Origin of the sequence: Roseibium sp. (assembly GCF_039982295.1) — a bacterium.
Classification (GTDB): Bacteria; Pseudomonadota; Alphaproteobacteria; order Rhizobiales; family Stappiaceae; genus Roseibium.
Genome location: NZ_JBDWYP010000064.1, coordinates 113,614 through 169,802 on the forward strand (window position 1 = coordinate 113,614; position 56,189 = coordinate 169,802).

Here is a 56,189-nt window from a genome sequence, read left to right on the forward strand (position 1 = left end):
CTGGAAGGCCATACGTCCCTGATCCGCATAAGAATTGAACTCCTGGCCGAACCGATAGACCGGCGCCTTCAAACGGGCAGCCTTGCGTTCAATGACGGCCAGCACCTCGTCGTCCTGCGGGGCGACCACTACCGGGCAGCCTGCCTTCAGGATGCCTGCCTTTTCCGCCGCGATTTCGGCCAGCGCCTCTCCCAGGAACTTCTCATGGTCCATGGAGATCGGCGTAATCACCGTTGCAAGCGGCTCATCAATGACGTTGGTTGCATCAAGACGACCCCCCAGACCAACCTCAAGCAACAACACATCGGCCGGATTTTCCGCAAACAAAAGGATCGCGGCAGCGGTCGTGATCTCGAAGAAGGTAATCTCTTCTCCTGCATTGGCTTCTTCGCAGGCGTAAAGCGCCTTGAAAAGCTCGGGATCGGAGACGAATTCACCGTTTGCGCCAAGCCGAATTCGCTCGTTGAAAGCCACAAGATGCGGAGACGTATAAACATGGCAACGCTTGCCATCCGCCTCAAGCATTGCCCGCAGCGTCGCCGTGACAGACCCCTTGCCGTTCGTGCCTGCGACATGGATTGTCGGCGGCAGCCGTTTTTCCGGCGATCCGAGGGCTTCAAGCAAACGATTCATTCGCCCGAGAGAAAGGTCAATCTCTTTCGGGTGCAGAGCCAGAAGGCGATCAAGTATAGCGGTAATTTGATCCAAGACGTCCTCGCCGATCAGGTCCCAGCGGGTCGAAGCCGAGTGTGTCCGGCCTTGGTGTTTCAGGCAAGAGCCTGAGTAGAATGTGCCGGGTAAGCGTCGCTTTTTCGACACTTACCCGGCTGTTTCGCAAAGGTCAGGCTTCGGCACCTTCCGCAACCGGCTTTTCGGTTGGTTCAGATGCGGCCGCTTCCGGGCTCGGCAAGGACGGAACCTCGACTTCACGCTTCATGAGAATACCACAGATGCGCGCGATAGTGTCCTTCAGGTCGTGCCTATTGACGACCATGTCGACCATTCCGTGCTCAAGCAGGTATTCGGCGCTCTGGAAACCTTCCGGCAGCTTTTCCCGGATCGTCTGCTCGATAACACGGCGACCCGCGAAGCCGATTTGCGCGCCCGGCTCAGCGATGTGAACATCACCCAGCATCGCATAGGAAGCCGACACGCCGCCTGTGGTCGGATTGGTCAGAACGACAATATAGGGAAGGCCTGCTTCCCGCAGCATCTGCACGCCAACAGTTGTCCGCGGCATCTGCATCAGCGACAGAATGCCTTCCTGCATCCGCGCACCGCCAGAGGCAGCGAACAGAACAAAGGGTGTGTGCTTTGCCACCGCCGCCTGCATGCCTGCCAGAATGGCCTCACCGGCTGCCATGCCGAGTGAACCACCCATGAAAGCGAAGTCCTGAACAGCTGCGGTCAGATCCGCGCCATTGACCTTGCCCTGCGCCACATGCACGGCATCGCTCTCGCCGGTCTTGGCCCGGTATTCCTTCAGACGATCGACATATTTTTTCGTGTCGCGGAATTTGAGCGGGTCTGCCTGAACGTCAGGTGTTTCAACCACCTCATAGTTGCCAGCGTCGAAAAGCGTCTCAAGACGCTTCTTTGCCGGCATGCGCATGTGGTGACCAGAGGCCGGTACGACCCACAAGTTTGCTTCCAGATCGCGGTGAAACACCATCTCGCCCGTTTCCGGGCACTTGATCCAGAGGTTTTCCGGCACTTCGCGCTTCTTCAGGAGATCGCGGATTTTGGGCCGTACGAGGGAGTTGATCCAGTTCACCGGGCGTGTCCGTTCTTTTAAACAATTGCTCTCAGATCAGGCGCGTGGGCCCAAACTGCGGGAATTCAAACGCTGCGCGCACGGGCGGCGCCGCCAGCAAGCGACGCGACGAGGTCCGTAACCGCAGTAACAGTCTTATCGGTTGCCTTTCCGGCATCATCAAGGCTGTCACGAATAGCATTTACAAGCACCGAACCAACGACCACACCATCAGCGTTTTTGCCGATAGCCTCTGCGTCTTCGGCTGTTTTCACGCCAAAACCGACCGCGACAGGCAGGGAAGTATGACCCTTGATGCGCTGAACCGCGTTTGAAACATTGGTCACGTCAAGCGCGCCTGTTCCAGTAATCCCGGTCACAGACACATAGTAGACAAAGCCGGAGGTGTTGGCGAGCACCGCAGGAAGGCGCTTGTCGTCGGTCGTCGGCGTGGCAAGACGGATGAAGTTCAAACCTGCATCAAGCGCCGGAATACACAATTCATCGTCAGCTTCGGGCGGAATGTCGACGATGATCAACCCGTCAACTCCAGCGTCCTTGGCCTCGACAACGAATTTCTTCGGATCGCGGATATAGATGGGATTGTAGTAGCCCATCAGGATGATCGGCGTATCCGGATCATCTTCACGGAATTCGCGCACCATCTGGAGCGTCTTGTCCATGGTCTGGCCAGCGGCGAGCGCGCGTTGGGTCGCCAGCTGGACTGGAACGCCTTCGGCCATCGGATCGGAAAACGGCATGCCGAGCTCGATGACATCGGCACCTGCGGCCGGCATGGCTTTCAGAACCGCTTTGGATGTTTCAAGATCCGGATCGCCTGCCGTGATGAAGGTCACCAGAGCCGGGCGGTTTTCATCCGCACAGGCCTTGAAGCGGCGATCGATACGCGTTTCCGTCATGCTATTCCTACCCTGCTACGCTCGAAACGCGGGAACCACCAGCATTTCAGTTCCGTTTGGATGTAGTGGGCAGGATTACCTCATGTCAATCCGCATTGGCGATTCGAAGTCGCGAAAAAGTCGGCTTAGCGGGCGTCGTAAACCTTGGCAAAGACCGCCTGGGAAATTTCTTCGCGCTTCAAACCACGAACGGCGAGTTGCTCATCGCTCAGATCAGCGAGTTCGGCGTAAAGCGTTTTCGCCTCAAGAGCCCGGTAAAAGATATCAGAAAAAGTCAAAAAGGAACGCTTGACGGAAGAAGCAGCCGAAAAGACGACATCAAATGGGGAAGCAACGATGGAAAGAGCCATTGGACTACCTTTTTAAGCTTGCGCTGAACCGGCAGGTCTGGACCCTTCTCCAGGGCAGACGCCAGCAAGAATTGCTTAAACAATACGCTTGTTGTTTTGCGATGCAATATCTCATACCGCGCAGCAGCAATGCATTTTTGGAATACCACGGCCGAGCATTGCTGAGAGAAATGGCAAATCAGGTGACGTGCACACTGTGCATATCTGGTAGGCGAGCTAGACCATTGCCAGTGCACTCAGTGCACATTATGTTGGTCACTGTAGCCCATAGCAAACCAACAACAAGGGAGACACCAATGGCTCTTGCCCCCAAACCTGATGGCAATAATGGCCTCTCCACTTTCTGGAACCGGGTCAAATCCTACGTCCCGACCGGGAAGCCGGCTGAAAGCCTCTTTGAACGGGACGTCCCGGTCAGCCAATCGGCCGAGCAAATGGATGCGCGCGATCAACAGGCCTTTCTCATTGCCCGCATCGCTGCAGTGGGAATGGGTGGCCGCTGACGCAAGCACCGCCTGAAAACACAAAAGCCGCCGGCAAATCTGCCGGCGGCTTTGTTTTATCCATATTTTTCTGAGCCTAGAGATCAAAGCCCAGCATTTCACCGACCGCGAAGACATCCTTGTCGCCGCGACCACAGAGGTTCATGACGATGATCTGATCCTTGTCCATGGTGGGCGCCAGCTTGGTGACATGGGCCAGTGCATGAGCCGGTTCGAGAGCAGGAATGATCCCTTCGACCTTGGTCAGAAGCTGGAATGCCTCAAGAGCCTCATCGTCCATCGCCGGAACATAAGAGACGCGGCCGGTGTCCTTGAGCCAGGAGTGCTCAGGGCCAATGCCGGGATAATCGAGGCCTGCCGAGATCGAATGACCTTCGAGGATCTGGCCATCATCGTCCTGAAGCAGGAATGTCCGGTTTCCGTGAAGAACTCCCGGCTTTCCTGCGGTCAGGGAGGCGCAGTGCTCCTCGCCTTCAAGACCGCGACCACCTGCTTCGACACCATAGAGCTTGACGCCTGGATCATCGAGGAACGGATGGAACAGGCCGATTGCATTCGAGCCGCCGCCAACAGCCGCAACCAGGGCGTCGGGCAAACGGCCTTCGGCTGCCATCATCTGCTCGCGTGTTTCCTGACCAATCACAGCCTGAAAGTCACGGACCATTTCCGGATAGGGATGCGGGCCCGCCGCGGTTCCGATCAGGTAATAGGTATCATCAACATTGGTGACCCAATCGCGAAGCGCTTCGTTCATGGCGTCCTTGAGCGTCCCGGCCCCTGCCGTGACCGGGACGATTTCGGCACCTAGAAGCTTCATGCGGAAGACGTTCGGCTTTTGCCGCTCCACATCCGTCGCACCCATATAGACAACGCAAGGCAAACCAAAGCGGGCGCAAACGGTGGCGGTCGCCACCCCATGCTGCCCAGCGCCGGTTTCCGCGATGATCCGCGTCTTGCCCATGCGCTTGGCCAGAAGAATCTGACCGAGGCAGTTGTTGATCTTGTGAGATCCAGTGTGATTCAGCTCGTCACGCTTGAAATAAATCTTCGCGCCGCCGAGGTGCTCCGTCAGCCGTTCGGCAAAATACAGCGGCGATGGCCGTCCCGTATAATGCGTGTTGAGCTCGGTCACTTCCTCGGCAAAAGCCGGGTCGTTCTTCGCAGCGTCATAGGCCTTTTCAAGGTCCAGGATCAGCGGCATCAGGGTTTCGGCGACATAGCGACCACCAAAAATCCCGAAATGGCCGCGCTCGTCCGGTCCGGACCGCATGCTGTTCGCCATCGTGGTCAACGCAAGTTACTCCCCTGCCACGTTTGCGCCTCGGGCGGCTGCCACGAATGCGCGAATAAGTTCTACATCCTTGACGCCTCGCTCCCGCTCCATGCCGGAGGATGCGTCGATCGCCTTCACACCACTTTGGGCAATTGCATCAGCAACGTTTGACGGATCAAGTCCCCCCGAAAGCATGAAGGGCTTGGACAGGTCAAGGTCTTTGAGCAGAGACCAGTCGTAGGAAACGCCGTTGCCGCCCGGTACATCAGACCCTTGAGGCGGTTTGGCGTCAAAAAGGATCATGTCAGCAACGATAGAGTAGAACTGCGCCTGTTCAAGGTCAGCGGCCTCGGATATCGGAACCGCCTTCATGACCTTTTTCTTGTACATGACCTTTGCGGCGGCACAGGATTCCGGCGTTTCGGAGCCGTGAAACTGAAACCAATCGGGCGACACCAACTCGTTGATCCGCGACAGTCCGTCCAGGCTCATGTCGACCGTCAGGGCGACAATCTCTGCCTTGCCACGCGCCATGTCCGCCAACTTGCAGGCCTGCGACAGCGAGACGTGACGCGGGCTCTTGGGAAAGAAGACAAGCCCTATCATGTCAGCGCCAGCATCCAGAGCCGCCTGCATGGTTTCTTCGGTCGATAGACCGCAAACTTTGATGATCAGATTAGTCATGAAGTCTTTCTAGCACCAACGCACGGGGACACATAGGCCCCCGAAACCTCTTTGGTGCCTACCGATTCAGGGCCTTCAGGTCACATTGAACGCAGCAATGGCAGCCATGTTGACGATATCGCTGTCCTTGGCTCCCATCGGCACGATCTGAACCGGTTTGTCTAGACCGACCAGAAGCGGGCCGATGACCGTAGACCCACCAAGTTCCTGCAGCATCTTTGTGGAGATCGAAGCTGAGTGGAATGCTGGCATGACCAGAACATTGGCCGGACCGGTCAGACGGCAGAACGGGTAAGAGGCCATCTTGTCCATGTTCAGGGCAATGTCGGCTGCCATCTCACCATCGTACTCGAAGTCGACCCGGCGGCGGTCGAGTATCTTCACAGCTTCCTGAACCTTCTCCGACCGCTCGCCTTTTGGATGCCCAAACGTGGAATAGGCCAGCATGGCAACCCGCGGCTCGTAGCCAAGCTTGCGCGCGACATGTGCTGCTTCTTCGGCGATATCAGCCAGTTCTTCCGATGTCGGCATGTCGATGACGGCCGTGTCGGCAATCAGGACAGTGCGACCACGGGCAATAGCCAGAGAAACACCAATCACACGGTGACCCGGCTTGGTGTCAATGCAGGAACGGACCGTGTCCAAAGCAACTGAGTAGTTACGTGTCAGGCCTGTCACCATTGCATCTGCATCACCACGCGCGACCATGATCGCACCCCAGTAGTTGCGATCGTTGTTGACCATGCGCTGGCAGTCGCGGAGGAGGTAGCCCTTGCGCTGCAGGCGGCCGAACAGGAACTGAGCATAATCGCTGTTGCGGTTTGAAAGACGTGCATTCTGAATGACGATGCCGGGCCGGTTAATGTCAACGCCTGCGGCAAGGGCAACGGATTTAACCTCGTCCTCGCGGCCGATCAGGATGGCTTGGCCGAGTCCCTGGTTGACGAAGCTGACCGCTGCCCGGATGACCGGCTCCTCCTCGCCCTCGGCGAAGACGACACGCTTTGGCATCTGTCGGACCTTGGAGAAGATCCGCTGCAGTGTTCCAGCGACCGGGTCACGGCGGGCAGAAAGCTGCTGCTTGTAGACTTCCATGTCGACGATCGGGCGGCGGGCGACCCCTGAGTCCATCGCCGCCTGAGCGACAGCCGGCGGGATGGACGAGATCAGACGCGGATCGAAGGGAACGGGAATGATGTATTCCGGTCCGAACTTCGGTCGATTTCCGCGGTAGGCTGCGGCGACCTCATCGGGCACTTCCTCACGGGCAAGCTCCGCCAGTGCGTGGGCACAAGCCACCTTCATTTCATCATTGATGGTCGTCGCCTGCACATCCAGCGCGCCCCGGAAGATGTAAGGAAAGCCAAGAACATTGTTGACCTGGTTCGGATAATCCGACCGGCCCGTTGCCACGATGGCGTCGTCGCGCACTTCCGCTGCCTCTTCCGGTGTGATTTCCGGATCCGGGTTGGCCATGGCGAAAATGATCGGGTTCGGAGCCATTGCGCGCAGCATGTCGTGGGTCAACGCGCCCTTGACCGACACGCCGAGGAAAACATCAGCCCCTTTCAGGGCGTCATAGAGTGAGCGTGCCTCGGACTCGACCGCGTGGGCTGACTTCCACTGGTTCATGCCTTCCGCGCGGCCTTTGTAAATGACGCCTTTCGTGTCGCAGAGGATGACATTCTCGTGGGGCACGCCCATGGCCTTGATCAACTCGATGCAGGCAATGCCGGCTGCGCCCGCGCCATTGCAAACGACCTTTACGGTTTTCATGTCCCGGCCCGTCAGGTGAAGGGCATTGATCATGCCAGCTGCGGCAATGATTGCCGTGCCGTGCTGATCGTCATGAAAAACCGGAATGTCCATCAACTCGCGCAGGCGCTGCTCGATGATGAAACAGTCGGGCGCCTTGATGTCTTCCAGGTTAATGCCGCCAAAGGAGGGCCCGAGGTACCGGACGGAATTGATGAACTCCTCGACCTCTTCCGTGTCGACTTCCAGATCGATGGAGTCCACGTCGGCGAAGCGCTTGAAGAGGACCGCCTTGCCCTCCATGACCGGCTTGGATGCAAGAGCCCCCAGGTTGCCCATGCCCAGGATCGCAGTGCCGTTGGAAATAACGGCGACCAGATTGCCGCGCGTCGTGTAGTCGAAGGCGCGACTGGGATCATCAGCAATAGCGCGAACCGGAACCGCTACGCCGGGCGAATAAGCCAGTGACAAATCCCGCTGGGTCGCCATCGGTTTGGTTGGCGTGACTTCGAGCTTTCCCGGCCTGCCTTCCTGATGGAACTGAAGCGCTTCCTGGTCGGTGAAGCTGACGGACGTTTTGGAGGTCTTGTCGTTGGCGGACATGGTTTCGGCGTTTCCTTTTTCGGCCTTCTTGCGCGGTCGTGGGCAAGACCTTATCCCCTGAAAATTGCCCACTCAAGGCGAGATCGGGCATAGCATTTGTGAAAGCACGAAAAGGGTTTGCTACTTTCGCCTCATGTCAGAAAACCAGTCTCTCAAAGCGCCGCAGGCGGAAGCCCGCGTCACCCCGATGATGGCCCAGTTCATCGAGATCAAGACGGCCAATCCGGACAGCCTCCTGTTCTACCGGATGGGAGATTTCTACGAGCTGTTTTTCGACGATGCCGAAGTTGCTGCCCGGGCGCTGGGCATCACCCTGACGAAGCGCGGCAAGCACCTTGGCGAAGACATTCCCATGTGCGGAGTCCCGGTCCATGCGGCTGATGATTATCTGCAAAAGCTGATTTCACTCGGCCATCGGGTTTCCGTGTGCGAGCAGACTGAAGATCCGGCTGAAGCGAAAAAACGCGGCTCCAAATCGGTGGTGCGCCGGGATGTCGTGCGGCTGGTGACGCCGGGAACGCTGACAGAAGAGCGGCTGCTCGATTCCAGCGCAAACAACTTCCTGTCCGCCATGACGAGGTTGCGCGGCGGGTCGCTCGCAGGCGACAGCGTTTATGGCCTGGCATGGATCGACATGTCGACGGGGTCGTTTCAGGTCGCCGAGACGGACGACCAGCGGCTTGCGGCGGATCTCGCCCAGATTTCCCCGCGTGAGTTGATCCTGCCTGACACTCTCTTGCAGGAGGCTGATCTTCGGCAAACCGCAGAACAGCTGGGCGGTGCCCTGTCGCCCGTGCCGCGTGCCTTCTTCGACAGTTCGACCGCCGCAGATCGCCTGGCTCACTACTTCGGCGTCAAGACGCTCGACGGCTTTGGCACCTTCTCCCGCGCAGAGCTGTCCGCAGCGGCCGGCATTCTTGCCTATATTGAAAAGACCCAACTGGGCGAACGACCGCCACTGGATCCGCCCACGCGCGAGGCCGGCGCCGGGCGCATGCTGATCGATCCGGCGACGCGGGCAAACCTGGAGCTGACCAGAACCCTTGGCGGAGAAAAACAGGGCAGTCTGCTGGCAACCATTGACCGGACGGTCACCGGCGGTGGTTCGCGGCTGCTTGCAAGCCGGCTCGCCGGCCCCCTGATCAATCCGGATGAAATCTCGCGCCGTCACGACGCGGTCGAGTTCTTCCTTGAAAATGAAATGATGCGCGAAGGCCTGCGGCAGACGCTGAAAGGTGCGCCGGACATGGCCCGCGCCCTGTCCCGGATTGCCCTGCAACGTGGCGGCCCACGGGATATTCTTTCTATCGCACAAGGCCTTACCGCCGCCCGAGCGGTTCTGGATCAAACCGGAAGTGTTTCCGCGACCATTCCTGCAGAAGTCGCGGCCGCCCGAGCAAGCCTTGATGCAGCGCCTCACACGCTGGGCGAAGAGCTGGTCACCGCGATCAAGGAAGATCCGCCATTGCTGAAGCGAGATGGCGGGTTTGTTGCCTCCGGCTACAATTCCGATCTCGACGAGCTCAGATCCCTTCGGGATGAATCGCGAAAGGTCATCGCCCGGCTTCAGGCGGACTATTCCGAAGAGCTCGGAATTCGCTCCCTGAAGATCAAGCACAACAACGTTCTTGGCTGGTTCATCGAAGCGCCAACCGCACAGTCGGAAAAGCTGACCTCCGACCCGGCGCGTTTCATCCATCGCCAGTCCATGGCGGGCGCGATGCGGTTCACGACCACGGAACTCGCGGATCTGGAATCCAAGATCGCTAGTGCCGGGGAACGGGCCTTTGCGATCGAGACCGAGATCTTCGAGCGCCTGGCAGGCGAAATCGTCTCGGCCGGCGATGCTATCAAGGCCGCCGCGCAGGGCCTCAGCATTCTGGATGTCTCCGCAGCGCTCGCGAAATTGGCACAGGAAGACAGCTATATCCGGCCCCAGGTCGATGACAGCCGCGCCTTCAACATCATCAGTGGCCGCCACCCGGTGGTGGAACGCGCGCTCAGGACATCCGGCAGTGAGAGCTTTGTTGCAAACGACGCTGATCTTGGGCCCGAGGGAGAAGAACAGACGGGCCGCATCTGGCTGATCACCGGTCCCAACATGGCCGGTAAATCGACCTTCCTGCGCCAGAACGCACTGATTGCCGTTCTTGCGCAAATGGGATCCTTCGTTCCAGCAGCATCAGCCCATATCGGCGTTGTCGACCGGTTGTTCTCACGTGTGGGCGCAGCCGATGATCTCGCACGCGGCCGGTCGACCTTCATGGTCGAAATGGTCGAAACGGCCGCGATCCTCAATCAATCCGGCGACCGCTCACTGGTAATCCTGGATGAAATCGGTCGCGGTACAGCGACCTTTGATGGCCTGTCGATCGCCTGGGCAACGATTGAACACCTGCATGAGATCAACAAGTCGCGGGCGTTGTTCGCAACGCACTACCATGAGCTGACCGCGCTCTCGCAAAAGCTCGACCGGCTGTCCAACGCCACCGTGCAGGTGAAGGAGTGGAAAGGCGAGGTGGTCTTTCTGCACGAAATCGTGCCCGGTGCCGCGGATCGCTCCTATGGCATTCAGGTTGCGAAACTTGCAGGTCTTCCGTCCAGCGTTATCGAACGGTCGAAAGCGGTTCTCAGCCAGCTTGAAGAGCAGGACCGGCGGTCACCGGCAGAATCCCTGATCGACGAATTGCCGCTCTTCGCGGCGCTGGCACCGACGCCCAGCGCCGCTACGGACCCTGGCGAGCCTGATCTTCTTGCTCAAGAACTTGATACAATTGACCCGGACGACATGACACCGCGCGAGGCACTGGAAGCGCTTTACCGGCTCAAGGCGGCGCGCTCCAACCGGGATCAGATCTGATTTGGCTTCATCAAGGCGTGACAGAAATCGCCTAAACGCATAGGCTTCAGACGCTCTTCCTTATCTGCGTTCATTCTCGCGCAGCACCAATCGGATTGAAACATGATTGCCTTGCCTGTCCTGCCCAAGCAGGGCCTCCATATCGTGTTTCTTCTTGTCCTCGGCTCAACCTGCACCGCATCGCTTGTGCCGGCCATGGGCTATTTCATTGTCGAGGGCCTGCAACAGCCGCCTTGGAAAATCGGCCTCTACACTGGCCTGGTGACGCCGCTTACCATGTTGGTGAACCGCCGGTTTGGACGGTTGCTCGACGGGTCCGTGCCGGTTCGAAAGCTGCTTGGCCTGTCCGTCGGTTGCTACGTGCTCTTTGCCGGTCTGCTGGCCAGCGGCCCGCGTTTTGAAGTTCTCGTTTTGGCTGGTGCGCCGATGATGGCGATTGCCAATGGCGCGACAGCGACAACCTTCACCTTCGGTCGGCTATATGCAAACGCCCATGACATCGACGCAGGCCGCTTCAACGCATTGCTGCGTATGGGCGTTTCGCTCGCGTGGATGATCGGGCCGGCGCTGACCTTCGTCCTGATCGCCGAGATCGGTTTTCAAAAAACCTATTTTCTATCGGCCGCCCTTGGCCTTGTCTGGCTGGCAAGCTGGTATTTTCTGGTGCCGGGCGGTTTCACCGCGCCGCCCAAGACCCGCAAGGATGAGCCCGCCAAGCGCATGGATTGGGCGCTTTTGCTGGCAGCTCTCTCCTGCACCATGTTTGCACTGGCCAACGTTCTCTTCACCACCGCGGCCCCGCTCTTCTTCATCAAGGAAGCAGGCCTGCCGGGCTTTACGCCGGGCATGGCGCTTTCGATCAAATGCTTTGTCGAGATCCTGGTGATTTTCGCGGCCGTCCGGCTTGCGGAACGTTTTGGCGCGCGGCAAGTCCTCCTGGTCGCCGCTCTTCTTGGCGTTTTTGCGTTCGGATTAATGGCCCAGGTCACGACAGTGGTGGAGGCAGCTGCCTATGCTGCCCTGGAAGGGCTGTACTACGGCCTCTTTGCCGGCATCGCCATCACCTACGTCCAAAGCTTCATTCCTGAAGAGCCCGGCAAGGCGACCGCAATCTACATGAACAGCCTGTTCCTCGGTGGAATGATCGGCGGCGTATCGATGGGCTTCATCGCCGATGTCTTCAATTTTCAGATGGTCGTCTACGCGGCCGGCGGCGTCGGCGCCCTAGCCTTCGTGGTCCTGATCCTGACAAAAAGGACGGGGCGACGCGTTTCCTGACGACTATCAAGAAAGCCGATGATCGGATTTGATCTGATCAATTTCCGCCTGCATCACCCGGAAGGCGTCAAGCGCAAGACGCTCCTCCTTGCTAAGGTCGCCAAGTTTGGGCTCAAGTTTTTCGATGAGGACATTCAGAGCATCGCCCATGCGGCCGAGCTGACGCCCGTAACTGCCGACTTCCTGAAGGACCTTCTGTTCGATCTCAGGTGCCGGCGACCTGCCGAGATTGATGTTGATCAGCCCGAACTGACTGCCAAAGGCCTTGAACATGTCAAACCAGGGATTGATGGCCTGGGTAACGTCACCAGAAAGAGGAAGTCGGAACTCGGGCATTGCTGGAAGCCTCTTGTTACATCGCGCAGCCTTTGCGGCACGCGGACATGAAAGGTGGCAACAAGTTACAGCAAGCCTGCTCGCTATGCGTGCTCAAATAGAAAGCGCACTACAATGGACCCTCTGTGCGGCTCAGACGCCGCCTGCCTTGGCGGTGGCAAGAGCGTTGGCCATGGCGCCAGCAAAAGTGGTGCGATCTTCAGGGTTCAGGAAATTTCCGATGTCGATGTGTTCGCCTCTTGAACTCAAGGACAACCGCGTGACGCCTTCATCCTCTAGGCGGGTCATCGACATGCGCACCCAAAAGGGATTGAAGCGAAACTCCTGATGACGTTTTCCGGGTCCAACCTTTCGCACGACAATTTCATGCGCCGAGACTGCAACTTCCTCATAGGTCTTGGCCGACGCATAATTCAGTCTGAACGCCAGCCAGATGAGCAAGACATCCAGGCCGAAAAATCCGAAGACCGGCCAAGCACCGATTGCCAGGAAAGCAACTCCGGAGATGAAACTCACTGCACCCACACACAACATGAAAACCATGAAGCCGCGCGGGCTAAATGAGCGATAGGGCGTCAGCACTGCCGAGAAGAATGGTTCTTCTCCGCGGTGAGTATCGTTTTCGGGCTCGGGTTTCGGATTGTCGGCTGTCATGAAGAAAGATTATAGAGTGGACATGGCAGATTCAAAGATCCCAAAGCGTCGCGCCACGTCTTCAACGACTGCGACAAAGAAGAAGACCGCGCCGAGACGGAAAGCACCGTCCGTCGACAATCCGGGCAAGGTCTTGAAACGGTCTCGCTATACCAAGGCTGAGACCTATGCGATCTTTCAACGATTTCATGCGGATAACCCCGAGCCAGAAGGCGAACTGGACTATGTGAACGCCTACACATTGCTTGTGGCCGTGGTTTTGTCTGCGCAGGCAACGGATGTTGGCGTCAACCGCGCAACGAAGCATCTGTTTCAGATTGCCGACACTCCGGAAAAGATGGTCGCTCTTGGCGAGGACAAGGTTCGCGAAGAAATTCGCACGATCGGCCTTTACAAAACCAAGGCGAAGAACGTCATTCTCCTTTCGCAGCAGCTGCTCCGTGATCACGACGGCGAAGTGCCCGATGACCGTGAAGACCTGGAGAAACTGCCTGGCGTTGGACGCAAGACGGCAAATGTGGTGCTCAACATCTTCTTCGGCCAACCGACCATTGCGGTCGACACACATCTGTTCAGGCTCGGCAACCGAATTGGAATTGCCCCGGGAAAGACGCCGCTGGATGTCGAAAAGGCCATGGAGCGGATCATACCACCGGAATTCAGCCTTCACGCGCACCATTGGCTGATCCTTCACGGCCGCTACATCTGCAAGGCGCGCAAGCCGGAATGCAAACGCTGTCTCATCTATGATCTCTGCAAGAGTCCGGAGAAGGAGATGTTTGACGCCATTCCGGAAATCGCGCTGCGCACAGCTGCACTTGTTGCCGCCGGCAAAACCCGTCTGGATGCTGAATGAATGTCCCGGAAGCAACGCAACGCCTGACGTTTCGTGAGGCGAATGAGGCTGACGCCGGGTTCTTTCTGAAGCTGATGAACGAGCCGGGCTATCATCGCTACATCGGTGACAAGCAGATCTCGGACCTTGCGAGAGCTGCTGCTTATATCCGCGAGAAGCTGATACAGAGCTATCGAAGCAATGGTTTCGGGCTCTGGTTGGTGACCAGGATGAGCGATGGCGAGCCGCTCGGCATATGCGGGCTTGTGGAGCGCGAGGGGTTTGATGGTCCGGATCTCGGCTATGCCTTTCTCGCAGAACACGGCGGATCCGGTTTTGCCCGGGAAGCGGCCCATGCAGTGAGCGACCATGCAGAACGCATGCTCGGGTTGGCGCAGCTTATCGCCATCGTCACGCCCGACAACAGCCGATCCATCAAATTGCTGCAAAAACTCGGATTTTCGCGATCCCACGACATGGTGTTTCCGGGAACGGACGAGCTCGTTGATATCTATTGCTGGAAAGCTGCGCTCAATTAGACGTGCGGTGAGCCGGATGCGGCAAGTCCTAGTCTTTCTGACGGACCCGGACGATCACATCGACGCGAACGACTTCCATTCCGTCCGGCGCCTGCGGGATACGGCCGATGCCGACGCCGTCACCTGGAATATCGATAACCTTGTTCTCACCTTCGATGAAAAAGTGATGGTGATCCGAGACATTCGTGTCGAAGTAGGTCTTGTTGCCATCAATCGCGACTTCTCGCAAAAGACCAGCTTCCGTGAACTGATGAAGAGTATTGTAGACCGTAGCCAGTGACACGGGAACATCCGCTTCAACGGCTTCTTCATGCAGCAATTCAGCTGAAATATGCCGGTCGCCCTTGGAATAAAGAATCTCGGCGAGTGAGACGCGCTGCCTCGTTGGGCGCAAACCTGCGCTCCGGAGGATGTCAGTCACTTTGTGTTCGGCATGATGTGTTTGCATCGTGTCGGTCATTCCCAGATCTTGTTTCCGAGGTCTTTTGCCTTTTGCAGCACCCTACCTGAACGTAGTGTGCGCAATGTAAATTGGCAATCAACCGGGATATTCAGCCTATAATTGGCATTTCTTGCCTCATAGATGCAAGTTTTTCCTCAACCTCATTTCGTCTATCGTCGAGCTCATCATTGAGAGAATTGCGGCTGCCGCCCCTTCAAACAGCGTATTTTGGCTTAAAGTTACGAGACGGGTGATCTTTCGGACCGGTTTCCCCTGTGTTAGGAAGGCGCCCTAACAATTCGATCAAAACCACCATCCGGTGAGCCGTTCGAGCGAAACCGGGTGCGAGAGATAACAACGGACCTCGAATGACCGAGCGGCGATCCAGCTACGAATACGAAGACCTTCTTGCTTGCGCACGTGGCGAGCTATTTGGACCCGGCAACGCACAGCTGCCGCTGCCGCCCATGTTGATGTTCGACCGGATCACGGAAATTTCCGAAACCGGCGGTGAATTCGACAAGGGCTTCATTCGCGCGGAATTCGATATCAAACCGGATCTCTGGTTCTTTCCATGCCACTTCCAGGGCAACCCTGTGATGCCGGGCTGCCTGGGCCTCGATGCCATGTGGCAGCTCACCGGCTTTTTCCTTGGCTGGCTCGGCCTTGAAGGAAAAGGAATGGCGCTCTCGACCGGCGAAGTGAAATTCAAAGGCATGGTTACGCCGGAAGTCAAAAAAGTCGAATATGGCATCGACTTCAAGCGGATCATGAAGGGACGTCTTGTTCTGGGTATCGCCGACGGCTGGCTGAAAGCCGACGGACAGCCCATCTACAAGGCAACCGATCTACGCGTCGGTCTTGCCAAGGGCTAAAAACCCTTACGACTTAGCTATCAGTGCGCAATTCGATCCGGCGCCCTTGCGTGTCGGATTGCCTTACGAAAACAAACCCGACCGGACGGCCGTGCACGCTGAACCGGCGGACAAGAAATCTGAATAGGAGACCGCGATGAGGCGGGTGGTTGTCACCGGAATGGGTATTGTGTCGTCGATCGGCAACAACACCCAGGAAGTTCTTGCAAGCCTTCGCGACGGCAAGTCGGGCATCAGTTTTGCACCAGACTACGCAGAACACGGCTTCCGCAGTCAGGTCCAGGGCATGCCGAACATTGACATTCCGTCGCTCGTTGACAAGCGGAACCTCCGCTTCATGGGTGATGGTGCGGCTTACAACTTCATTGCCATGGAACAGGCGATCGCCGACAGCGGTCTTGAAGACACCGACGTCTCGAATGAACGGACGGGTCTGATCATGGGGTCAGGTGGTCCGTCGACGAAGAACCTCTTCCAGGCCCACAAGATCGTCATCGAAAAGGGCGCTCCCAAGCGTATGGGCCCGTTCATGGTGACCCGCGGCATGAGCTCCACCAATTCGGCATGCCTCGCGACCCCATTCAAAATCAAGGGCATCAACTATTCCATCACGTCGGCCTGTTCGACGTCGGCGCACTGCATTGGCGCCGCAACCGAACAGATCCAGTTCGGCAAGCAGGACGTCATGTTCGCCGGTGGTGGCGAGGAACTGGACTGGACATTGTCCTGTCTGTTCGACGCCATGGGCGCGATGTCTTCCAAGTACAACGATACGCCCGAAACGGCCTCCCGCGCCTATGACGCAACCCGCGACGGTTTCGTCATCGCTGGCGGTGGCGGGGTTGTGGTTCTTGAAGAACTGGAACATGCCAAGGCACGCGGCGCGAAAATCTATGCGGAAGTGACCGGCTACGCTGCCAACTCTGACGGCTACGATATGGTTGCGCCATCCGGTGAAGGTGGCGAGCGCTGCATGCGTATTGCAACATCCACCCTCGGCGATCGCAAGGTCGACTACATCAACTCCCACGGCACGTCCACGCCCGTTGGCGACATCGGCGAGATCCAGGCCATCCGCCGCGTTTTCGGCGAAAAACAGCCTCCGGTGTCCTCGACCAAATCACTGACCGGCCATAGCCTGGGCGCGACAGGTGTTCAGGAAGCCATCTACTGCCTGTTGATGCTGGAAAATGACTTCATCACGGCATCAGCAAACATCACCGAACTTGATCCCGAGTTGAAGGAAGGTGAGATCGTCACCAAGCGCGTCGACGATGCTGGTCTTGATACGGTTCTATCCAACAGCTTCGGCTTCGGCGGCACCAATGCGTCGCTCGCCATGTCGCGCTTCCACGGCTGAGGGCTCTAAAAATGTCTGACATCATGAAAGGCAAACGCGGCCTGGTTATGGGTGTGGCCAACGACCACTCCATAGCCTGGGGCATTGCCAAAACACTCGCCGATCACGGAGCCGAACTTGCGTTCACCTATCAGGGTGAGGCCTTTGGCCGCCGCACCAAGCCGCTGGCCGACTCTGTTGGTTCCAACCTGCTTCTGCCGTGCGATGTGGAAGACATCGACAGCGTGGATGCGGTTTTCGCAAAGCTGAAGGAAGAGTGGGGCACCATCGACTTCCTGGTGCATGCCATCGGCTTTTCCGACAAGAGCGAGCTGAAAGGCAAATATGCAGACACCACGCGGGATAATTTCTCCCGGACCATGGTGATCTCCTGCTTCTCCTTCACGGAAATCACCAAGCGCGCTGCCGAGCTGATGCCAAATGGCGGTTCCATCATCACCCTGACTTATGGCGGCTCCACCAAGGTGATGCCGAACTACAATGTCATGGGTGTCGCCAAGGCGGCTCTGGAATCCTCCGTGCGCTACCTGGCAGCCGATTACGGTGGGCAGGATATCCGCGTGAACGCAATCTCTGCGGGTCCGGTTCGCACGTTGGCAGGCTCCGGTGTTTCCGATGCCCGGCTGATGTTCAACTATCAAAAGCGCAACGCGCCACTGCATCGGACGGTTTCGCTTGAGGAAATCGGGGGCACTGGCCTCTACCTCCTGTCTGATCTGTCCGGCGGTGTGACGGGCGAAATTCACTTTGTCGACAGCGGCTACAACATCATGTCGATGCCGCGTCTGGAAGAGCTGAAAGAACAGGAAGCCAAGGCCGACTAGAGTTCGGGCATTCTTGCAAAACAAAAAGGGCGGCCTTGTAGGCCGCCCTTTTTCATTCCAGAGATCATCAGATGACCGATCAGTCGATCAGTTCATCCGGATAAACGCCAAAAAGGCGCGTCTGATCGATCCAGCCGTCATACCCCTCGCCATGAACGCGACACCAGCCACCGGCGCATTCATCAACCGTGGCCAGGACATTCGCCTCAAGCTCGGCCACCATTTGACCATCCGACTTGGAGCGTGCCCTCAGCGGAGTTTGAACCGCATCATCCCAGGGCGTTACGAGAGCAGTCCTGCGGCCTGAAAGCAGGGAATGGAATACCCAACCTTCCTTGCCTTCCCAATCACGTATGCGCCGCCAGTTCTCGAACTCCTGAATGATCTCGACTGGCAGACCGGCCTGAACAAAGGTCCAGGCAACGTCGTGGTCTCTAGACGGGCCAATGCGAACATTGACGCGATCCGACTTCAGACTGACGAAACGGGGAACCGGCAATCCGCTGGCGCCCGTTTTGGTTGCCTGGGAAAAAGCCTCGATCGGCGAAAGCGCAAGGACTGCAAACAGAAGTGCGGCGGAAAGGACATCCTTCAACGAGGTCATCAATCGGGCCATATTATTCGCTTGTCCAATTGTTAAGTGTGAGCAACATCATGCAAAACCTGTAGCGAAGTTGGCGTCCGAAAACCAGCGTGCTCCAAAAGGGGCCGTTGGAAAGGAGAGGGCTCCAGCATCCCCTTGTTTCTCACTTGCCATCTCGGTAATGAGAAAGGGTGTGGCGTGCGCGTTCTCCGCAAGGTGCGCTATGGTGGAACCGTTGTGGTTAACGTGACCTCAACGAGACGCAAAGGCAGGGAACATGGCGAAAAAGAAGCCAGTGGTCGTCGTGACCCGGAAACTTCCGGATGTGGTTGAGACGCGCATGCGCGAGCTCTTTGAAACACGCCTCAATGAAAACGATCGACCTTTCAGCCAGGCAGAGCTGGTAGACGCCGTGAAAACGGCTGACGTTCTGGTGCCGACCGTCACCGACCGCATCGATGCGTCGGTCCTGTCCCAAGCAGGCCCCAATCTGAAACTGATCGCGAATTTTGGGAATGGCGTCGACAACATCGACGTTTCAACCGCCAACAACCGGGGAATCAACGTCACCAACACACCTGGCGTTCTGACGGAAGACACCGCAGACATGACCATGGCGCTGATGTTGGCAGTGCCGCGACGTCTTGCCGCCGGTATCAAGGCCCTGGAATCAGGCGAATGGGCCGGCTGGTCGCCAACCTGGATGCTTGGGCACCGGATCTGGGGCAAGCGGCTCGGCATCATCGGCATGGGACGCATCGGACAGGCTGTTGCACGACGCGCCAAGGCCTTCGGCATGTCCATCCACTATCACAACCGGCGGCGCGTCACCCCCGATATGGAGGAAAGTCTTGAGGCAACCTATTGGGAAAGCCTCGACCAGATGCTCGCCCGCATGGACGTTGTCTCAATCCACTGCCCCCATACACCGGGAACATTTCACCTGCTTTCAGCACGGCGCTTGAAGCTGCTGAAGAAGGATGCCTATGTGGTCAATACGGCCCGCGGCGAGGTGATCGATGAAAATGCACTGATCCGGATGCTTGAAGCCGGCGATCTGGCCGGCGCAGGACTCGATGTTTTCGAACATGAGCCAGCGGTCAATCCCAAGCTGGCATCGCTGGAAAACGTCGTGTTGCTGCCTCATATGGGCTCGGCAACCATCGAGGGCAGGATCGAAATGGGTGAAAAGGTCATCATCAACATCAAGACCTTCATGGACGGGCATCGCCCGCCGGATCGCGTCTTGCCGTCGATGCTTTGACTTGATTTGCAGCATGGACCGGTACCGTGAGGCTTCCTGAAACCCTTCGGCATATCTGCGTCTACAAGGGTGGTGCAGAGTGGCTGGATCAACTGCCCGATCTCTTCGATCAGTGCGTTGCAAACTGGAAGCTGAACAAGATTGGGGCGCCTTTCAGGGGCTCCAATGTTTCTCTTGCGGTTCCTGTCGAACAAGATGGCAATGCAGCCGTCCTGAAGATCCAGTTTCCGTCACCTGAATCAGAACATGAAGCAGCGGCCCTGGCGCTCTGGGATGGGGACGGGGCCGTTCGCCTGCTCGCGCATGATCCGGAGCGCTGTGCCCTTTTGCTGGAGCGGTGCGAGCCCGGCGAATATCTTGCCGATACCACGAATGAGGATGCGCTGAAGGTTGTTGCCGATCTGCTGCGACGCTTGTGGAAACCGGCTGCCGCGCCGTTCTCATGTCTTGCCGATGTGGCTGTTCAATGGGCACTGGAGATGCCCGATGGGTGGGAAAAGGCCGAACAACCCTGCGAACGTTATCTAGTGGACGCCGCCATCGACTACCTCAACGAGCTCGGTAAAAGTCAAAAAGAGTCGGTCCTGCTGCACCAGGATCTTCATGGCCACAACATCATATCGGCGGAAAGAGCTGCCTGGCTCGCGATCGATCCGAAGCCATTGGTTGGTGAACGCGCCTTCTCGATCGCACCCGTGGTGAGAAGCTTTGAGTTCGGTCATACGAAAGAGGCAACGCTCTATCGGCTCGACCGGCTTTCAGATGAACTGGGTTTGGATCGTGAACGCGCCCTTGGCTGGACAGTCGCCCAGACTATGGCCTGGAGCTTTGATGGCGGCTATGTTGCGACCCACCATCAAACCGTTCGCTGGCTGCTCGGACGCTCGTCCTGATCAGGGAAGGTATTTTTTCCAGATCGCGCTGTCGCCCATTCCCTCGATAAAGGTCTTGTGGGCGGCATATTCTGGTTCCTGAAGGCGCGAAGCCAAGGCAGCAGGACGCTGGCGGGCATTGAAATTTCCCAAACCATCTTCAATGCTGACGGACTGGGATCCTGACGCTGCGGCCCGGTCGTCTTCCGGCGACAAGATCAGCGCTTGCTGCTTGCCGCCCATGAGCTCGAGATAGACTTCCGCCAGAATTTCCGCATCGAGGAGAGCGCCGTGTTTGACGCGGCGGGAATTGTCGATCCCATACCGATTGCAGAGCGCATCAAGGGAATTGGGTCCGCTTGGATGCCGCCGGCGAGCGATATCAAGCGTATCGATCACCTGATCGTTGGAAATCGTCCGGCGTCCCGCCCGCTCAAGCTCCATGTTGATGAAGCCCATATCGAAGGCTGCATTGTGGATTACGAGCGTTCCATCGCCGACAAAATCGAGAAATTCATCGGCGACATGCGCGAACAGCGGTTTGTCCGACAGGAATTCTTCCGACAGGCCATGAACGTTAAACGCTTCAATCGGCATATCGCGCTGCGGGTTGATGTAGACGTGGTAGTAGTTTCCGGTCGGGATATGATTGAGCAGTTCAACGCCGCCGATTTCGACCAGCCGGTCTCCACCTCTCGGGTTGAGGCCCGTGGTTTCCGTATCGAAGGAAATTTCCCGCATCTTACCGCCTTGCAGATTGTCAATCTGCAATGTGCCGACTGAGCCGATGCTAGCCAAGCGTCTTTGCGGCTTTTCCCCGTATTGCCCATCTTCGAGACTTAGGGCTTGCCCGCCAGAGCTCTGAGAACAGCTTGAACCGAACGTCTGGCAGCATCCATTCCCAGGCCTGTGTCGATCAGGAAGTGGGCTCGTCGCCGTTTTTCGGCATCCGGCATCTGCTTTGCCAGAATGGCCTCAAACCGTTCCACGGCCATGCCAGGCCGCGCCAGAACCCTCTCGCGTTGAATGGATGCATCGGCCGTCACGACCACCGATGCATCGACCCGCCCGTTGCCGCCGGTTTCAAAGAGGAGGGGAATGTCGAGCAAGACGACCCGGCGACCTTCAGAACGCGCCTTCTCGAGAAACCGCTGTTCCTCTTCCCACACCAGTGGATGAATGATTGCTTCGAGACGCTTCATCGCCTCAGGCTTCCCCAGAACCAGCGGAGACAACAGAGACCGATCAACCCTGCCTTCAATAACTGTTCCTGGAAATTCAGCTTCGATCAGGACAGCTGCGTGGCCGGCATAAAGAGCATGAACCGCTGCATCGGCATCGTGGCCCGGAACGCCTGCCTCGGCAAACAACTGCGCCGTGGTCGACTTGCCCATTCCGATGGACCCAGTCAGGCCGATCCTGATCAACCGTCTTTCTCCAGATCCGCAATCATCATTGCCCGCAACTCTTCATCCACCTCCGGGCGCATGCCGAACCAGCGTTCGAAAGCCGGAACTGCCTGATGCAGCAACATGCCGAGACCATCAACAGTCCTGTTTCCACGCGCTTCCGCCTTCTTCAGGAGCTCCGTTTTCATCGGCACGTAGACAATGTCGGTCACCAATGTGGATTTGGGCAGCAGATCCAGATCGATTTCCAGAGGTGCCTTGCCCTTCATGCCCAACGATGTGGTGTTGATGAGAAGATCAGCTTTCCCGATATAGTCCCCAAGTTCATCCCAGGAATGGCCAATCGTTGAGGAACCGAACTTCTTCGCCATTTCCATGGCTTTTTCGGCTGTGCGATTGAAGATATGCACAGTCTCGAACTTTCGAGACAAGAGCGACCAGATCACGGCGCGAGCCGCTCCTCCAGCCCCCAAAACAATCGCTGTCCCGGGGCTGTTGTCCCAGCCCGGTGCGAGGTGATCCAGGTTGCCAAGAAAGCCGATGCCATCGGTGTTGGCACCGCAAAGCTTGCCGCTCTCGTCAATCCAAAGCGTATTCGCGGCTCCCATGGCCTGTGCAGCCGGATCAAGCTCTGCGCAAACCGATGCAGCAAGCTCCTTGTGCGGCACCGTGACATTGCAGCCCACAAGGCCTGAATCCCTGAAATTCCGGTAGAAGTCTTCCGCAGTCTCGGGATCCACGTCACGGCGGCCATATTCGCCTTCAAGGCCGTATTTCTTCAGCCAATATCCGTGAACCATTGGCGAACGAGAGAAGGTTACAGGCCAACCGGTTATGGCAGCTTTTGGTGGTTTACTCATGTATCAAGCACCTTCTGGCGACGGAGTTCTTCAAAGAGCGGCAGGAGCGGCAGTCCCAAAATGGTAAAATAGTCGCCGTCAATTTTTTCAAACAACTGAATGCCAGGCCCTTCCAACTGGTAAGCCCCGACACTCGAGAGAGCCGTTTCGCCAACATCGGCGAGATATTTTCCAATGAATGCCGGTGTCAGCTCGCGCATGGTCAGTCGAGCCGCCGACACATGACGCCAGATCGCCGAACCGTTGCGTGAAAGCACGACAGCGGACAGAAGTTCGTGTGTCTTGCCGGAAAAGCCAAGCAATTGACGCCGCGCGGCTTCCATATCGTCGGGTTTGGTATGGCGCTGACCCTCAAATGCTAGAATCTGATCCGCACCGATCACCAGATCGCCTGATCGACGGCCGCTGACATCATTTGCCTTGGCTTCCGCGAGCACAGTCGCAAGGTCTTCAGGTGGAAACCCGGCCTCGATCAAGGGAGCTTCTACCGCGCGTTCATCGACGTCGGCAGGATCAACCTCGAAATCCAGACCTGCGTTTTTCAAGAGTTCGCCGCGGATCTTGCTGCCGCTTGCCAGAACCAGTGTCATTTGAGTTTTCCCATCATTGGCAAGAACGATCACATCTCCTGATCGTCAATCTGTTTTGTTTTGGCCGCCCGGTACAGCGCCATGATCTCGGCCGCAGTTTCTTCAATCGATCGGCGCGTAACGTCTATGAGAGGCCACTCGTTGTCCGAACACAGACGCCTGGTCAAATTGATTTCCCGCGCAATTTCCTTCCGGTCGACATATGTGTCGTTGTAGTTTTCCGACTGCAATGACAAAACCCGGTTGCGCCGGATCTGCTGAATGCGCTCGGCCGATGCAATTAATCCAACGACCAGTGGCTTCTTCAGTTCCAGAAGCTGCGAAGGCAACGGAATGTCCGGCACCAAAGGCACATTTGCAGCCTTGATGCCGCGGTTGGCCAGATAGATGCAGGTCGGCGTCTTCGAAGTGCGCGAGATCCCGACAAGCACGATATCGGCAGCCTCCAGATCCTCCCAGATCTGACCGTCGTCGTGCATCATGGTGTAGTTGAGCGCGTCGATGCGCTTGAAATACTCCGCATCCAGCTCATGCTGGCCGCCAATTCGGCGGGTTTGCGTCACATTCAAGTAGGATTGGAAGACAGCAAAAACCGGGTCCAGGATATTGACGAAAGGAATGCCGAGCTCACGACAGGTTCGCTCAAGCCTTGCCGATATATCCTTGTCGACCAGTGTGTAGAGAACGATGCCGGGAGCTGCCTGAATCTCGCTGACGACGCGATCCAGTTGTTTTTGAGTTCGGACGAGGGGATAGACGTGCTCAATCTCCCGAACATCTTCATATTGAACGGTCGCAGCACGGGCGACTGTCATCAGGGTTTCACCGGTCGAATCCGATACCAAATGGAGATGAAAGTAGTTTCTGGACTTGTTCACGTAGTCATCCCCACCCATGTTGAATAACCGGGAAAATTGTCTCTCTGTCCGGTTCCGGCCTGAATTTGTGCCCGCTGACTGGTTTTTATTAACAGCACCTGGTTTTCAAATGACTCCCGGCGAAACGGTCTGGTAACCATGTGAATTAACACAGTCGCTGCAAATCATGGACAGGTTTTCCACGTCCGCCCAATTCGTTAATAGAGTGTTAAAATTCTTCTAAGTTACTTAATATAAAAGAAATTCCGAGTTATCGACTCCTGTGGAGGGTAACTTGTCCAGAACGCGCGACGATTTATCCCGCGTCGAATATGACTGTGAATGATTGTGGAAGCCAAATGATCCCGGTAATCCACTCTCAATAATAAAAAACAGATTCAAACATAGAATCTTTAATAGACTGGATTGTGGGAAAGGGGCTCCGCCTTATGAGATCCGAAGATCGTAGCGTGATGCGTGTGTTGGCAGGAGAGAAAATCTGGCCGCCCCCCATCTGGATGATGCGTCAGGCAGGCCGTTACCTTCCCGAATATCGTGAGGTTCGCGCCAAGGCGCCAAACTTCCTCGACTTTTGCTACAATCCGGATCTTGCCACCGAAGTCACTCTTCAACCGATACGTCGGTATGGCTTTGATGCGAGCATCTTGTTCTCGGACATCTTCGTCGTGCCGGATGCCATCGGATATCCGGTCAGGTTTGAAGAAGGACGTGGCCCGGTTCTCGAACCTCTATGCACCGATCTGGTCGATCGTCTGGAACAGGAACGTGCTGAGGATCATCTCAAACCGGTCATAGAGACAGTTTCGCGTCTTCGAGCTAAACTTCCCAAGGAAACGACGCTTCTGGGCTTCTGTGGGGCTCCCTGGACCGTTGCCTGCTATTCTGTCGCCGGACATACAACGCAGGACCAGATCGCAGCGCGTGTTGGGTCATACCGGGATCCTGAACTTCTTGCCCGTTTCATCGATCACCTTGTTACCGCGTCTATCCGTTATCTCGTTCGCCAGCTTGATGCAGGTGCGGATGCGGTTCAGATCTTTGATACCTGGGCGGGTGTTTTGGACGATGCAGGGTTTGAACGTTGGTCCATCCAACCGACCCGCGCGATTGTTCAAGGCGTGAAGGCTCAAAGGCCCGGCGCCAAGATTATCGGCTTCCCGAAATCGTCAGCAGCACGGATGGAAACCTACATTTCCAAAACAGGCGTCGATGCGGTTGGACTTGACTGGACCACACCAGACAGGCTTGCGCTCGAGATCCAGAAGAAGGTTCCGATCCAAGGCAATCTTGATCCCATGCGGCTTGTTGCTGGGGGTGCAGCCCTGGATGAAGGCGTTGATCACATCTTGCAGACATTTGACAAGGGTCCGCTCGTTTTCAACCTAGGTCATGGCGTGACGCCGGATGCCGATCCGGAAAATGTTGCGCGGATGGTCGAACGGGTTAAGCGGGGATAGGTCCGATGGGCGTCTATGAGTGGGTGAAATCCATACATGTGATTTCGATCATCGCCTGGATGGCGGGAATGCTCTACCTGCCACGGCTCTTTGTTTATCACGTTGATGCAGAGGTGGGATCAGACAAGTCGAAAACCTTCAAGGTGATGGAACGGCGCTTGCTGAAAGCCATCATAAATCCGGCCATGATTTCAGCCTGGATCTTTGGTCTATGGGCCGCTTACGAGATTGGCGCGTTCAGCCAGGGTTGGTTTCATGCGAAGCTTACGCTTGTCATCCTGATGTCCGCCGCGCACGGTTACCTCTCGCGATGTGTTAAGCGTTTTGCACGGGACGAGAATAAAAAGTCGGCGAAATTCTATCGGATCCTTAATGAGGTGCCGACGGTTTTGATGATATTCATCGTTATTCTTGTCATTGGAAAGCCGTTCTAATCGCGAATTCTGTTGGATGGCGGATTTATCTGCCATCTACGCCTTTTTATGTACTTGCAGATTTTTTTGAAATCACTTAGTGTCTCGCCAAATTCAAGCCGGCGTTGTGGAGCATAAGCAGCCAACGGTCCCGGCAGCCACGTCTGATCTAGACCCAACTGGCAGTCTCTCAGAATACCTTCCTATCTTCTTTTGAACTATCGTTCCTAGTCCTGGTTCAAGAAGAACAATCAAGGCATTAATCCATCAAAATGACAGAGCCCAACTCGATTCGGGAAATGAAACTCAAAGACCTCAAACAGAAAACGCCAACCGAGCTCCTGCAAGTTGCGGAAGAGCTCGAAGTTGAAAACGCGAGCACCATGCGCAAGCAGGAGCTCATGTTTGCGATCCTGAAAAACCTTGCGGCTCAGGACGTCGAAATTATCGGCGAAGGTGTCGTTGAAGTCCTTCAGGACGGTTTTGGCTTCCTGCGTTCGCCGGATGCAAACTATCTTCCCGGGCCTGATGACATCTATGTCTCTCCCTCCCAGATCCGCAGATTTTCCCTGCGGACTGGCGATACGGTCGAAGGACAGATCCGAAGCCCCAAGGAAGGTGAGCGCTACTTTGCCCTCCTGAAGGTCAACACGATCAACTTTGAAGATCCGGACAAGGCGCGCCACAAGGTTCACTTTGACAACTTGACCCCGCTCTATCCCGATGAAAAGTTCAAGATGGAGATTGAAGATCCAACGAAGAAGGATCTCTCCTCTCGGGTCATCGATCTGGTTGCGCCGCTCGGCAAGGGTCAGCGCGCATTGATCACCGCGCCGCCGCGCACGGGTAAGACCGTCTTCCTTCAGAACATCGCGCAGTCGATCACGACGAATCATCCCGAGTGCTACCTGATCGTTCTTTTGATTGATGAGCGTCCGGAAGAAGTGACGGATATGCAGCGCACGGTGAAAGGCGAGGTTGTTTCCTCGACCTTCGATGAGCCGGCGACGCGGCACGTGCAGGTCGCTGAAATGGTGATCGAAAAAGCCAAGCGTCTGACAGAGCACGGTCGTGACGTCGTCATCCTTCTGGATTCGATCACCCGACTGGGCCGCGCCTACAATACGGTCGTGCCATCTTCGGGCAAGGTTCTGACCGGTGGTGTCGACGCCAACGCCCTGCAGCGTCCCAAGCGTTTCTTCGGTGCAGCCCGTAACATCGAAGAGGGCGGGTCACTGACAATCATCGCGACCGCTCTGATCGATACGGGTAGCCGTATGGATGAAGTTATCTTTGAGGAATTCAAGGGAACGGGTAACTCTGAAATCATCCTCGACCGGAAGATTTCGGACAAGCGGGTTTATCCTTCGATTGATATTCAGCGTTCCGGTACACGTAAGGAAGAACTTCTCGTTCCTGCCGAACGGCTCAAGAAGACGTTTGTTCTCCGCCGGATTCTTAATCCGATGGGAACCGTCGACGCGATTGAATTCCTGCTCGATAAGCTGAAGCAGACCAAATCGAACGATGAGTTCTTCGACAGCATGAACACCTGATCTGAATCGGCTCCGAACCGATTTGATAAAGGCGCGACGATGTGAAAATCGCCGCGCCTTAATTCTTTGTTAAACATGTGTTTCACGTGAATCCACTGACGTTGAGTCAGTTGAATCGGATGCGGGACGAAAAATGCCAAACATGATCATGGAAACGGAGCGACTGATTTTACGCTCTTTCAGGGCAACGGACCGCGATGTCTTTGCGCGTATGAATGCCGACCCCGAAGTCATGCGTTATTTCCCGGCGCCACTGTCTCGTGAGTTGAGCGATGCCCTGGTGGACAAGGCGCTGGCGAAGGAACAGTCCGACGGGTTTTGTTTTGCCCCGATCGAAGAAAAGGCATCGGGAGAATTTCTTGGTTTTGTCGGCTTGTCCCGGCCCTCCTACGTCAAACCGCTACCATTTGATCCCTGCGTCGAGATTGGCTGGCGGCTTGCTCGAAGCGCCTGGGGGAAGGGTTACGCAACAGAGGCAGCAAGAGCCTGGCTTCGATTCGGTTTCGTAACCTTGGATCTCGAGGAAATCGTTTCCTTTACAACAGTCACCAATGCTCCTTCTCGCAAGGTGATGAAGCGCCTTGGGATGACCTATGATCCAGCTGATGACTTCCCACATCCGGCCCTTGAGCAAGGTCACCCCTTCGAGGCTCACGTGCTCTATCGGTTGGACCGGAAGGACTGGATAGCCCAGACTGGTGGTTAGTCGACCTTCTGCAGGACCGATTCAAGATCCCTGCGGCTTTGGATGGGAAACGAGCATGCTCCTTCGCGGCAGAGATAGACGGTCGGCTTGTCATCCAGCGCGTTCTTGTGTTTCGCGGGATGCCCTTCCGGGAAATCGTCGGTTGAGGTGACAAGGATTTGCATCAAGGCAGGATCAACCGCGCGGTTCAGGATCTTGATAAATGGATTCGGATCCGTTCCTTCCGGTGCGACGATCACGGCCAACCGTCCGTTGGTTCGCGTATCAAAAGCGGACAGAAGAGAAGCGGTTGCGAAGATGTTCTTTGGTATCTCTGCCGACAAGGCAACAAGTAGCTTGTCCGCCAGTTCCTTGTATCGCTCCTTGCCAGTCATCAGATAAAGCCTCGAAAAAGCCTCTGCCGCTGTTCCATTGGCGTTGGGCGTGGCTTCATCTGCGACGCTGAACGGGCGGGTGATCAGGCCCGGCGCGTCATCTGCTGTGAGGAAATAGGCACCCTCTTCGCTCTGATAGTGCTGTTCAAGGACGGTTGCCAGGTTCTCGGCATCCGCTATGTAGCGCTCGATCCGGTCTGGATCGGCTTCGGCCAAGGCCAGGGCTGCGACCATCATGCTTGCCTGGTCAGTGGCAAAACCGGGGAAGACCAGCGTTCCATTGCGCCAGGAATGACCGATACGGCCATCACGACTCATCTCGGTCATGACAAAGTCATAAGCTGTGCGCGCAGCCTCCAAATATGATTCACGTGAAACAAAACGGCTCGCACGGGCAAAGCCTGCGATGGCATAGCCATTCCAGTCGGCAAGAACCTTGTCGTCCATGGAAGGGCGTATACGGCCCTCACGGCGCTTCAGAAGTTTCTCCCGCATCTTGGCCAGGCGTGTTTCTTCCTTGGCAGAGAGGCTTGGCGACTTCAGCCGGTTGAGGATCGTGATGCCTTCCCAATTGCCCGAGGGATGGACGTCATAGGCCTTGGCGAAGGTCAGTGCATCTTCTTCCCCGAGTACTTCCGTAATTTCGTCCGAGGACCAGACGTAAAATCTGCCTTCTTCCCCTTCGCTGTCTGCGTCCAGGCTGGAGGCAAATGCTCCACCGGTCAGCTTCATCTCGCTCAACAGCCAATCGGATGTCTCTTCGATTCGGCGTCGAAACAGCTCATCACCGGTTGCCTGATAGGCGTTGACGAGATGCCCAAGATACTGGCCGTTGTCATAGAGCATCTTCTCGAAATGGGGGACAAGCCAAAGGTGGTCGACGGAATAACGTGCGATCCCGCCTCTGAGATGGTCATAGATCCCGCCGTTGCTGATCTGCCTCAGGGTATGAAGGTAGGCGTCCTTGGCGGTGTCGTTGCCACCACGCAGGCCAATGCGCCAAATGAGATCGAGCACGGACGCTTGCGGGAATTTCGGCGCGCCCTTGATCCCACCATGCTCGGTGTCGAACAGGCCGACAAGGCGGTCACCTGCTGCCATCATGAGGCTGCGGTCGATTGGGGCAGTGGGTGTGATCTCTGCCTTGAGGGCTTGCATCAATCCGCTTCGGTTGTTTTCGATTCGCTCCCGATCCGTCTCGAAGGTGTTCGCGACAGCTTCGAGCGTATCAACGAATGAGGGACGGCCCCACTGCGCAGTCTTGGGATAATAGGTTCCGCCCCAGAAGGGTTCGCCCTCTGGCGTCAGGAACATGGTCAAGGGCCAGCCACCCTGTTCACCGAGGGCATGGAGTGCCTTCATGTAGATCTGATCAATATCCGGACGCTCCTCGCGATCGACCTTGATATTGACGAACAGGCGGTTCATTACCTCCGCAGTCGCTGGGTCCTCGAAGCTCTCATGAGCCATGACGTGGCACCAATGACAGGCAGCGTATCCGACTGATAGAAGGATCGGCTTGTTTTGGCTCTTGGCCGTTGCAAGCGCGTCTTCACCCCATTGGTACCAGTGAACCGGGTTGTCCTTATGCTGAAGCAGATATGGACTGGTTGATTGGGCGAGGCGGTTTTCGGTCATGGGGGCTTGCAGTCCTAACGGGATTTTCGGGTCGCTGGATGGCTAAGGTTCAGTAATTCGCCGACAAGTGCAAGCGGGCACAATAGCCGGCTTGAGTGAGTGATGTGAGAGTGATGTCAGATACGATATTTGCGTTATCGAGTGGAGCCTTGCCTGCGGGTGTTGCTGTCATCCGAATGTCTGGTCCGGCAGTCGCGTCGGTCTTGAACCGTCTATGTGGGGTGCTTCCTGAACCGCGCAAGGCTGTCTTGAAGCGCCTGGTCGACCCGGTTTCCGAAGATGTTCTCGATGAGGCGTTGGTTCTTTATTTCAAGGGACCGTCGAGTTTTACCGGTGAGGACGTTGCGGAGCTCCAGTGCCATGGGGGCCGGGCAGTGGTTGCGCGTGTTCTTGAAGTGCTTTCAGGTTTTGAGGGACTACGCCCGGCGGAGGCGGGTGAATTTACCCGGCGCGCTTTTGATCGGGGACGGATGGATCTGACGGAGGTGGAAGGTCTCTCGGACCTGATCGCAGCTGAGACCGAGGCGCAACGCAAACAAGCGTTTCGCCAGATGGGCGGGGTTCTTGGGCAGCTCTATGAAGACTGGCGCAAACGCCTGATCCACATGCGGGCGATGATTGAGGCGGACTTTGATTTTGCCGATGAAGAAGACGTTCCAGGCAGCGTCGCGGATCAGGTTTGGGAGCAGGCCGAGGATCTGATCGGTGAGATCGATCGGCATCTGGAACAGTCGAGGAGCGGTGAGCGGCTGCGGTCAGGCTTGCAAGTCGTTTTGATGGGGGCGCCCAATGCAGGCAAGTCGAGCTTGCTGAATGCCATCGCAGGCCGAGATGTTGCCATTGTGACTGAGGAGGCTGGAACCACGCGCGACGCGATCGAAGTTCATCTGGACCTCGGCGGCTATCCTGTAACGCTGGTCGATACGGCAGGGCTTCGCGATACGGAAGGACGGGTCGAGCAGGAAGGGATCCGCAGGGCACAGGCACGTGGCGAGGCAGCTGATCTCATTCTGTGGGCGATGGAGCCAGGTGGGCTCGCCCCGGACCATGCGATCTCCGGCCTGAGGGAAGACATTCGTCAATCTGTTCCGATCTGGATTGTTCGAACAAAGGTTGATCTTGAGACTCCTCCGGAACGAGACTCCTCCGGAACGACCCTTGAAATCCCTGTATCTTGTGTAAGCAAGAACGGTTTGGAAATGCTCCTTGGTCAGCTTTCCGGTTTCGTTGGTGAAATGATATCGGTTGGTGAAGCACCTTTGGCAACGCGCGCGCGGCACCGTCACTTCCTGCGTGACTGCCGGGCTGCGTTGCATCATGGTTTGACGAGAGACGATCTGCCTGGCGAGCTCAGGGCTGAAGATCTTCGCTCTGCGGCTGATGCCTTAGGTCGGATTACAGGGCGGATCGATGTGGAGGATCTGTTGGACGTTATCTTCCGGGATTTCTGTATCGGGAAGTAAGATCTGTTTCACGTGAATCATTGAGGCGTTTGGCGGATCGGTTCTGATCCGGAACATGTTTCACGTGAATCATGTTCCTGTTTTCTTTTGACCGGAAATCCTAGCCAATTTATAAGGGCGCTAACGGGACTAGGCGGAGATGCTTGCGCTATTAAGCTCAACCTCTGCGGTGCGCACCAGAAGTGCTGACACATCAGATGGTCCCACTTAAACTCGCTTCGGTGATTTGATCCTTTTGTGCGGTGGTCTGCCATCGACAGATGAATGAATATGACCATGACAAAAATGATCTATGATGTGGTGGTGGTTGGTGGCGGCCACGCGGGCTGCGAGGCCGGGGCTGCATCCGCAAGACTTGGCGCGCGAACGGCTCTTGTGACGCATCGTGCTGACACCATCGGAGTGATGTCCTGTAATCCTGCGATAGGAGGGCTCGGCAAGGGTCACCTCGTTCGCGAGATTGATGCGCTCGATGGCCTGATGGGCCGGGTCGCCGACAAGGGTGGTATTCAATTCAGAATGCTCAATCGGCGGAAAGGTCCTGCTGTTCGCGGACCACGTGCGCAGGCCGACCGAAAGCTCTATCGCGAAGCCATGCAAGCGGAGATCGCTGACATCGACAACCTTGATGTCGTAGAGGGTGAAGCCGACCGCCTGACATTTGGCGATGGTAAAATATCGGGGATTGTCCTTGCAGATGGTCGTGAGATTGTCTGTCAATCTGTGGTTCTGACCAGCGGCACTTTCCTGCGCGGGCTTATTCATATCGGCGACAAGAAGATACCAGCCGGACGGCAGGGAGAGGGGCCCGCCATGGGGCTGTCAATCTCTCTTGAGGAAATCGGTTTTGAGCTTGGTCGGCTGAAAACCGGAACGCCAGCACGTCTGGATGGCCGCACAATTGACTGGCAAAAACTCGAAGAGCAGCCTGGCGATGCGGACCCGATCCCGTTTTCGACGCTGACGGAGAAGATCGAGGCGCCGCAGATCCCGTGCCATATCACGCGGACCACGCCTGAGACCCATCAGATTATCCGTGAGAATCTCTCTCGCTCGGCCATGTATTCGGGTGAGATCAAGGGACGGGGCCCGAGATATTGTCCATCGATTGAGGACAAGATTGTGCGTTTTGGAGATCGCGACGGGCACCAGATTTTCCTGGAGCCTGAAGGTCTGGATGATCACACGGTCTATCCGAACGGTATTTCGACCTCTTTGCCGGAAGATGCTCAGCTGGCATTTCTCAAGACCATCCCCGGACTTGAAAATGTCGTGGTGATTCAGCCGGGCTATGCGATTGAATATGATCATGTGGACCCGCGCGAACTCACAACCACGCTTGAGGCGAAGAAGTGCTCCGGACTTTTCCTGGCTGGTCAGATCAACGGGACGACTGGATATGAAGAGGCAGGAGCCCAAGGTCTGGTCGCAGGTCTAAATGCCGCCTTGAAAGCTGCCGGGCGCGATGCATTCGTCGTCGATCGTAGTCAGGGATATATCGGCGTGATGATCGATGATCTTGTCACGCGGGGGATCACCGAGCCCTACCGTATGTTCACATCGCGGGCGGAATATCGCTTGTCTTTGCGGGCTGACAATGCAGATCAGCGTCTTACCCCAATTGGAGTTGAACTCGGTTGTGTGAGTGAGCAACGTCGAGTCGCCTTCGAAACGAAGATGAAACAGATCGTTGCTGCCCGTGACTTGCTCAAGGGGCTCACGGTCACGCCGGCTGAGGCTCAGAAAAAGAGGTTGCCTGTCAATCAGGATGGGATCCGGCGATCTGCCTTCGACCTGCTGTCTTATCCTGATGTGACTTTCTCGCAGCTGATCAAGGTCTGGCCGGAACTTGAGACAGTGGGTGAGGCTATTGCCGAGCAGGTGGCAACAGACGCGCTTTATGCTGTCTATCTTGAACGTCAGGCTGCGGACATTGCGGCCTTGAAGCGGGATGAGGCGTTGGAGATTCCGGCTGGTTTTGACTTCAATGCGTTGGTCGGTCTGTCAAACGAGGTTAAGCAGAAGCTGGATACTGTGCGTCCGTCGACGCTCGGACAAGCATCCCGAATGGATGGTGTGACGCCTGCCGCGCTCACACTTCTGCTATCTCATATCAAGCGCCAAAGCCGTAAGGGAGCCGCGTGATGGCTCGTTCGGTGTCTTTGAATAACTCTGCAGAGATTGTGCATAACTTCGGGGATGTTTCACGTGAAACGATCGAGCGCCTTCAGATCTATGTTGACCTCGTTCTGAAGTGGCAACCGGCTCAAAACCTGATTGCGCCGTCGACTATCCCGGATATCTGGTCGCGTCATGTCGTCGATAGCCTACAGACCAAATGGTCCCTGTCCGAAGCGAAGACATGGGTCGATATTGGAAGTGGTGCTGGGTTTCCCGGTGTCGTGACAGCTATCCTTCAGGCAGATGATCCAGATAGTCATGTCCACATGATTGAGAGCAATCAGCGCAAGGCGGCGTTTTTGAGAACAGCGCTTCGTGAGACAGGATCCAAGGGCACTGTTCATGCGGGGCGGATCGAATCGGTTGCGAAAGATTGGCAACATGGCGCCGTTGATGCTGTTTCTGGCCGGGCCCTGGCTGCTCTCGATTTGCTCTTGCGTTTCGCTGAGCCGTTTACTGCGGCCGGCGCGCGCTGCGTTTTCCACAAAGGCCAAGATTTCCAACGAGAAGTTAACGAAGCGTCTCACGCTTGGACATTCGATCTGGTAGAAAAGACAAGTCTTATAGATCCTACGAGCCGGATGCTTCTTTTATCCAATATCTCTTCCCGGCCCAGTAAGGAAGGTATCGCTGTATGAGCATGCTTCCAGAATCCCCGCGCGTGCTTGCGCTTGCCAATCAGAAGGGTGGTGTCGGCAAAACAACGACAGCCATCAATCTCGGAACAGCCCTTGCTGCTATTGGTGAAAAGGTTCTTGTTATCGACCTTGATCCACAGGGCAACGCTTCCACCGGTCTGGGTATTGAACGCCGCGATCGCGGGCTGTCCACTTACGATGTTCTCAGTGGCGATTGCAGCCTGGAAGAGGCGGTCAAGGACACCGCTGTTCCACGGCTTTGGGTTGCTCCGTCGACGATGGATTTGCTCGGGCTTGAACTGGAAATTGCGTCAACTGGTGATCGGGCCTTCCGTCTACGCACGGCCATTGAGCAGTTGACCCAGTCACGTCTGTTTCAGGAAATCGGCTTCACCTACGTGCTGGTTGACTGTCCGCCATCGTTGAACCTTCTCACCATCAATGCGCTCTCGGCGTCCCATTCGATCCTGGTTCCGTTGCAGTGTGAGTTCTTTGCTCTGGAAGGTCTCAGCCAGCTGCTGAGCACCGTGGAGCAAGTGCGTAACGCTTTGAATCCAGAGCTGACGATCCATGGCATCGTTCTGACGATGTATGACAGCCGGAACAATCTCTCCAGTCAGGTCGTTGCCGATGTGCGCGAAACGATGGGTGATGCGGTCTATGAAACCATCATTCCGCGCAACGTGCGGATCTCGGAAGCACCGTCTTATGGAAAGCCTGCGTTGCTCTATGATCTGAAATGCTCTGGCAGCCAGGCTTACCTGCGCCTTGCATCCGAGATCATTCAGCGTGAGCGTGAGCTTCGCCGCGTTGCGGCCTAGGGCCTGAGAAAGACAGTGGGCTTTGAGGCTTTGGATCCGGATTCCTTCTGAACCAAATTGTCTCAAAAACTGGTCAATAACTAACCTATTGAAAAATAAAGATAATTAAGAAACGGATACGGTATGGCGGACGACAGTAGCAAGAACAAGCGCTTGGGACGTGGCCTGGCGGCGTTGATCGGCGATTCTGCTACTCAGGATACATCTCCCCCTGAGCGGACGATGCGCGACAGCCGCAAGGTTCCAATCGAGCATCTGGAGCCGAACCCGCGCAATCCGCGCAAGACGTTCTCCGAGAAAGATCTGGCTGACCTCACAGAGTCCTTGCGCGCAAAAGGGATTGTCCAGCCAATCCTCGTTCGACCAGCGGCAGGAAAACAGGATCGTTTCGAGATCATCGCAGGCGAGCGTCGCTGGCGGGCTGCGCAGAAGGCCGGTCTTCACGAAGCGCCGATCATCATTCGCGATGTCACTGATCAGGAAGCCCTGGAGCTTGCGATCATCGAGAATGTTCAGCGCGCGGATCTGAACCCGATCGAAGAGGCGATGGGCTATGATCAGCTGACCGCCGAATTCAACTACAGTCAGGGTGAATTGGCGAAGGTCATCGGCAAGAGCCGTAGCCATGTCGCCAACACCATGCGTCTACTGAAGTTGCCGAACTCGGTGAAAGACTACCTTGCTGAAGGCCTTTTGACTGCAGGCCATGCCCGCGCCCTGATCACGGTGGAAGATCCTGCAGCTCTTGCAGACCTTATCGTTGCCAAGGGTCTGACCGTTCGCGATGCGGAGAAACTGGCGCAGGATCCAGAGGCGCTGCAAAAACTCCTGAGCGGCGGCAAGAGCGAAGTGGCCAAGCCGGAAAAGGATGCCGATACCAAGGCGTTGGAGAAGCGTCTGGCAGATACGCTTGGGCTGAAGGTCAGTGTCGGCCACAAGCCGGGCAAGGAAAGTGGCGATCTGAAGATCAAGTACACTTCGCTTGAGCAGCTTGATGAGCTGTGCCGCAAGCTTGGTGTTGAAACTGGCTGAATTAAAGGCTGGATTCGCGTGCGTAACAATAGTGTCGGGCTGATGCCCGGCCTTTTTTTGTTGTCTTGTTCTTGGTGGATTTGGTGTCGTTTGTTCTAGCGGCGCCGTGCGGAGCGCGACTTGGCAACACGAGCAAGTGTCAGTAGGGCTTCAGAGAGCACTGGAGCGCCAAGGCCTGCATTTAGGCGGGAAACCTTCATCGCTTCATGCAGGCGCTCTGTGGCCTTCGACAGGTCATCTGAGGACCATATCTGGATTTGCCGCGCAATGGCCGTCTTGCGTTTGAAAAAGACAGGAGGCCGTTGGCCGTCGACAATCGCCTGCGGCTGTATTCCCCGGTCGACATCTGCCCGCATCCTGTGAAGCCACTGGAAGTGCTTCAGGGCCTGTCCCGCAACAACTGACGCATTTGAGCCTTGAGCGTCCAGGCGCTCCAGGCCGTGGTCGAGTGTTTCAAGGTTTCCCATGGCCGCGGAATCGATCAATTCCGACATTTCAAAAGCAGAGGCGTCACCGATAATCGCCTCGACATCATCGCTTTCGATGCGACCTTTTCCCAATGCATAGAGGCAGAGTTTCTTCAGCTCTCCGCGACTGGCCATTCGGTCTGCTCCGAGCAGGCTGTGAAGTGCGGCGCGTGCCTCGCGGGAAATGGTAAGGTCGGCATCCCGTGTTTCCTGATCGATCAATGTGTCGATGTCACGGCCTGTATCGGCATAACAGGGCACGGCAACTGCACGGCGATCAGACTCGAACAACTTGCGCAAGCCCGTGCCCTTTTTCAGATCACCGGCTTCCACGACAACCAGAGACGGATTGTCATCGAGTTTTAGCAGGGGAGTCACTGCGGGAGAGAGGTTCTTTCCGCCCGCATCTTTAATCCAGATGATCCGGCGTCCGCCGAAGAGCGGCACAGTCAAAGCTTCATCAATCAGCCGATTCGGGTCGGAAACGATTTCAGAGGCATCAATCTTGGCCAGGTTGAAGGGATCATCGTCACCTTCTGAAGCCTTAGCGACCAAGGCAGACGCACGTTCGGAAACGAGACCCGTGTCAGGCCCATAGATCAGCACCGCGCCACCGGCTGCTGGCGGTTTTGCGAGAAAACGATCTATGTCGCCCGCCTTGAGCGCGGTCATGAGCTCATGTCCTTAGCGCTGGGATGCGAAATAACCGGCGATCCGAGCCTGGATATCGTCGGCCACCGTTGCGGCGGCACGCTGCTTTGCGTCACGTTTTGCCCGTATATTGGCAAAACGCTGGCTGGAGAAGTCATAGGAGGCAGTGGCAAACGAGCGGCCGGTCGTCAGTGTCTTTTGCGTCTCATAGTCGGAGAGCACGAAGGTCGTGTTCATGGTCAAGGTGTAGGCAGATGGCACATCTGCGAGTTCCTCAACACCGACTGCGGCCTGGCTGATGTCCATCAGAACCTTGAGACGATACAGTTTCCGTGGGCTGGCAGCGCCGCCCTCGAAATTGAACGTAAGCTCGTTGTAGAGCTCGCGTGCGGCATCGTCGTCGCTGTGTTTGTCGGAGATCGGATCGATCTCAATTGCGGCAAGTTCTGCCTGAACCGTGCTGTTCGCCCCCGACGGAGTGGCGAGCGAACCATACAGCGGGCGAACCTGGCAGCCGGCCAGAAGTCCTGTAACGGCGAGGGCGGTCACAAGACCGGAGATCGCCTTGCGGCAGCGGACGTTCAGATCAAGCAACGACATTCACGATCCTTTGGGGCACCACGATAATCTTGCGCGGAGCGCGCCCCTCGAGGGCCCGCTGTACGAAATCAAGTTCCAGCGTAGCTGCTTCGACCGCCTCTTTGGAAGCGTCTCTTGCAACGATAATTTCACCGCGTTTCTTGCCGTTGATCTGGATAGGCAGAGTAACGGTATCATCGACGAGAAGGCTGTCCTCGACCGCGGGCCAGTTCGCTTCTGAAATGACGCCTTCGAGCCCCAAACGTGTCCAGCACTCCTCCGCTAGGTGCGGCATCATCGGAGCCATCATCTGGGTCAGATACTCAGCCGCTTCGCGGACGGCATAAGCCGTATCGGGGGCTTCCAGACCATCATGAACGGCCTTGCCAATCTGATTGACGTATTCGTAGATTCGGGCCACAGCGCGGTTGAAGCCGAGGCCTTCCAGATCCTTGGAAACGGCTGCCAGCGTCTTATGGGTCGATCTGCGCAGATCCAGCGCCTTGCCGGAAATCTCGGGAGCTTCGCCCCGAGGAGACGTGCCATCGGCAATTTCCTGGATCAGGCGCCAGACACGCTGAACAAAACGCCATGAGCCCTGAACACCTTCTTCTGTCCAAATGACATCGCGTTCGGGCGGGCTGTCGGACAGCATGAACCAGCGTGCTGTGTCCGCCCCATAGGTTTCGATGATGTCCGTCGGGTCGACCGTGTTCTTTTTCGACTTCGACATTTTCTCGATCGAGCCGATCGTGACGGGAGCGCCGGTGTCTGCATGAGTTGCCGAACGTTCGTTTTCGGCACCCGCGATGACAATCTCGGCGGGGCTCAGCCACTTGCCGTCTTCGGACTTGTAGGTCTCGTGAGTGACCATTCCCTGGGTGAAGAGGCCCTTGAAGGGCTCTTTCAGATCGAGAGCTCCGACCTTCTGCATCGCGCGGGTGAAGAAGCGCGAATACAGCAGGTGGAGGATCGCATGCTCAATACCGCCGATGTACTGATCGACGGGCAGCCAGTCATTTGCGGCCTTCGGATCGGTGGGCTGATCGCAGCGCGGCGCGGTAAAACGCGCAAAATACCAGGAGCTGTCCACGAAGGTGTCCATGGTGTCAGTTTCGCGCAGGGCCGGTTTGCCACAGCAAGGGCAAGTTGTCTTGCGCCAGGTCGGATGCCTGTCGAGTGGATTACCGGGTTTGTCAAAGTTGATGTCAGCCGGCAGTTCGACGGGAAGGTTTTCATCTTTTTCCGGCACGACTCCGCAGTCATCGCAATGGATGACCGGGATAGGGCAACCCCAATACCGTTGACGGGATATTCCCCAGTCGCGCAGGCGGTAATTGACCTGCCGTTCGCCCTGAGGCGTGCCGCCGATCATTGCCTTTTCAAGCGTTTTGGCAACAGCCTCTTTGGCGTCTGCGATGCTGAGACCGTCAAGGAAGCGCGAATTGAAAATCGTCCCGTCGTCCGTAAAGGCTTCATCCGCGATTTCGAAGGTCGCCGGATCAGCGCCCTTTGGCAATACGACCGGTGTGACTGGCAGACCGTATTTGCGCGCGAAATCCAGATCGCGCTGGTCGTGCGCAGGACATGCGAAGATTGCGCCCGTGCCATAGTCCATCAGGATGAAGTTGGCGACATAGACAGGAAGTTCGATTGAGTCATCGAGCGGATGCTTTACGCGCAGGCCGGTGTCGACACCTTTTTTCTCTGCAGTCTCAATGGCTTCTGCAGAGGTACCCATGCGTCGGCATTCTTCGATGAATGCCTGCAGTTCGGGGTTGGTTTCCGCCAGTTTCAGGGAAATGGGATGATCCGGAGACAGGCCCATGAAAGACGCACCAAAGAGTGTGTCCGGCCGTGTCGTAAAGATCTCCAGGACCTCGTCACCCGTGGGCGCAGCCTCCAGGAGTTCAAAACGCACGCGAAGGCCTTCAGACTTGCCGATCCAGTTCTTCTGCATCAGGCGGACTTTGTCGGGCCAACGATCGAGGCTGTCGAGCGCATCCAGCAGATCTTCCGAGTAGTCGGAAATCTTGAAGAACCATTGAGTCAGCTCGCGCTGCTCGACCAAGGCGTCCGAGCGCCAACCGCGGCCGTCGATGACCTGCTCGTTGGCAAGAACCGTCATATCGACAGGATCCCAGTTGACCTTGGCGTTCTTGCGGTAGACGAGCCCGGCCTCGAGGAATTTCAGGAAAAGGCGCTGCTGCTGTTCGTAGTATTCGACGTCGCAGGTGGCAAATTCGCGGCTCCAGTCCAGCGAAAGGCCCATGATCTTGAGCTGTTCGCGCATGAAGGCGATGTTTTCGTAGGTCCAGTCCTTGGGATGGACGTTGTTTTGCATCGCGGCGTTTTCAGCGGGCATGCCAAAGGCGTCCCAGCCCATCGGATGAAGGACATTGAAACCCTTCGCGCGCTTGTAGCGAGCAACCACGTCGCCCATGGCATAGTTGCGCACATGGCCCATGTGGATACGGCCGGACGGATAGGGGAACATCTCCAGGACGTAGTATTTCTGCCGCTCATCTTCGTTGGAAGTGACGAAAACGCCCTTTTCAGTCCAGACCTTTTGCCAGCGCGCTTCTACTTCGCGGGCGTTGTACCGTTCGGTTGCCATTAAAATCGCCGTTTCATGATGCGCCGTCCAGCGACGCTTATTTGTTGATGTGTTTGGCGGACTGTCACCAGAAATAGCGCGTGGGGTCAACATGATTGCAGGAAATTGTCTGCATTTTCGCGACAGTTGCGGCAATGCTTGCAATTTGACCCGGCGCGACCTTATCAGAAGCTTGCCTCAGGAAAGTTTGGCAAAGGACAAGGGTGATCGATATGGCGGAAACGGCAACTGGCCGGCTGGACCAGGTTCTCAGCGATATTCGTGCGGCTGAGGCCGAAAATGGTCGCACGGCAGGGAGCGCAACCCTCGTCGCGGTTTCCAAGACATTCGATGCGGATGACATCCGCCCGGTTCTTGCGGCGGGTCAAAGGGTTTTCGGCGAAAACCGGGTTCAGGAGGCGATGGGTAAATGGCCTGCGCTGCGCGATGAGTATTCCGGTGTTGAGCTGCATCTGATTGGTCCGCTTCAATCCAACAAGGCGAAAGAGGCGGTCGCCACCTTTGATGTCATCCATACGATTGATCGAGAGAAGATAGCGAAAGCCCTCAAGGCAGAAATGGTGAAGCAGGACCGTGATCTACCCTGCTTCATTCAAGTCAATACTGGCGAAGAGCCCCAGAAAGCTGGCATTTCGCCCGCTGATCTCGATGCTTTCGTCGCCACTTGCCGGGATAATGTCGGGCTTAATGTGATCGGTCTGATGTGTATTCCACCGGTGGAGGAAGCACCGGGACCGCATTTCGCCTTGCTTCAGAAAATGGCGTCGAGAAACAATCTCACGCAGTTGTCCATGGGCATGTCCTCCGACTATGAGATTGCCTTGGCTTTTGGTGCGACCCACGTCAGGGTGGGGTCCGCCATTTTTGGTCATCGCGACTATCCGGTTTGACTGCTTTCGAAGTTGAGAAACAAACGAATGCAATTTCTGGTCTTATTTTGGTCTCATAGGCTTGAATGTGACCGCGTCTTGACGAGGCAATGGCGGGACGCCGATGAGTGCCAAGACAAGATCACAAGACGTCCTTAGCTTCGCCATCCAAGCGGCATCTTGCCACGGCAGGTTTCCAATTGTTTCGACACCCCGGGTTCTCCGAGTGTCGGAACATAAATCCAAACCTGTTAGTGGGAGTAACATCCATGTCTAAACGTCTTGCAGCAGCAGTGGTTTTCGGTGCCTTGACGGCTTCGAGCGCAGCCTTTTCTCAAGGTGTAACCTTTGAAGCCGTTGACGGTGATCAGGATGGCTTTCTGACATTCTCCGAAATCTCGTCCGCAGTGCCGGCGGTTACGGAAGATGTCTTCAAGGCCGCGGATTCCAATCAGGACGCAGTTCTAAGTCCTGATGAGTTTACCGCTCTCGGCCTCTAGGCCCGCGGTGACTCGAGACGCTTGAGCGATATGCTCAGACAGGCGTCAAAAAGAGCAAAAAGCCCTCGCCAGCCGGACGCGGTTGGTGAGGGCTTTTTGCTGTTTTCAAGCAGGTATTTGGCTCAGTTGCCGGTCCAGAAATCGGGTGTAAGGATGACGAGCCCGGCGATGATTTCGAGCCGACCCAGGATCATTTGAATGGCCAAGAGCCATTTCACGCCATCGGGCAGGCTCTCAAACGTTCCGGATGGTCCGATGATCGAACCGACACCGGGGCCAACGTTGGCGAGCGCGGTGATTGATCCGCTGAAGGCGGTCAAAAGGTCTAGCCCGAAACAGGTATAAGCGAGACCGAACACGGCGAATGTTCCCGCGTAGAGCACTGCGAACACCAGGACGCCCTCCATGACAGAAGGATTGACAGGTTTGCCGTCATAGCAAGGCTGCAAAACCCTGTTCGGGTACATCATGCGGCGCAGCAGCACACGGACGAAGCTGAGAAGCAGTGCGACGCGAAACATCTTGAACCCGCCTGAGGTCGATCCGCTGCAGCCGCCCAGAAAGGTCAGGAAGAAGAATATCGCGATGACCAGTGTGCCCCATTGAAGATAGTCGCGTGCGGCATATCCGGTGGTGGTGATCACGGACACCACATTAAAGACGGAAATCGTGAAAAGATGGAAGGGCGTGTCGTTCTGAAGCCATTTCTGGCTGAGGAAAATCACGAAACTCGCGATTGCAATGATCACTCCAAAAAGCAGGATCTGCTTCCGATCATCGGGATGTTTGCCTTCAAGACTGCGGATCAGGAATAGGAAGGGGATGCTTGAGCAGAGCATGAAGATAATCGACACCCAGTAGACGGACGTGCCTTCGAACTGTCCGAAGGAACTGTCCGATGTCGAATATCCTCCTTTTGAAACGGTGGTCATGGCGTGATTGATCGCCTGAAAAACGGTCATGCCGCAGATTAGATAAAGCAGCGTGCATATCAGCGTCAGACCACCGTAAAGCGTGAGAAGCCGAATCAGGAACGGCTCAATACGGCCATAGGGCTTGGTCGTATTTTCAGAGGATTCCAATGCGAACAGGTGGCTTCCGCCGACGCGCAACCCCGGCAACAGCCAGATCCCGACGACGATGATGCCAATACCGCCGATCCATTGCAGAAGGGAGCGCCATAACAAGATACCGGGCGGCAGATGATCGAGGCCGCTCAGAATGGTCGAGCCAGTTGTCGTCAAACCTGATGCGGCCTCAAAAAAGGCGTCGGTAAAACTGATGCCGAGACCGCTGCTATAGAGGGGAAGGGCGCCAGCAACACAAAAGGTTATCCAGGCCGCGTTCACGAGCAGAAAGGTCTCTCGTCGGCGTAGTCCAGGTGTATGGCCTGCAAAAGCTGCTGTGGCCAGTGCCCCGACGCAACCAAGAACGAGTGCCGAGACGAAAAAGACGAGCCAGTCCGGATTGTGAGCGGCGAGATCGGCGCCGGCCGGAATGAGCATGAAGACGGCAATAAGGATCAAAAGCCTGCCGATGGGGAGCGCAACCGCGCGGTAGTTCATGTCTCGATGTCCCTTTATACATGGCGCGCCTTGGCCCGCGCATGATTTTGGACGTATTGATATGCGATGCTTATTGATCCAACCGCGCCGCAAAGCAAGTGTTGGAGCCCCAACGCGCATGCATGGCTGTTCAGGACCGAGAGCACCGGCTTTTCCTTGACTCCCGGCAGTAATTGGGTCATTACCCGCCCCAACTCCATATGAGTGACTACATTTCGAGCCGCCGACCGGGACCCGTAAAGGTGTAAAGAGATCCCGGAGGTTACCACCCGACAGCGCGATGCGCCCTCGGGTGTGTTTCTGCTTTGCGCGGTTTCTTGCAGTCCCCATATGGTCGGGAGATCATCCCGGAATTGCAACGGTAAGGACCTTTTTATGTTCGAAAGCCTGTCCGATCGACTGAGCGGTATATTCGACAAGCTGACCGGCCGCGGAGCGCTGTCGGAGAATGACGTCAACGAGGCGCTGCGCGAGATCCGCAGAGCGTTGATCGAGGCTGATGTCGCGCTGCCTGTCGTTCGCTCGTTTACGGACAAGGTGCGTAATCGTGCAGTTGGCGCTGAAGTCGTCAAATCGGTCACGCCGGGGCAGATGGTCGTCAAGATCGTCCATGACCAGCTGATTGAGATGCTGGGCGCGGAGAGCCAGGGCGTCGACCTGAATGCGGCAGCACCTGTCGCGATCATGATGGTCGGACTTCAGGGCTCAGGTAAGACGACGACCACTGCGAAGATCGCACGCCGCCTGACCCAGCGCGACAAGCGCAAGGTCCTGATGGCATCGCTTGATACGCGCAGACCGGCTGCTCAGGAGCAGCTCAAGGTTCTGGGTGAGCAGAACGACGTTGATAGTCTGCCGATCATCGAAGGGCAGGGTCCGGTCGAGATTGCCAAGCGCGCGATGACCGCTGCGAAGCTTGGCGGTTATGACGTGGTCCTGCTCGATACGGCGGGTCGAATCCACATCGACGAGCATCTGATGGTCGAGATGGCCGACGTGAAGGCTGTTGCCGATCCGCATGAGATCATCCTGGTTGCTGATGCACTGACCGGTCAGGACGCAGTCAATCTCGCCAAGAACTTTGACGAGCGTGTCGGCATTACCGGCATTGCGCTCACCCGTATGGACGGCGACGGCCGCGGCGGTGCGGCGCTGTCCATGCAGGCCGTGACGGGTAAGCCGGTCAAACTGATCGGTACGGGCGAAAAATCCGACGCGCTTGAAGACTTCCATCCCAAGCGGATTGCCGACCGGATCCTTGGCATGGGCGATATCGTTTCGCTCGTCGAAAAGGCGGCAGAAGCCATTGATGCGGAAAAAGCCGCTGAAATGGCGCGCAAGATGCAGAAGGGTCACTTCGATCTGAACGATCTTGCGGAACAGCTCAAGCAAATGGAAAAGCTGGGCGGCATGTCGGGCATGATGGGTATGCTTCCCGGTGTCGGCAAGATGAAGAAGCAGATCGAGGCTTCGAACATCGACGACAAGATGTTCAAACGCCAGGTCGCGATCATCCAGTCCATGACAAAGACTGAAAAGCGCAAGCCGGAGTTGCTCAAGGCAAGCCGCAAAAAGCGTATTGCCGCCGGTGCCGGCGTGGATGTTTCCGAGGTCAACAAGCTTCTGAAGATGCATCGCCAGATGGCGGACATGATGAAGAAGATGGGCAAGGGCAAAGGCATGCTCGGCAAGATGATGGGCGGCCTTACCGGTGGCATGGGTGGTATGCCGAATGTTGATCCCAAGCAGCTCGAGGAAATGGCCAAGTCCGGCCAGCTTCCCGGCGGTATGGAGATGCCCAAGGGCCTTCCAGGCGGTCTGCCTCCGGGCATGCCCGGATTACCGGGTCTTGGCGGTCCGAAAATGCCGGGTGGCCTCGGCGGTCTGCCGGGCATGGGGAAAGGCAAGAAAAAATGAGTGTGAGCGATGCGGAAAGCCAATTGGGCCAATCGTCGGCCATCAATGAGCTGAAATTGCTGAGATCTTCGATCGACAACATCGATACGTCGCTCGTCTACATGCTCGCTGAACGTTTCAAATGCACCCAGAAGGTGGGTGTCCTGAAAGCAACCAATGACCTGCCGCCGGCCGATCCGGCGCGGGAGAAGGTTCAGATCGAACGCCTGCGCCAGCTTGCGGTGGATGCAAATCTCGATCCTGATTTTGCCGAAACCTTCCTGAACTTCATCGTGAAGGAAGTCATTCGGCACCATGAAGCCATTGCCGCTGAAACCGGCAAATGAACAAACTGGAGAACTGAAAAATGGCTACGAAAATTCGCCTTGCACGTGGCGGTTCCAAGAAGCGCCCATACTACCGCATTGTTATCGCAGACGTTCGCGCACCGCGCGATGGCCGTTTCATCGAAAAGGTTGGTTCCTACAACCCGATGCTGCCGAAGGATTCCGAAGACCGCGTTCAGCTGAACGTCGAGCGCATCCAGCACTGGATCGCTGCTGGCGCACAGCCGACCGATCGCGTTCACCGTTTCCTCGATGCTGCCGGTCTTTTGAAGCGTGAAGCTCGCAACAACCCGAAGAAGGCACAGCTTGGTCAGAAGGCACAGGAACGCCTTGACGCCAAGAAGCAGGCTGAAGAAGACGCAGCCGCTGCTGCAGCAGAAGCTGCTGCCGCCCCTGAAGGTGGTGAAGAAGCTGCTGCTGAATAAGATGCAATCTGGTCTGCGCCGGACGGCTATGAGGATGGCACCACAACATGGGTGATGTCGACAAGGACATGGTCCTCATGGCTCGCATTGGCGCGGCCCATGGCATCCGAGGGGAAGTGCGGGTCAAAGCTTTTGGCGATGACCCGCTTTCCTTTACCGACTACGGGACCCTGGTCACGAAGGATGGCAAGCGGACTTTCGAGGTCTTGCGCGCGCGTGTGCAGAAAACAGTCGTTGTGACCCAGTTCGAGGGGATCAAGGACCGGAACCAGGCTGAAGAGCTGAATGGTCTTGAGCTTTATATCTCCAGGGATCAGCTCCCGGATCCGGAAGAAGACGAATTCTACTATTCAGACCTCACCGGTCTTTCTGTTCTTGATGGGAATGGAGAGGCGCTGGGTAAGCTTGTGGCGGTGCAGGATTTCGGCGCAGGGGATCTGCTGGAAATTCGGCCTGCACGCGGAAAGACTTTCTACGTGCCCTTCACAAAGGCCTTCGTTCCGCGCATCGATCTAGAGGCCGGAGAGATTTCGGTGGATTTGCCTGAGGACTACTTCTCTGATGAGCGTCCGGCAGAAGAGTCCGATTGAAATGGCTCAAGGCCCATGCCTTTGAGGTCGAGTTCGACAGGCTGGCTTCGAATGACCTGTTTTTCTTCTGAACGGATAAGCGCAATTGCGGCGACGACCATCGCAACGCCAATTCCATTGGCGACCGCATCCGACAGGGATGCCTGATGGTGGGGTACGAATGCCTGCACACCTTCTCCAACGAGCCCCATGACAAAGGCGACTACGGCGGAAATACGCAATCTGCAACAAAACAGTGTGTGGATGGACAGAGTTAGAAGCGCATAGAATCCAACGTGTATGACCTTGTCGTAAGGGTGTCCCACTCCGGTGTTGAAAACCAGTCCCACCAGAACACCGAATACGATCAGCGCCGCGAGCGGCAGCAAGCGACTCAGAGAGACGTCGAGATAGTGTTGGTCAACGCGGCTCTGAATGAAACCGGGCAATTTGAAACGCAAAGTTGGCACAGCCATGGACTCCAGGGACTTTGGGACTAGCTTCAGCGTTGAAGATTAATCCAATGCTACTTGCGCGGGGCATTCTGCAGGCGTTGCGGGAAAATAAAATTTAAGGTTAACAATACCTTATTCGAGCGTAGCGGAAGAGAACCATGACATTCAAGGCAAGTATCCTGACGCTTTATCCGGAAATATTTCCTGGCCCGCTGGGACACAGTTTGTCAGGACGGGCATTGGACAACGGGCTTTGGGAGCTGGAGGCCCAGCAAATACGCGATGTTGCGACAGACAAACACAGATCCGTGGACGATACGCCGTCGGGCGGCGGCGCCGGTATGGTTTTGCGTGCTGATATTCTCGCGAAAGCGATCGATACTGCAGCACCCGCGGCTGATCCGCGCCCGCGGATCCTTATGAGTCCGCGGGGCCGGCCTCTTACCCAGCAACGGGCTCACGAGTTGGCCGAGGGGCCTGGCGCGATTATCGTTTGCGGGCGTTTTGAGGGCGTCGACCAGCGCGTGATTGATGCGCGTCATCTCGAGGAAATTTCGATCGGTGATTACATTCTATCGGGCGGCGAAATCGGGGCCATTACGATGCTGGATGCTGTCGTTCGGTTGATACCCGGCGTCATGGGTAACATGGAGAGCGCGGCGACGGAGAGCTTTGAGACTGGTCTGTTGGAGCATCCGCAATATACAAGGCCTGCAGACTTTGAGGGCCATCGAATTCCGGACGTTCTGACCTCGGGCAACCACAAGAAGATTGCCGAGTGGCAACATGAGCAGGCGAAAGACCTGACCCGGGAACGCCGCCCCGACCTGTGGCAGAGCTATATCTCTGCGGATTCAGACGACTAGCCTTCGCCATGGCTGCTTTTTCCAGCCAAGAGCTTGATCGGATTCAGAATTCACATGACAAGCGCGCGATCTTGATGTATCACGCGCGGCGAATGGATCCGATGGGGATTTTCGTGTGTTTTCGTGCGGACGTTTCGTGGCTACGGCCAACATTGATCCTGGAGCATTGTCACATGGCCCGAAGACGGTGAATCCGTCCCGCTTTTCAAGTTGGACGCTCTGACCGCTTTGCTAAATCAAAAGGGAAATATGCCATGAACATTATTGAACAGCTCAACGCCGAAGAAATGGCGAAGATCGAAGAAAAGCGCAAGCTGCCGGAGTTTTCTCCTGGCGACACGATCAAGGTCAATGTTCGCGTTACGGAAGGCACACGTACCCGTACGCAGGCTTACGAAGGTGTTTGCATCTCCCGTTCGGGTGGCGGCATCAACGAGAGCTTCACCGTTCGCAAAATCTCTTACGGCGAAGGCGTGGAACGTGTGTTCCCAATCTATTCCCCGATGCTTGAAGGCGTTGAAGTGGTTCGCCGTGGTAAAGTTCGCCGTGCGAAGCTTTACTACCTGCGCGACCGTCGCGGTAAGTCTGCTCGTATCGTTGAAGCAACGAACGCTCGCGCAAAGCGCCTGAACGAAGCAACCCGCGCTGACGCAGCGGCTGCAAAGGCAATCAAGGCCGCTGAAAAGCAGGCTGAAAAGGATGCGGCAGAAGCAGCAGCCGAATAAGATCGGCGTTCTTTTGCAGAATTTGAAAAGGCGGTCCTTCAGGGCCGCCTTTTTTGCATTGATAGGCACACTCGCCCGATTTGCGGCGGTTTCAAGCTCACTTGACAAAAGCTCAAGTCAATCCGCTTGACCTCACGACCTTCAATGAGTCATTGAATTGCGGGAGAATGGGGAGATGCATTTGACGCCGCATCTTTCAGGGACGGTCCAAACGCCAGCGGTTTAGTGCTGCTTCGCGACGATAAAGAACAAGGACCGCCCAGGTTTCAGGAGAGAACCAATGACGAAAGCCAGGACGCTTTACGACAAGATCTGGGATGACCATCTGGTCGACATGCAGGACGACGGCACAGGCCTGCTTTATATTGACCGCCACCTCGTTCATGAAGTGACCAGCCCACAGGCCTTCGAGGGCCTGCGGATGACCGGCCGCAAGGTGCGTCAGCCGCAGAAGACGCTGGCAGTTGTTGATCACAATGTGCCGACAACGGACCGCAGCCTGCCCAATCCGGACCCGGAGAGCGTGACACAGATTGCGGCTCTTGCGGATAACACCCGCGAGTTTGGCATCGAGTACTATGACGCCTACGACAAGCGTCAGGGTGTCGTGCATATTGTCGGGCCGGAGCAGGGCTTCACCCTGCCGGGCATGACGATTGTCTGCGGTGACAGCCATACGTCGACGCATGGCGCCTTTGGCGCGCTTGCACATGGCATCGGCACGTCTGAAGTCGAGCACGTTCTTGCGACGCAGACGCTGATTCAGAAAAAAGCCAAGAACATGCTGATCCAGGTGAATGGCAAGCTGCCTGACGGCGTGACCGCCAAGGATATCATCCTTGCGATCATCGGCGAGATCGGGACTGCTGGCGGCACTGGTTACGTCATGGAATACGCTGGTGAAGCCATCCAGTCGCTGTCTATGGAAGGTCGTATGACCATCTGTAACATGTCGATCGAGGGTGGCGCGCGTGCCGGCCTGATTGCCCCTGATGAGACGACTTTCGAATATATCAAGGGACGTCCGAAGGCGCCGACGGGCGAAGCTTGGGATATGGCCGTTGAATACTGGAAGAGCCTTCGCTCGGACGAAGGTGCCCATTTCGACAAGGTGGTAACGCTGGATGCCGCAAATCTGCCGCCGATTGTTACCTGGGGATCTTCGCCCGAGGATGTAACCTCGGTCACGAGCGTTGTGCCCAATCCGGATGACATTGAAGACGAAAACACGCGCAAGTCGAAGTGGCGTGCCTTGGAATACATGGGGCTGGAACCTGGTACCAAGATCACGGACATTCCGGTTGACCGTGTCTTTATCGGGTCTTGCACCAATGGACGGATCGAGGATCTGCGCGCAGCTGCTGCGATGGTTGGTGATCGCAAGGTGAGTGATCACGTCAGCGCAATGGTCGTTCCAGGTTCCGGTCTCGTCAAGGAACAGGCTGAAGCCGAAGGCCTGGACAAGATCTTCAAGGATGCCGGTTTTGAGTGGCGTGAGCCGGGTTGCTCCATGTGCCTTGCCATGAATGCGGACAAGCTGAAGCCGGGTGAACGTTGTGCCTCAACATCGAACCGCAACTTCGAAGGTCGTCAGGGCTTCAAGGGCCGGACGCATCTGGTGTCGCCAGCCATGGCTGCTGCCGCTGCGATCGAGGGCAAATTTGTCGATATTCGCGATTGGCAGACGTCGTGATTCGATCCAAATTTTGAAAAATTCACGGGCGCCCCAAGGGCGCCCGTTTTTATTTGTCCTTGGTTTCCCTAGACGGAATTTCGACGCCTCAGGCGATAGCGATAAAAAATCAAAAGGTTAACCTTTGTTAATCCTGTGTTTTCGTTGCTTTTGAACAAGTGCCTGACAAGTTGATTGCAGGCTTCACAAGAGTGTCACCAGCGCTCTACAATACTCTTGTCTCATGAGGACTGATCCTGTTGTCTGAATGACCGGATGGCAGGCCATTCGACAGGCATGAGGAGCGGAAGGTGACGATTGCGGTTACGTCGGGTGCCCATCCGGCATTGGTACTGAATGCCGATTATCGGCCCCTGAGTTATTATCCCTTGTCCCTTTGGTCCTGGCAGGACACGGTCAAGGCTGTCTTTCTGGACCGGGTGAACATCGTTTCGGAATATGAAACAGCGGTTCGAAGTCCGAGCTTTGAATTTCGGCTTCCGAGCGTTGTTTCCCTCAAGACATTCGTCAAACCCAGCAGATATCCCGCCTTTACACGCTTCAATGTATTTCTCCGCGACAGATTTCAGTGCCAGTATTGTGGTACGAAGGATGAGCTTACCTTCGATCATCTCATTCCTCGCTCCAAAGGTGGTTTGACCACCTGGGAAAACGTGATCACCGCCTGTTCGCCGTGCAATCTGAAGAAAGCCAACAAGTCCTGCGAACAGCTGAACATGTGGCCGATGCACATGCCGTTTCAGCCGACCATCCAGGACCTGCACAACAACGGCCGGGGCTTCCCGCCGAACTACCTGCATGAGAGTTGGCTCGACTTCCTGTATTGGGACACGGAGCTCGAACCTTAGGGCCGGACAGAGATCAGGCTTCTGCGAGATGCTGCCTATATGTCTGCCAGGGTCAAGATTCTCCCGCTTTTCCGTGAGGTGTTAACGGTATCTCTCTGGTCAATTTTACTAAAATGAAAGCCCAATGACTTAAGGATCTTCCGTAAGTGACCCGGAGACCCAACTATGTTCATGGTTTTTCCCAGACAGATTGCCTGCAGCTTGCAAAAATTTGCCGATGATACGCGCGGCGCAATCCTGCCTATCTTTGCCGTGATGAGTCTCGTCGTCATCGTTGTCGCTGGCGCAGGGATTGACTATGGACGCGCGATCAACGACCGCGAAGTTATGGTCAACGCACTAGACGCGGCCGCGCTGGCGGTGGCTGCGGAGCTGTCCACCACTATCATGAGCGACGATGAGATCGAAGAAATGCTGGAGGAGGTTTTCGCGGCCAATCTGGACTCCCTCGGCCTTTCGGCTGCGGCCGTCAGCAACATGGATTTTACGGTCGATCCGGACGAGGGTGTCGTTTCTGTATCCACGTCGATCTCGGTGCCGACCTATTTCATCGGGCTTGGCGGAATTGGTCCGGACTATATCGACGTTGCAGGCGCAACGGAGGTCAATTATTCGAAGTTTGATGTCGAACTCGCGTTGATCCTCGATGTGACAGGCTCGATGAAAAACGACATAGATTCTCTACAAGAAGCTGCACAGGAACTTTTGGATACGCTTATTCCTGATGACACATCTGATTCAGACAGCAAGGTTCGAATCTCGATTGTGCCCTATTCTCAGGGCGTTAATCTTGGGTCTTATGCTGATGATGTCACCGATGACGTTGCCGGAAATGGTAATTGTGTGACTGAGCGGCCGGGCGCTGAACGTTTTACGGATGCGATCTACAACTATGACGGTGAAGATTCGCTTTTCTTTAAAGGGGCTGGCGACGCTCTTATCTACAACGGTTATGAAAGTAGTCCCTGGGGAGAAGCGTGCCCTGATGAAAAGTTAATTCCCTTGACTTCCGACAGAGAGGTTTTGTCAGACGCAATTGAAGACCTAGCCGCGTCAGGTGGCACCGCAGGCCAAACTGGCATTTCCTGGGGCTGGTACACTCTTTCGCCTAACTGGGCTTCTCTTTGGCCTTCAGACAGTGCGCCAGCTGAATACAGTGATGATGATGTTTTGAAATTTGCAATCGTTATGACAGACGGTGATTTTAACAATTATTTTGATGAAGTAGAGACTACAGTTACTGAAGAAGATTGTAACTGGGAGTTGCTTCAAAGAAAAAATGGCAAATATAAATGGAAATATGTATGCACTGAAACAGAAACAACCGAAGATGTGTGGACGGAGGATTACAATGAGGATGCTACTATTAGCGATGAATCTGCGGTTCGTGGTCTGAAATTTTGTGAGCAAATGGCAAGCAATAATATTGAGGTATTTACGATCTATTTTGAAACAGCCGGTTCTGATTTCGGAGAAGAATTGATGGAGCAATGTGCCTCTGAAGATAGCAATTTTTACTTTGCAGATTCACAAAATGAATTGGTTAACGCATTCGGTAATATCGCAAAGAAGATCCAGTCGATCTATCTGGCAAAGTAATCATCAGATTTCAGGTCATAAAAAAGGCGCGTCGTTGGACGCGCCTTTTGTTGTTTGTGGGGGGTGCCTTAGCCGCGGTTCTGACGATTGTCGATCAGATCGTCGACAACGGCAGGATCCGCCAGGGTCGAGGTATCACCGAGGTTGTCGAAGCTGTCTTCGGCGATCTTGCGCAGGATGCGGCGCATGATCTTGCCGGAACGGGTCTTCGGTAGGCCGGGCGAGAACTGGATCAGGTCCGGAGACGCGATCGGTCCGATTTCAGAGCGAACGTGCTTCACCAGTTCCTTTTTCAGGTCATCCGTCGGCTCCTCACCTTCCATCAGCGTGACATAGGCGTAGATGCCCTGCCCCTTGATGTCGTGCGGATAACCGACCACAGCGGCCTCTGAGACCTTCTGGTGGGCGACAAGCGCACTTTCGACCTCTGCCGTGCCCATACGGTGGCCGGAGACATTGATGACGTCATCCACGCGGCCGGTGATCCAGTAATACCCGTCTTCATCGCGGCGGCAGCCGTCACCGGTGAAGTAGAGACCCTTGTAGGTGGCGAAGTAGGTCTGAACGAACCGCTCGTGATCGCCAAAGACCGAGCGCATCTGACCGGGCCAGCTGTCGGTGATGACCAGGTTGCCCTCTGTGGCTCCCTCCAGAAACTGTCCTTCCGCATCCACGATGGCGGGTTGGACGCCGAAAAATGGGCGAGTCGCTGAGCCTGGCTTCAGTGCTGTTGCGCCGGGAAGCGGTGTGATCAGGATGCCACCGGTTTCGGTCTGCCACCAGGTGTCGACGATGGGACAGCGCTTTTCGCCAACCACATTGTAGTACCAGTTCCAGGCTTCCGGATTGATCGGCTCACCGACGGAGCCCAGCAGCCGCAAGGATTTGCGCGACGTAGCGGTGACGTGTTCGTCGCCGGCGCCCATCAGCGCGCGAATGGCTGTTGGGGCCGTGTAGAAGATGTTGACGTTATGCTTGTCGCAAACTTCCCAGAACCGTCCCGGACCTGGATAGGTCGGCACGCCTTCAAACATCAGGGTTGTCGCACCGTTGGCCAGCGGTCCATAGACGATGTAGCTGTGGCCTGTGACCCATCCCACATCTGCCGTGCACCAGTAGACGTCGCCATCATGATAATCGAAGACATATTGGTGGGTCATCGAGGCGTAGACGAGATAGCCGCCGGTCGTGTGCAGAACACCTTTGGGCTGACCTGTCGAGCCAGAAGTATAGAGAATAAACAGCGGATCTTCCGCGTTCATTTCCACGGGTGCGCAGTGATCTGACACCCGATCGGCTTCTTCATGATACCAGACGTCGCGACCGTCTTGCATCGTGATGTCGCCGCCAGTGCGCTTGACGACGATGACGCTGTCGACCGGCGCCTTTTCGACAGCCTTGTCGACGTTGGCTTTCAGGGGAACCTTGCGTCCGCCGCGCAGACCTTCATCGGCCGTCACGATGCACTTGCTGTCACAGCCTTCGATGCGCTGGGCAAGACTGTCTGGCGAGAAACCGCCAAAGACGATGGAATGTACCGCTCCGATGCGCGCGCAGGCTAGCATCGCATAGGCCGCTTCAGGGATCATCGGAAGGTAAAGCGTGACGCGATCACCTTTCTTGACACCCTGGGAATGCAGGACGTTGGCGAAGACATTCACTTCGTGATGAAGCTGCTTGTAGGTGATGACCTTGCTTTCGCTCGGATCGTCGCCTTCCCAAATGATTGCAGGCTGGTCGCCACGGGTCTCAAGATGCCGGTCCACGCAGTTGGCCGACACGTTGAGCGTTCCATCCTCGAACCACTTGATGTCCACGTTGTGGTAGTCGTAGGAGGTGTTCTTCACCTTGGTGTAGGGATTGATCCAGTCGACGCGCTTGCCATGCTCGCCCCAGAAACCCTCGGGGTTCTCGACCGACTGCTTGTACATCTCCAGGTACTTCGCATTGTCCACATGAGCCCGCTCCGCGACCTCGGCAGGCACGGGGAATACATTGTCCGACATGTGATAACCTCCCAGACATCACTAAAAGGGCGCATGCCCAAACGGCAGACCCGACGTTGTCGGCCACATTATGCGCATGCACCCACACAGCGTCCATACGCAAGGGTTGGTACTTTCGTAGGCGTCAACCTTGGTCGAAGAGGGCTAACCGATCAGACCTATGATGGTGCCCTGAAGCATCAAGACTCCGAGCCAGTGGCCACAATCAATCAACGTCAGCGACCAGGGTGCGCCCTGAAAACGGTGATTGACGATCTGGCTGGTCAGAATGAAACCGGTCCAAACCATTCCTGCGGAAATCAGTCCGGTCTTCAGGTTTGTTCCACCGACATGATAGATCACGCCGGCCAAAACGAAGGCCATCAGAAATTGGCAGACAAAGGCGATTGCCATTGTCACCGGCGCCGGCTTGGTCTGTTCAGGCGAGAGGCTTGCGGCCTTCATCCACGCCTTGCCAAGCGCGCCATACCAGATCGCACCAAACACAAATGAGCCAGCGGCAGCGGCCAGCACAGCCAAGAGATTGATACCGTCGAACATCATGATCGGTCTCCCCTTTCGATCAATGAGTGATGACTTAAGTCAGATTTGGATTTTATTGCAACTCTGCTGAAGAGACGCGAAATTGTTTTGAAGATCCTCGTGGTGGCTTGAAGATGGTTCTAGAGCCCGCCTTTTTCGACAATGAATTGTACGACTTCCTGAACCCCTGCCCCGGCTTTCGTATTTGCGAAAACAAAGGGCCGTGCCTTGCGCATTTTCGTTGCGTCGCGATCCATGACGGAGAGATCAGCGCCTACATGGGGAGCCAGATCGGTCTTGTTGATGACCAGCAGATCCGAACGAGTGATGCCCGGGCCGCCTTTGCGCGGAATTTCCTCGCCTGCCGCCACGTCGATCACATAGATCGTCAGATCGGCCAGTTCCGGCGAG

The 56,189-nt window shown here is 56.2% G+C and carries 55 protein-coding genes (2 of these 55 only partly in view); 30 read left to right on the forward strand and 25 right to left on the reverse strand.

Annotated elements, in window-relative coordinates; genetic code table 11:
* The 4 genes from ABJZ52_RS13430 to ABJZ52_RS13445 form a co-directional block, all read right to left on the reverse strand.
* Nucleotides 1-708: the 5' portion of a folylpolyglutamate synthase/dihydrofolate synthase family protein gene (locus ABJZ52_RS13430; protein ID WP_348190028.1), read on the reverse strand. It extends 609 nt beyond the left edge of the window; the window shows 708 of its 1,317 coding nt (coding positions 1-708); it begins with the start codon at nucleotides 706-708; its stop codon lies beyond the left edge, outside the window.
* A gap of 133 nt (nucleotides 709-841) precedes the next feature.
* Nucleotides 842-1,774 (reverse strand): acetyl-CoA carboxylase, carboxyltransferase subunit beta, encoded by a 933-nt coding sequence (gene accD / locus ABJZ52_RS13435; RefSeq protein WP_348190030.1) that lies wholly within the window; start codon nucleotides 1,772-1,774, stop codon nucleotides 842-844.
* A 65-nt stretch (nucleotides 1,775-1,839) separates the two neighbouring features.
* Entirely contained in the window at nucleotides 1,840-2,673 is an 834-nt protein-coding gene (trpA, locus tag ABJZ52_RS13440; protein ID WP_348190032.1) for a tryptophan synthase subunit alpha, read from the reverse strand.
* A gap of 125 nt (nucleotides 2,674-2,798) precedes the next feature.
* Entirely contained in the window at nucleotides 2,799-3,023 is a 225-nt protein-coding gene (locus ABJZ52_RS13445; protein ID WP_348190034.1) for a hypothetical protein, read from the reverse strand.
* Between the two features lie 296 nt (nucleotides 3,024-3,319).
* On the opposite strand from ABJZ52_RS13445, the gene ABJZ52_RS13450 reads away from it, so the two are divergent.
* Nucleotides 3,320-3,526: a hypothetical protein gene (locus ABJZ52_RS13450; RefSeq protein WP_348190036.1), complete on the forward strand. Its 207-nt coding sequence runs from the start codon at nucleotides 3,320-3,322 to the stop codon at nucleotides 3,524-3,526.
* 76 nt (nucleotides 3,527-3,602) lie between these two features.
* Here ABJZ52_RS13450 and trpB read toward each other — a convergent pair whose 3' ends face one another.
* The 3 genes from trpB to ABJZ52_RS13465 form a co-directional block, all read right to left on the reverse strand.
* Entirely contained in the window at nucleotides 3,603-4,808 is a 1,206-nt protein-coding gene (gene trpB, locus ABJZ52_RS13455; RefSeq protein WP_348199814.1) for a tryptophan synthase subunit beta, read from the reverse strand.
* A gap of 15 nt (nucleotides 4,809-4,823) precedes the next feature.
* Complete coding sequence (locus tag ABJZ52_RS13460) at nucleotides 4,824-5,483, reverse strand: phosphoribosylanthranilate isomerase (protein ID WP_348191360.1); 660 nt, start codon at nucleotides 5,481-5,483, stop codon at nucleotides 4,824-4,826.
* A gap of 75 nt (nucleotides 5,484-5,558) precedes the next feature.
* Entirely contained in the window at nucleotides 5,559-7,841 is a 2,283-nt protein-coding gene (locus tag ABJZ52_RS13465) for an NADP-dependent malic enzyme (protein WP_348191363.1), read from the reverse strand.
* A gap of 133 nt (nucleotides 7,842-7,974) precedes the next feature.
* On the opposite strand from ABJZ52_RS13465, the gene mutS reads away from it, so the two are divergent.
* Together mutS and ABJZ52_RS13475 are read left to right on the forward strand one after the other, a co-directional pair.
* Entirely contained in the window at nucleotides 7,975-10,701 is a 2,727-nt protein-coding gene (mutS, locus tag ABJZ52_RS13470; RefSeq protein ID WP_348191366.1) for a DNA mismatch repair protein MutS, read from the forward strand.
* 102 nt (nucleotides 10,702-10,803) lie between these two features.
* On the forward strand, nucleotides 10,804-11,979 hold the full coding sequence (locus tag ABJZ52_RS13475; protein WP_348191369.1) for an MFS transporter: 1,176 nt from the start codon (nucleotides 10,804-10,806) through the stop codon (nucleotides 11,977-11,979).
* Between the two features lie 6 nt (nucleotides 11,980-11,985).
* Here ABJZ52_RS13475 and ABJZ52_RS13480 read toward each other — a convergent pair whose 3' ends face one another.
* Entirely contained in the window at nucleotides 11,986-12,315 is a 330-nt protein-coding gene (locus ABJZ52_RS13480; protein ID WP_348191372.1) for a hypothetical protein, read from the reverse strand.
* Between the two features lie 132 nt (nucleotides 12,316-12,447).
* On the reverse strand, nucleotides 12,448-12,969 hold the full coding sequence (locus ABJZ52_RS13485) for a DUF2244 domain-containing protein (RefSeq protein ID WP_348191375.1): 522 nt from the start codon (nucleotides 12,967-12,969) through the stop codon (nucleotides 12,448-12,450).
* Between the two features lie 22 nt (nucleotides 12,970-12,991).
* On the opposite strand from ABJZ52_RS13485, the gene nth reads away from it, so the two are divergent.
* Together nth and ABJZ52_RS13495 are read left to right on the forward strand one after the other, a co-directional pair.
* On the forward strand, nucleotides 12,992-13,825 hold the full coding sequence (gene nth, locus ABJZ52_RS13490; protein ID WP_348191378.1) for an endonuclease III: 834 nt from the start codon (nucleotides 12,992-12,994) through the stop codon (nucleotides 13,823-13,825).
* The gene (locus ABJZ52_RS13495) at nucleotides 13,822-14,343 is read left to right on the forward strand and encodes a GNAT family N-acetyltransferase (protein WP_348191381.1); all 522 of its coding nucleotides are present in this window, start codon (nucleotides 13,822-13,824) and stop codon (nucleotides 14,341-14,343) included. The genes nth and ABJZ52_RS13495 overlap by 4 nt, the downstream gene beginning before the upstream one ends.
* 28 nt (nucleotides 14,344-14,371) lie before the next feature.
* Here the strand turns inward: ABJZ52_RS13495 and irrA are convergent, their stop codons facing one another.
* Nucleotides 14,372-14,803, reverse strand: coding sequence for an iron response transcriptional regulator IrrA (gene irrA / locus ABJZ52_RS13500; protein ID WP_348191384.1), 432 nt, complete (start codon nucleotides 14,801-14,803; stop codon nucleotides 14,372-14,374).
* A 350-nt stretch (nucleotides 14,804-15,153) separates the two neighbouring features.
* Here irrA and fabA point away from each other — a divergent pair, with 350 nt between their 5' ends.
* The 3 genes from fabA to fabI all read left to right on the forward strand — a co-directional run bounded on the left by fabA (nucleotide 15,154) and on the right by fabI (nucleotide 17,844).
* A complete protein-coding gene (gene fabA / locus ABJZ52_RS13505; protein WP_153771643.1) occupies nucleotides 15,154-15,660 on the forward strand; it encodes a 3-hydroxyacyl-[acyl-carrier-protein] dehydratase FabA in 507 nt (168 codons plus the stop codon).
* A gap of 136 nt (nucleotides 15,661-15,796) precedes the next feature.
* Entirely contained in the window at nucleotides 15,797-17,020 is a 1,224-nt protein-coding gene (gene fabB / locus ABJZ52_RS13510; protein WP_348191387.1) for a beta-ketoacyl-ACP synthase I, read from the forward strand.
* An 11-nt stretch (nucleotides 17,021-17,031) separates the two neighbouring features.
* Entirely contained in the window at nucleotides 17,032-17,844 is an 813-nt protein-coding gene (gene fabI / locus ABJZ52_RS13515; RefSeq protein ID WP_348191390.1) for an enoyl-ACP reductase FabI, read from the forward strand.
* Nucleotides 17,845-17,923: 79 nt separating this feature from the next.
* Here fabI and ABJZ52_RS13520 read toward each other — a convergent pair whose 3' ends face one another.
* Nucleotides 17,924-18,460 (reverse strand): SH3 domain-containing protein, encoded by a 537-nt coding sequence (locus tag ABJZ52_RS13520; protein ID WP_348191393.1) that lies wholly within the window; start codon nucleotides 18,458-18,460, stop codon nucleotides 17,924-17,926.
* Between the two features lie 244 nt (nucleotides 18,461-18,704).
* Between ABJZ52_RS13520 and ABJZ52_RS13525 the strand changes: the two genes are divergently transcribed.
* Both ABJZ52_RS13525 and ABJZ52_RS13530 read left to right on the forward strand, forming a co-directional pair.
* Nucleotides 18,705-19,691, forward strand: coding sequence for a D-glycerate dehydrogenase (locus tag ABJZ52_RS13525; RefSeq protein WP_153771639.1), 987 nt, complete (start codon nucleotides 18,705-18,707; stop codon nucleotides 19,689-19,691).
* Between the two features lie 26 nt (nucleotides 19,692-19,717).
* The gene (locus tag ABJZ52_RS13530) at nucleotides 19,718-20,584 is read left to right on the forward strand and encodes an aminoglycoside phosphotransferase family protein (protein ID WP_348191397.1); all 867 of its coding nucleotides are present in this window, start codon (nucleotides 19,718-19,720) and stop codon (nucleotides 20,582-20,584) included.
* Here the strand turns inward: ABJZ52_RS13530 and dnaQ are convergent, their stop codons facing one another.
* The 5 genes from dnaQ to ABJZ52_RS13555 form a co-directional block, all read right to left on the reverse strand.
* Nucleotides 20,585-21,304 carry a DNA polymerase III subunit epsilon gene (dnaQ, locus tag ABJZ52_RS13535; protein WP_348191400.1) on the reverse strand — a complete coding sequence of 240 codons (720 nt, stop codon included), beginning with the start codon at nucleotides 21,302-21,304 and terminating at the stop codon, nucleotides 20,585-20,587. It abuts the gene before it with no gap.
* Nucleotides 21,305-21,402: 98 nt separating this feature from the next.
* Complete coding sequence (gene coaE / locus ABJZ52_RS13540; RefSeq protein WP_348191402.1) at nucleotides 21,403-21,990, reverse strand: dephospho-CoA kinase; 588 nt, start codon at nucleotides 21,988-21,990, stop codon at nucleotides 21,403-21,405.
* Nucleotides 21,987-22,832, reverse strand: a complete 846-nt coding sequence (locus tag ABJZ52_RS13545; protein ID WP_348191405.1) for a shikimate dehydrogenase — start codon at nucleotides 22,830-22,832, stop codon at nucleotides 21,987-21,989. Before ABJZ52_RS13545 ends, coaE begins: the two co-directional genes overlap by 4 nt.
* Nucleotides 22,829-23,422, reverse strand: coding sequence for a Maf-like protein (locus tag ABJZ52_RS13550; protein WP_348191408.1), 594 nt, complete (start codon nucleotides 23,420-23,422; stop codon nucleotides 22,829-22,831). Before ABJZ52_RS13550 ends, ABJZ52_RS13545 begins: the two co-directional genes overlap by 4 nt.
* 29 nt (nucleotides 23,423-23,451) lie before the next feature.
* Nucleotides 23,452-24,300: a pyruvate, water dikinase regulatory protein gene (locus ABJZ52_RS13555; protein ID WP_348191411.1), complete on the reverse strand. Its 849-nt coding sequence runs from the start codon at nucleotides 24,298-24,300 to the stop codon at nucleotides 23,452-23,454.
* A 428-nt stretch (nucleotides 24,301-24,728) separates the two neighbouring features.
* On the opposite strand from ABJZ52_RS13555, the gene hemE reads away from it, so the two are divergent.
* The 4 genes from hemE (at nucleotide 24,729) to ABJZ52_RS13575 (ending at nucleotide 28,432) form a co-directional block, all read left to right on the forward strand.
* Nucleotides 24,729-25,757 carry a uroporphyrinogen decarboxylase gene (gene hemE / locus ABJZ52_RS13560; RefSeq protein WP_348191414.1) on the forward strand — a complete coding sequence of 343 codons (1,029 nt, stop codon included), beginning with the start codon at nucleotides 24,729-24,731 and terminating at the stop codon, nucleotides 25,755-25,757.
* 5 nt (nucleotides 25,758-25,762) lie between these two features.
* Nucleotides 25,763-26,191 carry a protoporphyrinogen oxidase HemJ gene (hemJ, locus tag ABJZ52_RS13565; RefSeq protein ID WP_348191416.1) on the forward strand — a complete coding sequence of 143 codons (429 nt, stop codon included), beginning with the start codon at nucleotides 25,763-25,765 and terminating at the stop codon, nucleotides 26,189-26,191.
* A gap of 269 nt (nucleotides 26,192-26,460) precedes the next feature.
* Nucleotides 26,461-27,726 (forward strand): transcription termination factor Rho, encoded by a 1,266-nt coding sequence (gene rho / locus ABJZ52_RS13570; RefSeq protein ID WP_348191477.1) that lies wholly within the window; start codon nucleotides 26,461-26,463, stop codon nucleotides 27,724-27,726.
* A 133-nt stretch (nucleotides 27,727-27,859) separates the two neighbouring features.
* Nucleotides 27,860-28,432, forward strand: a complete 573-nt coding sequence (locus ABJZ52_RS13575) for a GNAT family N-acetyltransferase (RefSeq protein ID WP_348191419.1) — start codon at nucleotides 27,860-27,862, stop codon at nucleotides 28,430-28,432.
* Here ABJZ52_RS13575 and ABJZ52_RS13580 read toward each other — a convergent pair.
* Complete coding sequence (locus tag ABJZ52_RS13580; RefSeq protein WP_348191422.1) at nucleotides 28,429-30,444, reverse strand: thioredoxin domain-containing protein; 2,016 nt, start codon at nucleotides 30,442-30,444, stop codon at nucleotides 28,429-28,431. The genes ABJZ52_RS13575 and ABJZ52_RS13580 overlap by 4 nt on opposite strands.
* A gap of 113 nt (nucleotides 30,445-30,557) precedes the next feature.
* On the opposite strand from ABJZ52_RS13580, the gene mnmE reads away from it, so the two are divergent.
* The 5 genes from mnmE to ABJZ52_RS13605 all read left to right on the forward strand — a co-directional run bounded on the left by mnmE (nucleotide 30,558) and on the right by ABJZ52_RS13605 (nucleotide 36,579).
* Nucleotides 30,558-31,907, forward strand: a complete 1,350-nt coding sequence (gene mnmE, locus ABJZ52_RS13585; RefSeq protein ID WP_348191425.1) for a tRNA uridine-5-carboxymethylaminomethyl(34) synthesis GTPase MnmE — start codon at nucleotides 30,558-30,560, stop codon at nucleotides 31,905-31,907.
* A gap of 270 nt (nucleotides 31,908-32,177) precedes the next feature.
* Nucleotides 32,178-34,052: a tRNA uridine-5-carboxymethylaminomethyl(34) synthesis enzyme MnmG gene (gene mnmG, locus ABJZ52_RS13590; protein WP_348191428.1), complete on the forward strand. Its 1,875-nt coding sequence runs from the start codon at nucleotides 32,178-32,180 to the stop codon at nucleotides 34,050-34,052.
* Entirely contained in the window at nucleotides 34,052-34,726 is a 675-nt protein-coding gene (gene rsmG, locus ABJZ52_RS13595; RefSeq protein ID WP_348191431.1) for a 16S rRNA (guanine(527)-N(7))-methyltransferase RsmG, read from the forward strand. Before mnmG ends, rsmG begins: the two co-directional genes overlap by 1 nt.
* Nucleotides 34,723-35,547, forward strand: coding sequence for a ParA family protein (locus ABJZ52_RS13600; protein WP_348191434.1), 825 nt, complete (start codon nucleotides 34,723-34,725; stop codon nucleotides 35,545-35,547). The genes rsmG and ABJZ52_RS13600 overlap by 4 nt, the downstream gene beginning before the upstream one ends.
* 123 nt (nucleotides 35,548-35,670) lie before the next feature.
* Nucleotides 35,671-36,579 carry a ParB/RepB/Spo0J family partition protein gene (locus tag ABJZ52_RS13605; protein WP_348191437.1) on the forward strand — a complete coding sequence of 303 codons (909 nt, stop codon included), beginning with the start codon at nucleotides 35,671-35,673 and terminating at the stop codon, nucleotides 36,577-36,579.
* A gap of 95 nt (nucleotides 36,580-36,674) precedes the next feature.
* Here ABJZ52_RS13605 and holA read toward each other — a convergent pair whose 3' ends face one another.
* From holA to leuS, 3 genes are read right to left on the reverse strand one after another with little or no spacing between them, the layout of a single operon-like run.
* Nucleotides 36,675-37,718, reverse strand: coding sequence for a DNA polymerase III subunit delta (holA, locus tag ABJZ52_RS13610; protein ID WP_348191440.1), 1,044 nt, complete (start codon nucleotides 37,716-37,718; stop codon nucleotides 36,675-36,677).
* Between the two features lie 12 nt (nucleotides 37,719-37,730).
* A complete protein-coding gene (gene lptE / locus ABJZ52_RS13615; RefSeq protein WP_348191442.1) occupies nucleotides 37,731-38,297 on the reverse strand; it encodes an LPS assembly lipoprotein LptE in 567 nt (188 codons plus the stop codon).
* Complete coding sequence (leuS, locus tag ABJZ52_RS13620; RefSeq protein WP_348187795.1) at nucleotides 38,284-40,893, reverse strand: leucine--tRNA ligase; 2,610 nt, start codon at nucleotides 40,891-40,893, stop codon at nucleotides 38,284-38,286. The genes lptE and leuS overlap by 14 nt, the downstream gene beginning before the upstream one ends.
* 212 nt (nucleotides 40,894-41,105) lie before the next feature.
* On the opposite strand from leuS, the gene ABJZ52_RS13625 reads away from it, so the two are divergent.
* Nucleotides 41,106-41,783, forward strand: a complete 678-nt coding sequence (locus tag ABJZ52_RS13625) for a YggS family pyridoxal phosphate-dependent enzyme (RefSeq protein ID WP_348187797.1) — start codon at nucleotides 41,106-41,108, stop codon at nucleotides 41,781-41,783.
* Nucleotides 41,784-42,031: 248 nt separating this feature from the next.
* The gene (locus tag ABJZ52_RS13630; protein WP_348191447.1) at nucleotides 42,032-42,262 is read left to right on the forward strand and encodes a hypothetical protein; all 231 of its coding nucleotides are present in this window, start codon (nucleotides 42,032-42,034) and stop codon (nucleotides 42,260-42,262) included.
* 122 nt (nucleotides 42,263-42,384) lie between these two features.
* Here ABJZ52_RS13630 and ABJZ52_RS13635 read toward each other — a convergent pair whose 3' ends face one another.
* Complete coding sequence (locus tag ABJZ52_RS13635; RefSeq protein WP_348191450.1) at nucleotides 42,385-43,827, reverse strand: TrkH family potassium uptake protein; 1,443 nt, start codon at nucleotides 43,825-43,827, stop codon at nucleotides 42,385-42,387.
* Nucleotides 43,828-44,202: 375 nt separating this feature from the next.
* Here ABJZ52_RS13635 and ffh point away from each other — a divergent pair, with 375 nt between their 5' ends.
* Genes ffh through rimM form a run of 4 tightly spaced genes read left to right on the forward strand, consistent with a single transcriptional unit; the run spans nucleotide 44,203 to nucleotide 47,085 of the window.
* Nucleotides 44,203-45,744 carry a signal recognition particle protein gene (gene ffh / locus ABJZ52_RS13640; RefSeq protein ID WP_348191453.1) on the forward strand — a complete coding sequence of 514 codons (1,542 nt, stop codon included), beginning with the start codon at nucleotides 44,203-44,205 and terminating at the stop codon, nucleotides 45,742-45,744.
* Nucleotides 45,745-45,746: 2 nt separating this feature from the next.
* Nucleotides 45,747-46,070: a chorismate mutase gene (locus ABJZ52_RS13645; protein ID WP_348191481.1), complete on the forward strand. Its 324-nt coding sequence runs from the start codon at nucleotides 45,747-45,749 to the stop codon at nucleotides 46,068-46,070.
* A 20-nt stretch (nucleotides 46,071-46,090) separates the two neighbouring features.
* Nucleotides 46,091-46,495 carry a 30S ribosomal protein S16 gene (gene rpsP / locus ABJZ52_RS13650; protein WP_348191456.1) on the forward strand — a complete coding sequence of 135 codons (405 nt, stop codon included), beginning with the start codon at nucleotides 46,091-46,093 and terminating at the stop codon, nucleotides 46,493-46,495.
* Between the two features lie 47 nt (nucleotides 46,496-46,542).
* Nucleotides 46,543-47,085 (forward strand): ribosome maturation factor RimM, encoded by a 543-nt coding sequence (rimM, locus tag ABJZ52_RS13655; RefSeq protein WP_348191459.1) that lies wholly within the window; start codon nucleotides 46,543-46,545, stop codon nucleotides 47,083-47,085.
* On the opposite strand, the gene ABJZ52_RS13660 is transcribed toward rimM, so the two are convergent.
* Nucleotides 47,046-47,540 (reverse strand): antibiotic resistance protein VanZ, encoded by a 495-nt coding sequence (locus ABJZ52_RS13660; RefSeq protein WP_348191462.1) that lies wholly within the window; start codon nucleotides 47,538-47,540, stop codon nucleotides 47,046-47,048. The genes rimM and ABJZ52_RS13660 overlap by 40 nt on opposite strands.
* 137 nt (nucleotides 47,541-47,677) lie before the next feature.
* Between ABJZ52_RS13660 and trmD the strand changes: the two genes are divergently transcribed.
* From trmD to ABJZ52_RS13685, 5 genes are all read left to right on the forward strand, one after another.
* The gene (trmD, locus tag ABJZ52_RS13665) at nucleotides 47,678-48,385 is read left to right on the forward strand and encodes a tRNA (guanosine(37)-N1)-methyltransferase TrmD (protein ID WP_348191465.1); all 708 of its coding nucleotides are present in this window, start codon (nucleotides 47,678-47,680) and stop codon (nucleotides 48,383-48,385) included.
* A gap of 254 nt (nucleotides 48,386-48,639) precedes the next feature.
* Nucleotides 48,640-49,110 (forward strand): 50S ribosomal protein L19, encoded by a 471-nt coding sequence (gene rplS / locus ABJZ52_RS13670; protein ID WP_348191468.1) that lies wholly within the window; start codon nucleotides 48,640-48,642, stop codon nucleotides 49,108-49,110.
* Between the two features lie 280 nt (nucleotides 49,111-49,390).
* Complete coding sequence (leuC, locus tag ABJZ52_RS13675) at nucleotides 49,391-50,803, forward strand: 3-isopropylmalate dehydratase large subunit (protein ID WP_348191471.1); 1,413 nt, start codon at nucleotides 49,391-49,393, stop codon at nucleotides 50,801-50,803.
* Between the two features lie 290 nt (nucleotides 50,804-51,093).
* Complete coding sequence (locus tag ABJZ52_RS13680) at nucleotides 51,094-51,651, forward strand: HNH endonuclease (protein ID WP_153771613.1); 558 nt, start codon at nucleotides 51,094-51,096, stop codon at nucleotides 51,649-51,651.
* A gap of 165 nt (nucleotides 51,652-51,816) precedes the next feature.
* Nucleotides 51,817-53,250, forward strand: coding sequence for a pilus assembly protein TadG-related protein (locus ABJZ52_RS13685; protein ID WP_348191474.1), 1,434 nt, complete (start codon nucleotides 51,817-51,819; stop codon nucleotides 53,248-53,250).
* Nucleotides 53,251-53,318: 68 nt separating this feature from the next.
* Here ABJZ52_RS13685 and acs read toward each other — a convergent pair whose 3' ends face one another.
* The 3 genes from acs to ureG form a co-directional block, all read right to left on the reverse strand.
* The gene (acs, locus tag ABJZ52_RS13690) at nucleotides 53,319-55,256 is read right to left on the reverse strand and encodes an acetate--CoA ligase (RefSeq protein ID WP_348200047.1); all 1,938 of its coding nucleotides are present in this window, start codon (nucleotides 55,254-55,256) and stop codon (nucleotides 53,319-53,321) included.
* 144 nt (nucleotides 55,257-55,400) lie between these two features.
* Nucleotides 55,401-55,799 (reverse strand): DUF1761 domain-containing protein, encoded by a 399-nt coding sequence (locus ABJZ52_RS13695; RefSeq protein WP_348191952.1) that lies wholly within the window; start codon nucleotides 55,797-55,799, stop codon nucleotides 55,401-55,403.
* Between the two features lie 119 nt (nucleotides 55,800-55,918).
* Nucleotides 55,919-56,189, reverse strand: partial view of an urease accessory protein UreG gene (ureG, locus tag ABJZ52_RS13700; RefSeq protein WP_348191949.1) — the 3' end only. It continues 341 nt past the right edge of the window; the window shows 271 of its 612 coding nt (coding positions 342-612); its start codon lies beyond the right edge, outside the window; the stop codon is at nucleotides 55,919-55,921.

Coding starts and splice junctions, on each gene's coding strand:
- ffh (WP_348191453.1), top strand. CDS start 44,203: ATGTTCGAAAGCCTGTCCGATCGACTGAGCGGTATATTCGACAAGCTG.
- ABJZ52_RS13495 (WP_348191381.1), top strand. CDS start 13,822: ATGAATGTCCCGGAAGCAACGCAACGCCTGACGTTTCGTGAGGCGAAT.
- trpA (WP_348190032.1), bottom strand. CDS start 2,673: ATGACGGAAACGCGTATCGATCGCCGCTTCAAGGCCTGTGCGGATGAA.
- rsmG (WP_348191431.1), top strand. CDS start 34,052: ATGGCTCGTTCGGTGTCTTTGAATAACTCTGCAGAGATTGTGCATAAC.
- ABJZ52_RS13550 (WP_348191408.1), bottom strand. CDS start 23,422: ATGACACTGGTTCTGGCAAGCGGCAGCAAGATCCGCGGCGAACTCTTG.
- ABJZ52_RS13660 (WP_348191462.1), bottom strand. CDS start 47,540: ATGGCTGTGCCAACTTTGCGTTTCAAATTGCCCGGTTTCATTCAGAGC.
- ABJZ52_RS13460 (WP_348191360.1), bottom strand. CDS start 5,483: ATGACTAATCTGATCATCAAAGTTTGCGGTCTATCGACCGAAGAAACC.
- mutS (WP_348191366.1), top strand. CDS start 7,975: ATGTCAGAAAACCAGTCTCTCAAAGCGCCGCAGGCGGAAGCCCGCGTC.
- ABJZ52_RS13580 (WP_348191422.1), bottom strand. CDS start 30,444: ATGACCGAAAACCGCCTCGCCCAATCAACCAGTCCATATCTGCTTCAG.
- dnaQ (WP_348191400.1), bottom strand. CDS start 21,304: ATGCGGGAAATTTCCTTCGATACGGAAACCACGGGCCTCAACCCGAGA.
- hemE (WP_348191414.1), top strand. CDS start 24,729: ATGAGATCCGAAGATCGTAGCGTGATGCGTGTGTTGGCAGGAGAGAAA.
- trmD (WP_348191465.1), top strand. CDS start 47,678: ATGACATTCAAGGCAAGTATCCTGACGCTTTATCCGGAAATATTTCCT.
- rimM (WP_348191459.1), top strand. CDS start 46,543: ATGGGTGATGTCGACAAGGACATGGTCCTCATGGCTCGCATTGGCGCG.
- ABJZ52_RS13575 (WP_348191419.1), top strand. CDS start 27,860: ATGCCAAACATGATCATGGAAACGGAGCGACTGATTTTACGCTCTTTC.
- ABJZ52_RS13600 (WP_348191434.1), top strand. CDS start 34,723: ATGAGCATGCTTCCAGAATCCCCGCGCGTGCTTGCGCTTGCCAATCAG.
- ABJZ52_RS13480 (WP_348191372.1), bottom strand. CDS start 12,315: ATGCCCGAGTTCCGACTTCCTCTTTCTGGTGACGTTACCCAGGCCATC.
- rpsP (WP_348191456.1), top strand. CDS start 46,091: ATGGCTACGAAAATTCGCCTTGCACGTGGCGGTTCCAAGAAGCGCCCA.
- acs (WP_348200047.1), bottom strand. CDS start 55,256: ATGTCGGACAATGTATTCCCCGTGCCTGCCGAGGTCGCGGAGCGGGCT.
- fabA (WP_153771643.1), top strand. CDS start 15,154: ATGACCGAGCGGCGATCCAGCTACGAATACGAAGACCTTCTTGCTTGC.
- holA (WP_348191440.1), bottom strand. CDS start 37,718: ATGACCGCGCTCAAGGCGGGCGACATAGATCGTTTTCTCGCAAAACCG.
- mnmG (WP_348191428.1), top strand. CDS start 32,178: ATGACCATGACAAAAATGATCTATGATGTGGTGGTGGTTGGTGGCGGC.
- hemJ (WP_348191416.1), top strand. CDS start 25,763: ATGGGCGTCTATGAGTGGGTGAAATCCATACATGTGATTTCGATCATC.
- trpB (WP_348199814.1), bottom strand. CDS start 4,808: ATGGCGAACAGCATGCGGTCCGGACCGGACGAGCGCGGCCATTTCGGG.
- ABJZ52_RS13685 (WP_348191474.1), top strand. CDS start 51,817: ATGTTCATGGTTTTTCCCAGACAGATTGCCTGCAGCTTGCAAAAATTT.
- ABJZ52_RS13520 (WP_348191393.1), bottom strand. CDS start 18,460: ATGGCCCGATTGATGACCTCGTTGAAGGATGTCCTTTCCGCCGCACTT.
- ABJZ52_RS13630 (WP_348191447.1), top strand. CDS start 42,032: ATGTCTAAACGTCTTGCAGCAGCAGTGGTTTTCGGTGCCTTGACGGCT.
- ABJZ52_RS13445 (WP_348190034.1), bottom strand. CDS start 3,023: ATGGCTCTTTCCATCGTTGCTTCCCCATTTGATGTCGTCTTTTCGGCT.
- ABJZ52_RS13485 (WP_348191375.1), bottom strand. CDS start 12,969: ATGACAGCCGACAATCCGAAACCCGAGCCCGAAAACGATACTCACCGC.
- mnmE (WP_348191425.1), top strand. CDS start 30,558: ATGTCAGATACGATATTTGCGTTATCGAGTGGAGCCTTGCCTGCGGGT.
- ABJZ52_RS13465 (WP_348191363.1), bottom strand. CDS start 7,841: ATGTCCGCCAACGACAAGACCTCCAAAACGTCCGTCAGCTTCACCGAC.
- leuS (WP_348187795.1), bottom strand. CDS start 40,893: ATGGCAACCGAACGGTACAACGCCCGCGAAGTAGAAGCGCGCTGGCAA.
- fabB (WP_348191387.1), top strand. CDS start 15,797: ATGAGGCGGGTGGTTGTCACCGGAATGGGTATTGTGTCGTCGATCGGC.
- ABJZ52_RS13475 (WP_348191369.1), top strand. CDS start 10,804: ATGATTGCCTTGCCTGTCCTGCCCAAGCAGGGCCTCCATATCGTGTTT.
- ABJZ52_RS13605 (WP_348191437.1), top strand. CDS start 35,671: ATGGCGGACGACAGTAGCAAGAACAAGCGCTTGGGACGTGGCCTGGCG.
- ABJZ52_RS13695 (WP_348191952.1), bottom strand. CDS start 55,799: ATGATGTTCGACGGTATCAATCTCTTGGCTGTGCTGGCCGCTGCCGCT.
- ABJZ52_RS13450 (WP_348190036.1), top strand. CDS start 3,320: ATGGCTCTTGCCCCCAAACCTGATGGCAATAATGGCCTCTCCACTTTC.
- ABJZ52_RS13635 (WP_348191450.1), bottom strand. CDS start 43,827: ATGAACTACCGCGCGGTTGCGCTCCCCATCGGCAGGCTTTTGATCCTT.
- lptE (WP_348191442.1), bottom strand. CDS start 38,297: ATGTCGTTGCTTGATCTGAACGTCCGCTGCCGCAAGGCGATCTCCGGT.
- nth (WP_348191378.1), top strand. CDS start 12,992: ATGGCAGATTCAAAGATCCCAAAGCGTCGCGCCACGTCTTCAACGACT.
- ABJZ52_RS13545 (WP_348191405.1), bottom strand. CDS start 22,832: ATGAGTAAACCACCAAAAGCTGCCATAACCGGTTGGCCTGTAACCTTC.
- irrA (WP_348191384.1), bottom strand. CDS start 14,803: ATGACCGACACGATGCAAACACATCATGCCGAACACAAAGTGACTGAC.
- ABJZ52_RS13525 (WP_153771639.1), top strand. CDS start 18,705: ATGGCGAAAAAGAAGCCAGTGGTCGTCGTGACCCGGAAACTTCCGGAT.
- ABJZ52_RS13625 (WP_348187797.1), top strand. CDS start 41,106: ATGGCGGAAACGGCAACTGGCCGGCTGGACCAGGTTCTCAGCGATATT.
- leuC (WP_348191471.1), top strand. CDS start 49,391: ATGACGAAAGCCAGGACGCTTTACGACAAGATCTGGGATGACCATCTG.
- rplS (WP_348191468.1), top strand. CDS start 48,640: ATGAACATTATTGAACAGCTCAACGCCGAAGAAATGGCGAAGATCGAA.
- fabI (WP_348191390.1), top strand. CDS start 17,032: ATGTCTGACATCATGAAAGGCAAACGCGGCCTGGTTATGGGTGTGGCC.